Below are 54,073 nucleotides of genomic sequence, written 5' to 3' on the forward strand. Positions count from 1 at the left end.
CAAAGAGCCATTTATTCTTGGGATTATCATCCCGATGAAGCAACTGGACCTAACTTTAAGTTTGTTGAAATTAGTCTTATTTCTAATCCTATTTTCAAATCTTTCAATGGTGAAAATATTAAAGTAGGACAAAATGTTCACATAAAAGCTAAGGTTGGAGGATATAATGAGAAACAAGATTTAGTCTTTTTATCTCCAATTGAAGTTTCACCTAGATAATCATTACTTATCTCTTATATAATTAGTAACTAAAAAACTGAAATCAGATTTCTCTCTGATTTCAGTTCTTTTTATTTTGCATAATCAACTGCACGAAGTTCACGAATCACGGTTACCTTGATATTTCCTGGGTAATCGAGATTACTTTCAATTTTCTCACGAACTTTGTGAGCCAAAATTGTGACCTTGTCATCTTTGATTTGACCTGGGTTCACCATGATACGGATTTCACGACCCGCTTGAAGGGCAAAGCTATTTTGAACACCTTCAAAGCTATTCGCGATTTCCTCTAAATCATGGAGACGTTTGATGTAGCTTTCAAGCGATTCGCTACGAGCTCCTGGACGGGCTGCGCTTAAGGCATCCGCTGCAGCAACGATGACTGCGATCACACTTTCAGGTTCTACATCTCCGTGGTGACTAGCAATGGTGTTAACCACAACTGGGTGTTCCTTGTACTTGCGAGCTAACTCGGTACCAATCTCAACGTGGCTACCTTCTACTTCACGGTCAATGGCTTTACCAATATCGTGGAGGAATCCCGCACGACGAGCAAGGGTAGCATTTTCACCAAGTTCGCTGGCCATGATACCAGCCAACTTAGCAACTTCAATCGAATGACGCAAGACATTTTGTCCGTATGAAGTACGGAACTGCAAGCGTCCCATGATCTTCATCAAGTCTGGGTGAAGGTTTGGTGCACCAATTTCATAGGCTGCGGCTTCACCATATTCACGAATCTTGTTATCAATCTCTTGACGATTTTTCTCAACCAACTCTTCGATACGAGCTGGGTGGATACGTCCATCCTTAAGCAAGGTTTCCATCGTCATACGGGCAATCTCGCGACGGATAGTATCAAAACCTGACAAGGTTACCACTTCTGGAGTGTCGTCAATGATAACATCAACCCCTGTCAAACTTTCAAAGGTACGAATATTACGCCCTTCACGACCAATGATACGACCTTTCATGGTATCATCAGGCAGATGAACTGTAGAGTTGGTAGACTCAGCTACATACTCACCAGCAATTCTCTGCATGGCTTGAGACAAGATATCCTTAGCCAATTTGTCTGAACGTTCCTTAACTTCTTGCTCAGCCTCACGAATGCGACTAGCAATTTCCTTAGTCAAGTTTTCCTCTGTCTGGGCCAAGATAATGTCTTTTGCTTCCGACTGAGTCAGAGTTCCAATACGCTCTAGTTCAGCTTGCTTTTGTTTCTCAATTTCTTCTAGTTGCTCTTCACGTACATCAAGGTTTTTTGCTCTATCAGAAATACTTTGTTCTTTTTGTTCAAGTGTTTTTTCTTTGTTCGTCAAATTGTCATCTTTACGATCAAGACTGCTAGCACGTTCGGTCAAACGACTTTCGATTTGCTTGAGTTCTTGACGTTCTGATTTAAATTCAGCGTCCACTTCTTCACGGTATTTTCTGGCTTCTTCTTTGGCCTCCAATAGTGCTTCTTTTTTAAGAGACTTGCTTTCGCTCTTAGCTTCATTGAGTAATAAATCCGCTTCGCGCTCAGCTTGTCCTCGTAAATTAGTTGCTTCTTGTTCAGCATTTAAAAGCATCAGCTCTGCAGCCTCTTGTGATGATTTCATCTTGACTGAGATGCTGACATATCCAATGACTAAACCAATGATGACGGCAAAAACAACGATAACAATCGCCATAATTTCCATGTTTTTACCTCAATTTATTTGTTTATCCGAATGATATGCATTCTTATACATTCTACCATAAAAAATTATTTTTAACAAACCTTAAATTGAAGTTGTTTTGGTCATTTCAAGTCTAAAAAACCTTATTTTCCCTAATAAAATAAGCTATTCTCCCTAAGTAAATTTTTAAAGATTTTTTTAGAAAAAAATAAGTTAAAAAGCCTACCTCAAAGTAGACTCAGTTTGATTCGATTTTAATTGGCACTCGACCAAAATTTTGTTCTGCGATACTTGGGAGTCCCTGTTGATAAATTTGGTCTGCCTTTTGAGTCATGGCATCCCAGGGCTCTTTACCGATTCGGCTAACTAGATTAACCTGCTCTTTCAGAGACTTGAGATGTTGCCTGCCTTTTTCGGTAAATCCAAGGATATGAATAGCTTCTGGCAAGGCACATTCTCTGGCTTGTACCAAGATATAAGTCAATAAACGACGTACACGTGCCTTGGTGTAGCGTTTGGTAGCAACAACCTCAACCAACTCTTCCACAGACTGGGCTGTCTTGATAGCTTCTTTCATGCGCACCGCCATTTCTTGATTGACCTGATAGATAGTGGTTAGGTCAGGGTTTGACAAGATTTGATAGCGAAGCAAAGGGTAATAATCTTCCCAACTCACCTTGCTAGCATTTTCAAAAAGGGCAACAGAAGGCATAAAGCGCTCTAGAAAATTCTGGTCTGATTGGTGCTGACGGAGGGCTGTTGCGGATGCAAAGTCAACATCCTTGTCCACAGAATGGTAACCCGCTCCCTGACGTTGAATTGGATGAAGTTTGATATTTCGTTCAGCAACCGCCTTGGCATAGGCGAGAGCAAGAACATGATTGGGCGTATCTCCAGAAAAATCAAGACCTGCAAACTCCTTCCACATAGCTTGGGTTTTCTGAGGGTAAGAAAGAGAATCAGGTAAGTTTTCCATGAAGAATTCCATCTCTTGACCACGTTCTGCGTATAAATCAGCAATTTGCTGGTAATCCTGAACTTCTTCTGTCCCAAATGCCAGAGTGTCAATCCCTAACCGTTCCAAGATAGCCACAGCACCTTGGCCGAAAAAATCCGCCGCCTGAACACTGACTAAAAAGGGCAATTCCACTACCAAATCCGCACCATGTTCCAGCGCCATCTGAGCCCGTGTCCACTTGTCCACAATAGCAGGCTCTCCACGTTGCATGAAATTTCCAGACATGGCTACGATTTTCAGTCCATCTGCCTGTTCCAGCAGGTATTTATGGCCATTATGAAAAGGATTGAACTCCGCAATAATACCTGTAATGGTCATGGTAACCTCCTACTTCTTCGCGACGAAAAACCAACGGGTGCTGGTTTCTGTAGGCTCCTTGTCTTCAAAGTCTGCATAGAGTTTGAAGGACTTAAATCCAGCCTGCTCCAGCAAAATATCATAGGTTAAGACTTCATAAGTTCGTTCCTCATGAACTTCATCATGACGACTAAAGGAACCGTCTGCTTCCTTGACAAAGAAGGTCAGTTCATGCACGATTGAGTGAGGAGCTTCGTCCTCATAGGTATCCCAAAGCATAGCGAAGTCTTCCGCATTTTCATGATAAGAATAACCTGGGAAGACCTCATCTGTCTGGTAAGTCGAATGCACATCAAAGATAAAGACGCCATCTTCATTGAGGGCATTGTACACTTCCTTAAAGACGTCTCCAACCTCCACTTCATCTTGCATGTAGCAGATAGAGTCCGAATAACAAGTGACAAAGTCGTATTTACCAGCCTTGGACAAATCCAGCATATTGCCTTCAATGAAATCAATCTTTTGCTTGGCTGAAGCCGCTCTCTTTTCAGCAATCTTCAACATATCCGCACTCAAATCAAGTCCAGTCACATCAAAACCAGCTTGCGAAAAGCGAACGGACTGGATGCCTGTCCCACAAGCCAATTCCAAGAGTTTCTTTCTCTCCTTAGCCTTAGGTAAATGACGCAGAGAAAAATCCGTCCATTTATCATATAAACTATCGTCCATGACCGCATCATAGACCGCCGCAAAGGTTTCATAAGTTGCCATAATCATGATACCAAGAGCGTCCATGGCAAACACCACTCGCCCTTTACCTTTCAATCAATTTTTCTAAAATAAGCAAATAAAACCCAGTTGACTGCAACTGAGTTCAATTGTAACGCTATAGTCTTTTCGTTTGCTTTTAGTACTAGGCAACAAATTGCAGGCATAACTAGAGTTAGGCAAAATGAGTTAACGCCGTAATAAAAGATAAAGGAAAAGACTATAAAGTTTCTGAGAGGTCTACAGAGGCAGCCTCATGCCAAAGTTTTTCTAGATTATAGTGGGCACGCATTTCTTCTGAAAAGATATGCACAACGACACTGCCGAGGTTTAGCAAGACCCAGCCTCCAGCTGCATCACCTTCGACATGACTGCCTTTAAAGCCTGCTTCCGCTACTTTTTCACGAATATTGTCAGCGATAGCATCCAACTGACGGCTATTCATTGAGCTAGTGATAACAAAATAGTCTGTCACACTGGTCAATTCTTGTACGTCAAGCGCGAGGATATCCTCCGCGCGTTTCTCATCAGCCGCTTTTACGACTAGTTCTAATAATTCTTTTTCGTTCATTTAATCCTCTTTCAAATAGTGCACATAGGCGTTATAGGTTTCAAGGGTTTGGGGATAGATGGGAAATCCTTGGTGAGCTAAATGCTCTACTGTATGAGCTGTCTCGTAAGCTACCGCCTTGTTAAGCGATAGACCTGCAATTTCACGCGCCTCATCTACTCCTGGAAAGGCACGATTGTGCTCGATGTAGTCTGCGACATAGATAACCTTGTCAAGGTCTGTCATCTGACTCGCTCCGACTGTATGAATTTCAATAGCTCGTAGGATTTCAGAATCTTGTAAATCCAAGTCTTCCTGAATCTTGTAGATTCCAACCATGCCATGCCAGACATTATTACCCCAGTTTTTGAGGTCAGGATCTAGCTGATAACGGTCAATCAAGTCTAGAAATTCCTGGTCTGACAACTTTTTAGCATAGTCATGAAGGAGACCTGCTAGACCTGCTTTCTCGGCATCCACTCCGAATCGTTCTGCAAGTTCAATGGCTGCGCGCTCTACACCCAAACAATGGGTCAAACGTTTCTCGGGTAGAAGCTCTGCCATTTTTTTCAATAATTCCTCACGGGAACAGTTGATATAGTCTTGGTATGCCATCAGTAAAGTCCTTCTTTCTCGATATAGTCTAATACAGGCTTAGGTAGGAGAAAGTTAGGTGTGCGTCCTTGGGCAATGAAATCACGCACCATGCTAGATGAAATATCCATGAGAGGTACATCCACCCAGATAACTGGATAAGAAGTCCCTGCCTTGTAACGCGGACGTTGAACCCCTACAAACTGAACTAGTTCCACCAACTCATCAATTCGGTACCATTTAGGCAGATAGTCTACCATATCTGCACCGATAATGAAATAATAATCTGTATCTGGATTCTTCTCTGTTAAAAGCTTCATGGTGTCGTAGGTGTAGGAAACTCCCTTGCGTTCTAGCTCGATTGTCTCAATAGCTAAACCTTCGATTCCTTCGATAGCCAATTCAAGCATTTTGAGACGGTGGTGTTCAGGAATGGTTTCCTTTTTATCTACGTGAGGTGGTTGGTATTCAGGCATGAGCAGAACCTGGTCCAATCCCAACTGTTGGCGCACTTGATCTGCAACAATCAGATGGGCATTATGAACGGGATTAAAATTTCCACCCAAAATACCGACTTGTTTGCGTTTTTTATCCTTGATTTTTGGCTCTAACTCCACTTTTGTAAAGGGAGTTAATAATTCGATTGCCATAGGCTAATCTCCTTTAGTCTTCTGTAAAAACAGTTTTTGGAGTATATTTTTAGATTTCTTTAACTTTTTTAGAAATCTTACGATTTTCTTTCTTGCTTGATTGCTTATACAAAATCAAGATACGGCCGATTTTTTGGACTGTATCCACACCGATTTCTTCTTCCAAGATTTCAGCTACTTCGTGGATATTTTCATCTGTATTTTGCAAGAGTGTAACCTTGATCAATTCACGGGCATCAAGTGCCTGACGAACGCTGGTTTTGATTTGGTCGTTGAGTCCATTTTTCCCGATTTGGATGATGGGTTTGAGGGTGTGTGCCTGGCTGTTGAGGAAGGCACGTTGTTTCGATGTTAATGACATAATTCATTTAAAAGAGTTTTTTATACTTTTCTGAAGTGGTGACGGACGTCAGCAAAGTCCTCTGGACTTTCATGACTAAAATTTGAGCCTAAGGTCTCAAATTTTCCGCAGTTGGTACAATCACTTGTACCAACTAACACCACGGCGAAAAGTATCTTCTATGGGCTCGCCATGCTCGCCTTTATAAAGATAACTCTTCCCTTTCTGTGTTTAAATAATTGCTTTTCTTGTGACGACTGCGACGCCTTCTGGGGCCCAGACGGCGACTTTGGCTGTGCCTGTTACGCGGATCCAGCCTAGTCCTGAGATAACTAGGTCTGTCTTGTCTTTAATATTAAAGACATGCTGGACCAGTTTTGGAAAATCTTCTTTTTCCTTGCTATTTGGTGGTGTCAGAAGGGTTCCGAGGTGCTTGTCATAGAAAGAACTAGCTCCCTCTAGCTTGGTACGATGAAGTTTGAGTTCATTGTCAAAGAAAGCTGTGAATCCTTGCTTTTCTCCTGCAATGAAATCAAATCGTCCCAAGCCACCTAAAAATAGGGTTTGCTCTGGATTGAGCTGGTAGGTTTTAGGTTTGATTTCCTTTTTAGGGCTGACATACTTGAGATTTTTGGCCGTCAAGTAGTGAGCCATCTGATGACGATGGATAATTCCTGGTGTATCATAGATATAAGAACCATCATCAAGTGGAATCTCAATCTTGTCCAATGTTGTTCCTGGGAAGCGTGAAGTTGTGATGACGTTCTGGTCACCTGTGATCTCCTGGATGATAGCATTGATAAGGGTTGATTTCCCGACATTGGTCACACCAACTACGTAAACATCACGTCCCTTACGGTAGTGCTCAATCTTATCGATTACTTCTCTGATGGCGTGCTTATTTTGCGCTGAAGTCAAGACAACATCGACTGGACGAAGTCCTTCTTCATGGGCACGTTCCATGAGCCATTGGCTAATTTTACCAGGCTTAACAGACTTAGGAAGGATGTCTTTTTTATTTCCAACCAAGAGCACATCATTACCTGACACAAAGCGTGGCAATCCTGGGATAACAGAGCCATTGAAATCAAAGATATCAATCACATTGACCACCAAGGCATCACTGTCTCCTACCTCGTGCAAGAGTTTGAGGAAATCATCATCCGTTAACTGAACATCAGTGATTTCATTATAATGACGAAGACGGAAACAGCGTTGGCAATAAACTTCTCCAGTTTCCAAACCTTTTTCAAGTGCTGACTGAGGTGTAAAACCTAAACCAGTCTTATCTGTAGTCTGAATAGTTGCTCCACAACCAATACAGAGAATTTCTTCCATAATTAGATTCCTTTTTTATAAGTAATAGGGCCGTACTTTTCAGCGATTTTTCTCATCACACGACGCTCACGCGCTCGGTTAATCTGAGTCTTAATAGAGTCGTGCTGAACCAGGGGTTTGACCAAAATCGAGCGAATGCCTGCTCGGTGGGCTGCTCGAATATCGGTCATCAGCTGGTCGCCAACCATGACCACTTGGTCTTTTTCATAGTGGAAATGTTTCATGGCACGGTTAATTCCTAAAGTAAAGGGCTTCAGTGCCCAATAAACATAGTCAATATCAAATTTTTCAACTGCTCGTTTGACACGTTTGGGAGTATTATTAGATACCACAATGATACGTATCCCAGCATCACGCAGATCATGCAACCATTGCTTCATCTCTACTGTTCCATCTGGATTATTCCAAGCAATCAGGGTATTGTCCAAATCCACCAAAACAGCTTTGATTCCCTGCTCCTGCAGGCTTTGGACTGTCAGATCATAAACTGCTTCCACAGCAAAATCTGGCATGTAATTTTCAATCGCCATTCTGGCTCCTTTTCTTTTATTTTCTAGTAATTTTCTTCAGCCATTGAGATAAGGCCGCCCATAAAATCAAGCTAGCCATTAAGATATAAATCCAAGCATTTGGCTCTTCTGTAAATGGTAGAGGAACATTCATTCCGAAAAAACCTGTAATAACCGCAAGTACTGCTAGTAAGACGGAGATAATAGTCAAAATTGTCAAACTATCATTCAGGTTATTGTTTAGGATGTTGTTGTAAGACCCTGACAGTTGTTGAAGAACTTGAGAAATCAAATCTGTCATAGACACCAACTGATGGGCTTCAATCATCGCATCATCAAACTGCTCTCGTTCAACATCATTAAATCTCCGATAAAGAGCATGGCCCTGGATATGTTCCAAGAGGAGTCGATTTTGTTTTGCTGCTGCTGTCAAGTAAACCATACCAGTCTCCAAGTCAGAGAGGGCGAAGAGATTTTTCTTTGTTGTAGTTTGACGTAGCAAGGCACTAATTTCGTCCTTACTTTTATCCATCTCTTCAATGACAGGATAATAAGCGTTACTGATAATCTCTAAACCAGCAAAGAGAAACTTGTAAATCGAAATAATTTCATGAGTTTTCAGATAAGTTAGCATACGTTCAATCACATAGGCATTCTTATGATTGCTGATTGTGATGATTCGTTGTTTTTCAACGATAAAGGTCATGGGAATGGCTTCATAGTATTCCTTGTCTTTTTCTAGGTCAAGAACATTATAAATAAAGGTCACAGTCCCATTCTCACGGTTATAATCCATGTGGGCTCTTTCATTTCTATCCAGAGCATATTCGATGGTTTCCTTATCCAAACCATAGATTTCAGATAAATCTTCAAGATTTTTAATTTTTTCGATATCAAGATTTATCCAGGTACAACCATTTCCTAATTGTTTATCTAAAACCATCATTTCTCCTCTGTCAAACTCTTTCTATTGTACCATAAATCAGGTAAAATTTCAGTCCTCGTCTTTTCTTGAAAAATTGCTAACGACGGTGATATTCCTATTAGGAACAAAATGGAGAGCTTGGTCATCACTTCGCAGTTGAGTCGTCCGAATTCCTACACTAACGACTTTTCCCGATACGGTAATCGGGCCATTGGTCAAGACAACCTCATCTCCAACGTCCAACTGGCGCTCGAAGAGAATAAAGAAGCCATTGATGACATCTGATAGAAAACCTTGTGCTCCCATACCGATAGCCACCCCAGCAATCCCCGCACCTGCAAGCAAGCTAGAAACAGGCAACCCTAAGATAGACAAGATACAGTAAATCAAGAAGAAATAAAGGATATAATTAAAAATATTCTCAAGCAAACGAGAAATAGTCTTCTGTCTACCAGCATCACGATTTGAAAATTTAAGTGAAGGTTTGACAATCTTTCTTACAGCAGCATGGAGGAACTTTTTAGCTATATAAAATAGAAGGATAAGAAGTAGAAGAGAAATCACCTTGGTCAAGAGATTCTCTAAAACAGTTGTTACATCTAATTTATCCAGATAACGTTGAAAAAATTCTTGCATATAAAACTCCTTTTCTATTCATTATACCATAAATCCTTCCTCGTCATCCTTTTCATAAATATTCATTTATTCCAATAAAACTTATAACTCACTTGCTTTTCAAGCATATTTATACTATAATCATAAACAATACACAAAAAGGAGACCTCTATGAAAAGAATTATTCGTGCTTGGAACAAAACAAATCTTATCAAACGTATCGGGATTGGAATGACCTTGGGAGCTATTCTAGGTCTACTCGTTCCTAATCTTACTGGCATCGGTTTATTGGGAGATTTATTTGTAGGAGGACTAAAGGCCATCGCTCCTATCCTGGTTTTTGCTTTAGTCGCTAATGCCCTTTCCCAACACCAGAAAGGCCAAGATAGCAATATGAAAAAAGTCGTTTTCCTCTATTTGCTGGGGACCTTTGCTGCGGCTCTTGTAGCAGTTTTGGCTAGCTTTCTCTTCCCTGTTCAGATGATCTTGAGTAGTGCTAGTACAGAAGTTACTCCTCCAGACGGCATCGGACAAGTACTCAGCAATCTCCTACTGAAAATAGTAGATAATCCTGTCAATGCCATCATCGAAGCTAACTATATTGGAATTTTGTCTTGGGCTATCGTCTTTGGAATTGCCATGCGTGAAGCTAGCAAAAATAGCAAGGAGCTACTCAAAACAATGGCCAGTGTGACTTCAAAAATCGTCGAATGGATCATTAACCTTGCGCCATTTGGTATCCTCGGGTTAGTCTTCGAAACCATCTCTGGCCAAGGTATTGCGAGTTTAGCAAATTACGGAATCTTACTCGGACTTTTGATTGCCACTATGGTTTTCGTTGCCCTAGTGATCAATCCTCTGATTGCTTTTCTCTTTATCAAGAAAAATCCATATCCCTTGGTGTGGAAATGCTTGCGTATCAGTGGCGTTACAGCCTTTTTCACCCGAAGTTCCGCTGCTAATATCCCTGTTAATATGAAACTCTGTGAGGATCTAGGTCTTAATCCAGATACCTATTCTGTCTCAATCCCCTTGGGATCAACCATCAATATGGCTGGAGCTGCTGTTACCATCAACATCTTAACCCTAGCAGCTGTCAATACTCTAGGAATCTCAGTTGATTTTGCAACAGCCTTTGTACTCAGTATCGTTGCAGCCATCTCTGCCTGCGGTGCTTCAGGAATCGCCGGAGGTTCACTCCTACTTATCCCAGTTGCCTGCAGTCTCTTTGGGATTACCAACGATATTGCTATGCAGGTTGTGGGTGTTGGTTTCGTTATTGGTGTTATTCAAGACTCTTGCGAAACAGCCCTCAACTCTTCAACAGATGTCCTCTTTACAGCAGTAGCAGAATTTTCCTCTGCTCACAAAAAATAATCTAGACAAGCCTTTTTAGGGCTTGTTTTGTCTGGTTTCTATCATTCATTATAGGAAATGTCTCATGTCTATCACCCAACGTACTTTTAAACTCGTTCTGGCAACCTGTTTGGCCTGTGTTCTAGCCTACTTTCTCGATTTATCTTCAGCAGTGTCAGCTGGTATCATTGCCCTTTTGAGCTTGTCTGATACTCGTAGAAGCACTATAAAACTAGCTCGCAATCGTCTATTCTCTACCCTTCTTGCTCTTTTCATTGGTGTCCTTTCCTTTCACCTGACTGGCTACCATATCTGGAGTTTCGGTCTCTATTTGGCCCTCTATGTTCCCCTTGCCTATAAATTCGGCTGGGAAATTGGCATTACCCCGAGTAGTGTCCTGGTCAGTCATCTCTTGGTTCAGAAGTCTACATCACCAGATCTGCTAGTGAATGAGCTCCTCCTATTTCTTATCGGTACGGGATTTGCCTTGACTGTCAATCTCTATATGCCCTCACGTGAAAAAGAAATTCAACATTATCATACTCTTGTTGAAGAAAAACTCAGAGATGTTCTTCTACGGCTTTCTTACTATCTGAAAAGAGGAGATGGCCGTAATCAGGCTCAACTAGTCAACGAACTTGATCAACTACTTGAGGATGCTCTTAAGCTAGTTTACCTCGATCATTCTGACCATCTCTTTCACCAGACAGATTATCATATTCACTACTTTGAGATGCGACAAAGACAAACGCGTATCTTAAGAAATATGGCTCAACAGATTAACACATGCCAACTAGCCGCTAGTGAGAGTTTGATTGTCGCTCAGCTCTTTTCAAAAACAGCTAGCCAACTGAGTCAAACCAATCCAGCCTACGACTTATTGAATGATATTGAAAGCTACCTAGAGGTGTTTCGCAATCGATCTCTCCCTAAAACTAGAGAAGAGTTTGAGACACGGGCTACGCTTCTACAACTCTTTCGTGAATTAGAACATTTTATCCAGATAAAAGTAGATTTCTACAACCGTTATTCTGACAAAAACAGTAACAAATAAAAACTTCTATCGGCAACTGAGTTGCTGATAGAAGTTTTTTGTTATGAATAGATTTAATTTTCGCGCTTCTTTCGAATCGACATGAGACTGATGTCTCTCAAACTAAAGTAAGTAAGAGCCAGCATTCCCAATGTAATAAAGATTTCTACTGGAAGTTGGAAAATCTGTAGGGCAGACAAGAGCAACAAGATTACGAGGGCAACAAGTCCAAAGACTAATATTACAACATTGACCGTCCCCTTGATACTTTGAGGTGTCGCAAATACATAGAGTAGTAATAAGAGTATCCCTATGATTAAATAGACCATCTTTATCTCTTTCTAGCTCTTATTCAGCTGATTTTTTCTTTTTGTTTGCTTTCTCACGCTCTGCCTTGTTAAGGATTTGTTTACGCAAACGAATCGATTCAGGCGTTACTTCCATGTACTCATCGTCATTCAAGAACTCAAGTGATTCTTCAAGTGTCAAGATACGAGGAGTTTTGATAACCGCTGTTTGGTCCTTAGTAGCAGAACGAACGTTAGTCATTTGTTTTGCCTTCGTGATATTAACAGTCAAGTCATTTTCACGAGAGTTTTCACCGATGATCATTCCTTCGTAAACCTCAGTACCTGGGTTGACAAAGATAGTACCACGTTCTTCGATCGACATGATTGAGTAGGTTGTTGCTTTACCAGCATCGATAGAAACGAGAGCACCACGGTGACGTCCACCAATTTCTCCTGGAATCAATGGCAAGTATTGGTCGAAGGTATGGTTCATGATCCCGTAACCACGTGTCATTGACAAGAACTCAGTTGAGTATCCAATCAAACCACGCGCAGGAACAAGGAAGACCAAACGAGTTTGACCGTTACCTGTTGCAATCATATCCAACATTTCACCCTTACGCTCAGAAAGGCTTTGGATAACAGATCCTTGGTATTCTTCTGGAGTATCGATTTGCACGCGCTCAAATGGTTCACATTTGACGCCATCAATTTCTTTTACGATAACTTCTGGACGAGATACTTGAAGCTCATAACCCTCACGACGCATTGTTTCGATAAGGATTGACAAGTGCAATTCCCCACGTCCTGATACAGTCCATTTATCTGGTGAGTCAGTTGGTTCAACACGAAGGGAAACGTCTGTTTGCAATTCTGCTTGAAGGCGCTCTTCAACCTTACGAGAAGTGACCCATTTACCTTCACGACCAGCAAATGGTGAGTTGTTGACCAAGAAGGTCATTTGAAGTGTTGGCTCATCGATGTGAAGAACTGGAAGAGCTTCAACTGCGTCTGTAGGAGTAATTGTTTCACCAACGAAGATATCTTCCATACCTGAAACGGCAATCAAGTCACCAGCTTTAGCTTCTTGAATTTCACGACGTTCCAAACCAAAGAAACCAAAGAGTTTTGTGACACGGAAGTTCTTAGTTGTACCATCTAATTTAGAAAGGGTAACTTGATCCCCAACCTTTACACTACCACGGAAGACACGTCCGATACCGATACGACCTACGAAGTCGTTGTAGTCCAAAAGTGACACTTGGAATTGAAGGGGCTCATCTGAGTTATCAACTGGAGCTGGAATGTGGTCGATAATAGTGTCAAAGATTGGCGCCATAGTCTTTTCTTGGTCTGCTGGATCATCTGACAATGAAGATGTTCCGTTGATAGCTGACGCATAAACGACTGGGAAGTCAAGCTGGTCATCATCCGCACCAAGCTCGATGAAAAGTTCCAAGACTTCATCTACTACTTCTGCTGGACGAGCTGATGGCTTATCGATTTTGTTAACCACAACGATAGGCACAAGGTCTTGTTCCAAGGCTTTTTTCAATACGAAACGAGTCTGTGGCATGGTTCCTTCGTAGGCATCTACGACCAAAACAACACCGTCAACCATTTTCATGATACGTTCAACTTCTCCACCGAAGTCCGCGTGCCCTGGTGTGTCCATGATGTTGATACGAGTTCCGTTGTAGGCAACTGCTGTATTTTTCGCAAGGATGGTAATCCCACGCTCTTTTTCAATATCATTTGAGTCCATTGCGCGTTCTGCCAACTCTGTACGCGCGTCAAGAGTTTCAGATTGTTTCAACAATTCATCAACAAGGGTAGTTTTACCGTGGTCGACGTGGGCGATAATCGCGATATTACGGATATCTTCTCTTAATTTTGTCATGATTTCCTCTATTGTATTCAAAAATTTATTTTCTAACTGAACGATTATACCACAATTTTGAGCAAATGACTTAACTCAAGTAAGTGTAAATGTTTTCACTGTACTTTTCTTTTCACTTCAAGCCTTTTCAAAGCAAGCGACTTGTGATAAGATAGGCTGGTATGCGTTTAGATAAATTATTAGCCCAGGAAAAAATCAGTCGAAAAGCCATGAAACAAGCTCTTTTGAAAAAAGAAATTTTAGTTGATGGACACGCTGCTCGTTCCCTTGCACAGAATGTTGATACAGGACTTCAAGAACTGATGTTCCAAGGAAGAAGAATTCAAGGATACGAACACACCTACCTCATGCTCCATAAGCCAAATGGAGTCGTAACTGCAAGCAAGGATAAGAAACTCCCAACGGTCATGGACCTCCTTCCTCAGCATCTCCAGTCTGATCAACTCTACGCCATCGGTCGTCTGGATCGGAATACGACAGGACTCCTCCTCTTAACGGACAATGGGCCTCTAGGTTTTCAACTCCTCCATCCTCAATACCATGTCGATAAAACTTACCAAGTAGAGGTCAATGGGCCACTAACTCCCGACCATATTCAAGAGTTTAAAGATGGGATTGTCTTTCTTGATGGAACTATCTGTAAACCTGCTCAACTTGAGATTTTATCCTCAAGTCCTAGTCTCAGCAAAGCCACTATCACCATCTCTGAAGGAAAGTTTCATCAAGTCAAAAAAATGTTCCTCTCTGTTGATGTCAAGGTCACTGCCCTAAAACGAGTTCAATTTGGAGATTTTATGTTAGACTCTGACCTAGCAGAAGGTGATTTCCGACCTCTAAACAAAGAAGAACTGCAGATTATTAAAACATACTTAGAAAATAGTGGATAAAACAAAAAAGCTTTAAACAAATAAAGCTTTTTTAAATCTTCTTTAGAGTACAAATAGCATAACACCTAAAATAAAGTGAAGTGCAGAAATTACAATCCCTAGGATGGACATTTTTTTCTCTCTTATAGTCTAGTCCAGATTCTTTTTGATGTGAGTTAGCTAAGACTAGACCAATAATCCCCAAAATCAAACTTACCACTGGCGAAAGCAAACCAAGAATGATAGACAAGATACCTAAAACAAGTGACGCTTTTTCTTTTCTTTCATCTTCAAAAAACTCCTTAAACTAAACACAAATGAATAATACCATAAAAATCGGCTTTATCAATTGGGTGAAAAATGTTAGCACTATGTTATTCGGTTCTTGAACCGAGAAGAGTGGATAAAACAAAAAAAGCTTTATCTTTATTTTTTTGTTAGAATCCTGATTAGTGCATCATTAAGATGAGTCCTGCAACCCAGTTAATTACAGAAACTACAATCCCTACGATATTAAGAATTCGTTCTGTTTTATAGTCTAATTCAGATTCTTTTTGATGTGAATTAGCCAAGACTAGACCAATGATCCCCAAAACGAGACCTACGATTGGAGATAGCAAACCAAGGGCGATAGATAGGATACCTAAAACAAGTGATGGTTTTTTCTTTTCTTTCATCTTCAAAAAACTCCTTAAAATTTATATTACTATTATACCATAAAAAATCGATTTTCTATATTAAACATATGTGACAAGTTTTTTTCACATTGTTAATTAGATTTCACCTTCCCTGTCCAAGAATCCAATCCGTAAGAAAGGATATAGATTTCTGAGAAACCTTGTTTTTTCAAAAACAGTGCTGCATTTGTAACACGTTGCGCACGTTGGTTTTCATATAGAAGGACAGGTTTATCCTTGCGAAGAGCTGCAAGACTTGTCTTCAATTGATTTGAAGGAATATTACGAGCTCCGAGGATATGTTTTCTGTGGAAGTCAGCTGGATCACGTAAGTCAATCAACTGACCTGTACGAATCAAAGACTCAAACTCTGCATTGTCTACAATTTTTGCTGCACGACGAATGCGAAGATAGTTGTATCCCATCCAAGCCAACATCGCTACTACAAGTCCCCACAAAACCCAAGTTACCATAATACCTAATCTCCATTTTTTTCTAAATAGTCTAATTCTAGTTTGTGCTCTCTGCGCAGAACAGCCTCCGCTTCAAGATAATCCAGCTTGTCCATCAAGCCTGCATCATAGATTCGAGATAGTTCAATCTTCATCAGCTCAATATCATAGAGACGTTTACCCATATAGACAAGAATACCGAACTGTTTGAGAAATTGCTGCACATCGTAGAGTGTTTTCATAGCTTTCATTTTAGCAAATTATCAGAGTTTTTTCAATAGTTCCCGCAGAGGATTCCTTTTTCACTATTATCTGAATCTCTTCACACTATGACAAAGGAGAAAGCCTAGAGTCATTCCAACGATATTTTGCAAGAGATTTGGGATGATTTCCGGTATGGCTGCTCCCCAACCATTCATCCAAGCTGATGCCAAGGCATAACCAGCTACCATGAATAGAGTCGCCAAGACTAATCCTAACCATTGCCATTTCCCTTTAAAGCCTGCAAAATAGCCTTGCAAACCATGATTGATTAAGCTAAAAATCATCCACTGAGGGTAGCCTGAAATGAGATCAATGAGAAATCCTGCTAACCCTCCGACAACGGCTCCTTCACGGCTTCCAAAGTAAAAGGCTGTGAAGAAGACTCCAACGTCCAAAAGTGTTAGAAATCCAGTTGGTGTTGGGATTTTTATAAAATACCCCAATACGACAGAACTGGCTGCTAAGATAGATACTAGGGCAATTTTAGTTGTTTTGGTTTGCTTCATACTGTCTCACTCCATATTGATCTGCTTGTGCAATGGCACGGTAAACAAAGGCTTTGGAAGTTTCAATTGCTGGTAAGAGTTCCTCTCCCTTGACTAACTGACTAGCAATGCTTGAGGCAAAGGTACATCCTGCCCCAGCATTTTGTCCTTGAATGACTGGGTTTTCAAGAATAGTGAAATTCTCTCCATCATAAAAGACATCCACAGCCTTATCCTTACTGAGACGATTTCCTCCCTTGATAATGACTGCTGGCGCTCCTAAGCCATGTAATTTCTGAGCTGCAGCTTTCATATCATCCAGACTTTCAATCTTTTGATCTGCAAGCAACTCTGCCTCAGGAAGATTAGGAGTAATCACAGATACATAAGGGAAAAAGCGAATCAACTCTTGACAGAGTTCGCTGACTGCAACATCATGCGTTTCCTTACAAACCAATACAGGATCCAGAACGACAGGGACTCCTGATCTTTCCTTGATGAAATTCAATGCTTTCTCAGCAACACCAACAGTCGGCAAGAGACCAATCTTAATCCCTCCAAAGTCTACGCTCTTCAGACTATCCAACTGTTGTTGGAAAATAGTCTCATCTGTCGGGAAGACCTCAAAACCATTTTCCGTCAAAGCAGTTAAACAAGTCATAGCTACAAAACCATGCAAACCATTTAAAGTATAGGTCGCAAGGTCAGCAGCTAGTCCACCACCACTAAAAATATCATTTCCTGAAAGTGCTAAAATACGATTATTCTTCATAACGAATCTCCTTTAAATACAATCCATTAGGTGCTGCAGTTGGTCCTGCCAACTGTCTGTCTTTTTTCTCCAAGATGAGGTCAATCTGCTCAATTGGCATACGGTTGTTACCAATTTTCAGCAAGGTCCCGACCATATTTCGAATCTGCTTATAGAGGAAACCATTACCTGAGAAGGTAAAGGTCAAAAATTGACCGGTCTCGTCAACCCTAAGACTGGCTTCCGTGATCGTTCTTACCTTGTCCTCCACACTAGTTCCGGCAGCAGTAAAACCGGTGAAATCATGAGTTCCTTCTAATTTCTTCACAGCCTTTTGCATGCGTTCCACATCTAGTGGATAGGGATAGTGGGTGGCATAATGACGTCTCATAGGATTTTTAGGACGCCCTCTATCCACGATAAACTCATAGGTCTTGCTATGCTTGGCATAACGGCAATGAAAAGCATCAGCCACAATCTCAATCGAAATCACATCGATATCTTCAGGGCTTTGAGTATCAAGAGCAAAGCGAAGCTTTTCCTCATCCATCTGATAGGGGAGATCGAAGTGGATGACCTGCCCTAAGGCATGAACACCACTATCCGTTCGCCCTGCACCATGGATGGTAATGGCCTTCCCTTTATTTAATTTGGTTAAAGTTTTTTCAATTTCCTCTTGGACACTACGCGCGTGTGGTTGCCGTTGAAAACCAGCAAAGGCGTAACCATCATAGGAAATGATTGCTTTATATCTAGTCATATATCTATTTTATCAAGAAAATTTCTCTGCAACAAGTTTGAAAACCAAAAATTGTACGGGGACAAATATTGATATAATCTAATTCTTATCTAGATTTTATCATCATATATTTTCGTACAGGTGCCTCAACTATTTGAACGATTTCAAATCCTTCTTTTTGGTAAAGATTTTTTGCTCTTTGATTTGCCTCGTAGACATTTAGAGAAATAGTATCTATGTCTTCATTTTCAAAGGCCAAACTAACAAATTTCCTTAAAGCCTGGCTACCTAAGCCCTGCCCCTGTTTCTGAGGATTGATAAAAAATCTCCCGATATGAAGATTCCTGTCTTCTAGCCTGATTTTCTGGATGACACCTACAAACTCTTCATCAGCAAAAATGGAAAAAATTCCTTCCAGCTTTTGTAAGGATTGGACAATCAAGGGACAAGAAATTTTGGGTCCCATCCATTGCTTCTGAAAACTTTCTCCCAAAGCATTAGACCAGCGACAAATGAGTTGGGCATTTTCTATCTGAAGTCCTTTTTCAAAGTGAATTTTCATATTTGCTTCTAAAATTTCTCCTTTATCCAACTATTATACTCTTTCTCTTATTTTTTCCGAATTAATAAGTATGATTCACCTTTACTTTTTTCTTGTTGGAGCTATTTTTGCTTCCTTTCTTGGATTGGTCATTGATCGTTTCCCTGAGCAATCCATTGTTTTCCCTGCTAGTCACTGTGATTCTTGTCAGACTCGCTTGAAATCACTGGATTTGATTCCGATTGTCTCTCAAGTAGTCCATGGCTTTCGCTGTCGCTATTGCAAGGCCCACTATCCTTTCTGGTATACCCTCTTTGAGTTATTCTTGGGGCTACTCTTTCTAACTTTTTCTTTGGGATTCCTAACCCTAGGACAACTTATTCTGATAACTGCTGGCTTGACCTTAGGAATCTATGATCTCCAGCATCAAGAATATCCCTTGCTAGTCTGGCTGACCTTTCACTTAATCCTCATGGTTTGCTCTAGTTGGAATCTAACCATGGCTTTCTTTTTGATTCTTGGAATCATTGCTCATGTTATTGATATTCGCATGGGAGCAGGTGATTTTCTCTTTCTGGCCTCTTGTTCGCTAGTCTTTACACTTACAGAAATTCTGATTTTAATTCAATTTGCTTCCACAACTGGTATCCTAGCCTTTCTCCTGCAAAAGAAAAAGGAAAGACTTCCTTTTGTACCTTTCCTCTTGCTTGCTGCTTGTATGATTATTTTTGGTAAGCTACTGCTTGTCTGATAAAGTCAGCGATTTCTGCTACTTGTCCTTCATGTAGAGCCTTAACAATCTTGGAACCGACGATAACGCCGTCCGATACCTCATTGAAACGTTCTACATCAGCCTTTGTGGATACACCAAATCCTGTCAAGACTGGAATATCTGCTACTTGATGAAGTTGAGCCAAGTGCTTGTCCAAATCATCTCGGTAGTTTCCTGATTTCCCTGTCACTCCGTTAATAGCAACAGCATAGACAAAACCTTCTGCCCCTTCAATGAGTTCTTTTTGACGCTCAATTCCTGTCGTTAAGCTGACAAGTGGAATCAAAGAAATATCTGTACCTGCCAAAAAGGGCTCTACAAAGTTAGCATGTTCATGAGGGAGGTCTGGGATAATCAACCCTTTAACCGCTGTAGTAGAAAGATCTTTGACAAATTTCTCAACACCGTACTGAAAGAGGGGGTTAAAGTAGGTCATGATGACAAGCGGGATTTCTGTTTCAATGGTTTTCAAGATTTCAACCAAAGCCTGGGTAGAGGTTCCGCGAGCTAGACTGCGCAAGCCTGCTTCTTCGATCACTGGACCATCTGCAACAGGGTCTGAGAAAGGAACTCCCACTTCAATAGCAGACACACCCAAGTCTTCTAAAAAGCGAATTGTTTCAGCAAGACCATCCAAACCTTTTTCATGGTCTCCAGCCATGATATAGGGAACGAAAATTCCTTTTCCAGTCGCTTTTATAGCGTTCAATTTTTCTGTTAGTGCCTTAGACATGAGCTTCTCCCTTCTTTGCTGCGTCTGCTTCCAAGCGGTCTTTAACTTGAACCACATCCTTGTCTCCACGACCTGATAAACAGACAATCATAGACTTATCTGGTCCAAGTTCTTTGGCTAATTTCACCGCAAAGGCGATGGCATGGCTGGACTCTAAAGCTGGGATAATTCCTTCTACACGAGACAAGAGTTGGAATCCTTCCAAGGCTTCCTCGTCTGTCACTGGTACATAAGTCGCTCGTTTGATATCATGGTAATGAGAATGTTCTGGACCGATACCAGGATAGTCCAAACCTGCTGAGATTGAGAAAGCTTCTAGGATTTGACCATGAGCATCTTGGAGCACATCCATGAGAGAGCCGTGGAGAACACCTGGACGTCCTTTAGTCAAGGTAGCTGCGTGGTGCTCCGTATCCACACCTAGTCCTGCTGCTTCAGCTCCATACATAGCCACTGACTCATCTTCCACAAATGGATGGAAAAGTCCGATGGCATTAGAGCCACCACCAACACAGGCTACTAGGGCTTCTGGTAAATTTTCACCTGTCAATTCTCGGTACTGTTGTTTGGCTTCTCGTCCGATAACACTTTGGAAATCACGAACAATTTCTGGGAAAGGGTGGGGTCCCAAGGCAGAACCAAGGATATAGTGGGTATCATCGATGTTGGCTACCCAAGAACGAAGGGCTGCATTGACCGCGTCTTTGAGCACGCGCGAACCATCTGTTACAGCTTCCACCTTGGCTCCCAAAAGTTCCATACGGAAGACATTGAGGGCTTGGCGTTTAACATCTTCCTCACCCATATAGATAGTACATTCCATGTTAAAGAGGGCCGCAGCAGTTGCAGTTGCTACACCGTGCTGACCGGCACCAGTTTCAGCGATAATTTTCTTTTTGCCCATGCGTTTAGCGAGAAGAACTTGTCCCAAGGCATTGTTAATCTTGTGGGCACCTGTATGGTTGAGGTCTTCACGTTTGAGGTAAATCTTGGCTCCACCAATATGCTGGGTCAAGTTTTTTGCGTAGTAAAGAGGTGTTTCACGTCCTACATACTGGCGCAAAAGTTGGTTTAATTCTTCTTGGAAACTTGGATCTGCCTGACTTTCACGATAAGCTTCTTCCAACTCCAATACTGCTGTCATCAATGTTTCTGGGACAAAACGTCCACCGAATTTCCCGTAAAATCCATCTTTATTTGGTTCTTGATATGCCATGTTTTACCCTCTCTATAAATCTTCTAATCTTTTCATGATCTTTTTGTCCGTTTGATTCTACTCCACTTGATACATCTACTGCAAAGGGAGTAAAGTGTTGAATTGCTTCTTCTACATTATCTTCGTTTAGCCCGCCTGCGATGAAGAAAGGCTGGGCTAGTTCTGTCGTATCCAGTCGACCCCAGTCAAAGGTTTGTCCACTCCCTGCGACAGGAGCATCAAAGAGTAGATAATCTGCCTGAGAATTGGGTACATGCCCCCTTTCATCGACCTGAACAGCCTGAATGCTGCCACAAGGTAAATTTTCAAATAGTTTATCTACTACCTGACCATGAACCTGCACCAAGTCTAAGCCAACCTTTTCAATCGCTTCTAGTAAGTCCGCCCGACTGGGTGAAACAAATACACCAACTTTTTGAATATGGCTAGGAATAAACTTAGCCAGCTCTATGGCTTGTTCTACGGTCACCTGTCTTTTGCTAGGAGCAAAGACAAAACCAATGTAGTCTGCTCCAGCCGACACAGCGGTTTTTACGGCTTCTTTGGTCGATAGTCCACAAATCTTAACCTTTGTCAATCTGCAACTCCTTGATTCTCTGGGCTACATCTTCTGCTTGCATGAGGGCTGTTCCTACTAAAATTCCGTTAAAGTATGGTGCTACTCGTTTTGCATCCTCCCCTGTAAAAATAGCAGATTCGGAAATGTAGAAGCAATCATCCTTAAAGTGTTTGGCCAAGTCTACGCTGGTCTGTAAGTCGACTTCAAAGGTTGTTAAATTGCGATTGTTGACACCAATAATTTGAGCTCCAAGTCTATGAGCCACTTCCAGTTCAACAAGATTATGAGTTTCCACCAAAACTTCTAGACCAAGATCTGTCGCGTAGTCGTAAAGCTCCTTCAGTCGTTTTTCAGATAAGGCCGCTACGATGAGCAATATGACGGTCGCACCTGCATTGCGAGCACGGATGATTTGCTTTTCATTGATGATAAAGTCCTTGTTCAGTGTCGGGATCTGTACCTGACTGGAAATCTCTCGCAGATAATTCAAATGTCCTTTAAAGAAAACCTCATCTGTCAGAACAGAAATCATAACCGCGCCGTTAGCCTCGTAAGTCTGGGCCTGTTGTACGATATCCACATCGAGATTGATATCACCTAGACTTGGACTTGCCTTTTTGACCTCAGCAATGATTTGCAAACGGTCTTGATGATTTTTTAAATATTCACTCAACCGATAAGTTTGACGCAAGGATTGAAGCTCCTCTCGCTCCATCTTTTCAACTTCACGCATCTTTTGCTCTAGGATACGTGATAAAAATTCCTGACTCATCTTTGATACTCCTGTAATAGTCTGAGTTTTTCAAGGGCCTTACCACTGGCAATTACTTGACGTGCCAATTCAACTCCGTCCTTGATACTGTCTGCTTTACCATTGGCGTAGAATCCTAGACCTGCATTTAAGACTGTTGTTTCCAAGAATGGACTTGGTTCGTTATTAAGAACACTGACAAGAATTGCTGCATTCTCATGAGCATTTCCTCCACGAATGTCTTCAATAGCAATGCGTTCCATTCCCAAATCTTCTGGAGTAAAGGTTGATAAAGTAATTTCACCATTTTCAAGAAGGGCAATGCTGGTAGTTCCATTCAACCCAGCTTCATCCAACCCTTCTGGACCAGCTACTACAATAGCACGTTTGCGACCCATGTTTTTCAAAACCTGAGCAGTACTTTCCAGAAGTTCAGGACGACTGATTCCTAGAAGCTGTGTTTCCAAGACCATTGGATGGATGAGCGGTCCTGTCAAATTCATGATGGTTGGAATTCCCAACTCCAAACGAGCTGGCATGATGTATTTCATGGCTGGGTGCATGTTTTTGGCAAAGAGAAAAACGATTCCTGTTTGGTCAAATACCTTACCCAATTGTGATGGTTTAAGGTCAATATTGATTCCCAAAGCTTGCAAGACATCTGCTGACCCAGATTTAGAGGAAATTGAACGATTACCATGTTTGGCCATGTGGATTCCTCCACCTGCCAAGACAAAAGCTGCAGTTGTAGAAATGTTGAAGCTAAATGACTTATCTCCACCTGTACCGCAGTTATCCATAGCATCTTGAATATTTGTTGGAATGTGTTGAGCATGTCCTCTCATAACTTGAGCGAGGGCTGTTCTTTCTTCAGGTGTTTCTCCCTTCATTTTAAGAGCTAAAAGTAGTGAAGCGATTTGTGCTTCTGTCACTCGCCCTGTCACGATGCGTTCGATCACATCTGTCATTTCAACACTTGATAGGTCTTCAAAGTTTGCTAATTTTTCAATAATTTCTTTCATTTTGTGTTCCTCACTTTACAACTTTCTCGATAAAATTCTGAATAGAAGATAGACCATCTGGCGTTCCAATACTTTCTGGATGATACTGCAAGCCATAAATCGGCAAGGTTTTGTGTTGAATCCCCATAATAGCTTGGTCATCTGTCGAACGAGCTGTCACTTCAAACTCTTCTGGCATCTCTTCAATTAAAATACTGTGGTAACGCATTACTGGACGACCATCCTCAATACCTTGATAGAGAACTGATGGAGTCTCAAATCGAATCTGGCTTTGTTTACCGTGCATAACTTTAGGAGCCAAGCCCAACTTACCACCAAAGACTTCTGCAATGGCTTGGTGCCCCAAACAAATCCCTAGAATAGGTTTCTTACCTGCAAAATCACCAATCATTCCTTCCATTTTCCCAGCATCAGCTGGCCAACCTGGGCCAGGAGAGAAAACTAATCCATCTGCCTTTTCAGCATGTTCATAAAGGTTTGGATCATCATTTCTCAAAACCTGAACTTCTGCGAAATTCCCGATATATTGGGCTAGGTTATAGGTAAATGAATCATAATTATCAATCAATAAAATCATGGTCTTAGTTCTCCCATTCTAGTCATAGATTTAGCTTTATTAATGGTTTCTTGGTATTCATTCTGAGCAATGGAATCATAAACTATTCCTGCACCAGCCTGTACGTAGGATGTTTTATTTTTAAGAATCATGGTTCGAATTGCAATGGCAAAGTCCATGTCTCCAGTTGCTGAAAGGTAACCGATAGCTCCAGCATAAACGCCTCGCTTCTCTGTTTCCAACTCATAGATGCGTTTCATGGCCCGAATCTTTGGGGCCCCAGAAACTGTTCCAGCAGGAAGAGTCGCCTTCAATGCATCCATGGCAGTCAGTTCTGGTAACAAACGTCCTTTAACTACGCTGGTCAAATGCATGACATAACGGAAAAGTTCCACTTCCATATACTTGGTTACTTGGACACTTGCTGTCTCAGCAATTCGACCGATATCGTTGCGTCCTAGGTCCACTAGCATTCGATGTTCTGCCGTTTCCTTTTCATCAGAGAGTAGGTCATTTGCTAAAGCTGCATCTTCTTCATCATTGGCACCTCTAGGTCGTGTACCTGCAATTGGATTGGTTGTCACGATGCCATTCTTGACGGAAACCAAACTCTCTGGACTGGCACCGATGATTTGATAATCTCCAAAGTCATAAAAGTAGAGGTAATTTGATGGATTGGTCACTCGGAGATTTCTGTAGAAGTCAAAAGGATTTCCAGTTACTTCTGCGGAGAAACGCTGACTGAGCACGCATTGGAACATATCTCCATTGCGAATCAAGTCGCGAGCTGTTTCTACCATCTCTTCAAATTTCTGAGGTGCAATATGTGGTCTAAACTGAAGTGGAGAAACGTCCAAATCTTCAAATTCATTTGGAGCAAGGATTTTTAACTCCTCTAAAACCTGATCTAAAGCCGCTTCTAGTTCATCATTGCTTCGATCACTGTAAAGAGCATCCTCGATGATATGAATTTTTTCTTTCTTGTGGTCAAATACCATATAACTCTCGTAAACAAAGAAATGCATATCTGGTGTCCCAATCGTATCCTCAGGGAGCTGGCCAATCTCTTCATAGAGAGAAATCATATCGTAACCAACAAAGCCAATAGCTCCACCACCAAAGGGTAGTTCTGAATGGTGCTGACTCTTATAAGTTACTTCATAAAGGAAATCCAAGGGGTCACGATCAATCACTTGGCCATTTTGATATAGGACTCCATTCTCAAACTTAATCTCAAAAACTGGATTATAGGCCAAGATAGAAAATCGAGCATTTTCCTTTTCTCTTGGGATACTTTCAAGTATGACCTTGTGTTGTCCGTTCAAGCGCATATACGCCAAGATTGGTGATAAAACATCTCCATGAATGATTCGTTCCATTGTATTTTTCCTTTCAGTTCTTCTTAAATCCTGTGGTGATTCTACAAAAAATCCCCACGCAAAATAACTTGCGTGAGGACGAAATTCGCGGTGCCACCTCAATTATAGGATTTCTCCTATCTCTCATTCCTGTCTCAGATAACTCCTGTAACAGGCCGTGCGATAAAGGGCACTCCCTTGAGAATTATGTTTTCTTCTCTCATTTCAGACGGACCCAACTTTACAGCTTTCTCTGCTTGTTTTCAGCAACCACAAGCTCTCTGTGAGAGAAATAGCTATAATTTTTCCATCTTTTATTTTTTAGCTTCAAGGTAGTCTGCAATGGCAGCTACGTCCTTGTCTCCACGACCAGAGACATTGATGATGATAATCTCATCCTTACTTAGTTTTGGTGCGCGTTTGACTGCTTCAGCGATAGCATGTGAGCTTTCAATAGCAGGGATGATTCCTTCTGTCTTGCTAAGTAAAAGCAAGGCTTGGACAGCTTCTTCATCAGTCGCTGCAACATATTCTACACGACCAGAGTCTTTAAAGAAGGCGTGTTCTGGTCCAACCCCTGGATAGTCTAAACCAGCAGAGATAGAGTAAACAGGTGCAACATTTCCATCTTCACCAAAGACTGCATAGGTTTTCATTCCATCGACAATCCCTACACTACCCTTGGTCATTGTTGCCGCGTGTTTGTCAGTATCTAGACCGTGACCAGCAGCTTCTACCCCAACCAATTTAACTTCTTCATCAGCTACATACTGTGAAAAGGCACCAATGGCATTAGAACCACCACCCACACAGGCAATGACGTAGTCTGGCAAACGTCCTTCTTTTTCCAAGATTTGACGACGTGATTCTTCACTGATTACTTTTTGGAATTCATGGACAATCGTTGGGTAAGGGTGAGGACCTACAGCCGAACCTAAAACGTAGAAAGCATCAAGGTCATTCATCCATGCTCCAAAGGCTGCATCAACCGCATCTTTAAGAGTACGAGTTCCCGTTTCAACTGCATGAACAGTTGCTCCCATCATCTCCATGCGGAAGACATTGAGACGTTGACGCTCCACATCTTCTGCCCCCATGTAGACATCACATGCCATACCAAATTTAGCCGCAGCTGCAGCTGTTGCAACACCATGCTGACCAGCTCCTGTCTCTGCAATCACACGTTTTTTCCCCATACGTTTAGCAAGAAGGATCTGTCCAAGGACATTGTTAAGTTTGTGTGAACCAAGGTGGTTAAGATCTTCACGTTTGAGATAGATCTTAGCACCTCCTAGATAATCCGTCAAACTTTCTGCAAAATAGAGCGGAGTCTCACGGCCTGAATAATCTTTTAAGTAATGACGATATTCTGCCAAAAACTCTGGATCGTCCTTGTATTTATCAAAAGTCACTTCCAACTCATCTAATAAAGCCTGAATTGGTTCTGGTACAAAACTACCACCAAATTGTCCAAAATATCCTTTAGTTGTCATAAATTTTTCCTCCTTCTATATGAATCCGGCTTTTTATTTGCTTTTAGTAGTAGGCAAGGTGCTGTAGATAGAACTCAAGTTCATCAAAGCGACTTAACGCCCTAATAAAAGATAAATAAAATGACGGATAGAAAAAGCCCACACACGGAATTTACTTCCATGTGAGGGCGTTTGTAACGCGGTACCACCTCAATTGTAAAGAGAATATCCCCTTTACATCTCTGCCTTGTCTAACAACAAGTTGCACTGTAAGGTGTGCCTACCGAATTTTCATTGTTTCAAATTCACTTTTAAAATCAGCCCAATTTCACTAGTTCCAACCACCTGTTCACAGTAACCACAGGCTCCCTGAAGATTAAAAATAATTACTTTTCTGATTTGTTGAGTTAATTATATGTTATTGTTTTTTCTTTGTCAACCGTTTTCACTAATTTTTTACTAATTTTTTTAATTATTTTTGTGAAGCACTTAGAACTTCATCAGAAACTTTGACAAAAGTCTCAATGATATAATCTACTTCTTCATCCGTTAATTTGGTGTGAAGCGGTAGTGTAATCTCGTTTACAAAGTAGGCATAAGCTTTAGGATAGTTTGCCATGTCAAAGCCAAGATTCTTATAGGCAGTCAAAAGTGGAAGCGGTTTGTAGTGAACGTTACTTGCGATTCCTGCTTTGGCCAATTCTTGGATAATTTGATTACGTTGCTCGAGACTAGCACCTTCTACATGGGTAACGTAAAGGTGACGACAAGATTCAACAGTATCTGTCTCATGCACCAATGGGTGAATACGAGTTCCTGCAAATCCACGGTCATAGCGAGTCACGATTTCTTTACGACGTTGAAGCAAGCCAGGATAACGATCCAATTGTACCAAACCAATCGAAGCCATGATATCTGTCATGTTGCACTTGTAGGCAGGAGTTACGATATCGTATTCCCATGAACCCAGTTGCATCTTAGCTAGCGCATCTTTTGTTTGACCATGAAGAGATAGGATTTGGAATTCCTTGTACATTTCTTCATCATCAATAGCTGGATTAGCTTTCCAAGTAGCACTTCCTCCTTCAGCTGTTGTGAAGTTCTTAACTGCGTGGAAAGAGAAGGACGTAAAGTCTGCAATAGAACCAGCTGGTTGTCCCTTGTAGGTTGAACCCAAAGCATGGGCGCTATCTGAGACAACAACGATACGGTTAAAGACTTTTTGCCACTTGCTAGTAGCTGTAAAGAGGTCACGTTTCTTTTCTACAACTTGGAACAAACGGTCATAGTCACAGATAATCCCTGCAAGTTCAACTGGGATGATAACCTTTGTCTTCTCAGTAATTGCTTGCTCAAGCTTGTCATAATCCATTTCAAAGGTATCATCTTGGATATCAACCATAACTGGTGTAGCACCTACGTGAGTGATAACGCTACATGATGCTGTATAAGTCATAGCTGGAACGATAACTTCATCGCCAGGGCCCACTTCAAGCACGCGCAAGATCAATTCAAGAGCTGCTGTTGCAGAGTTGAGGCAGACTGTCTTAGGTGTCTGAGTATAGGCAGATAGACGACGCTCCAATTCTTTTGTCTTTGGACCTGTTGTGATCCAACCAGAGCGGAGGGTATCTGCTACTTCAGCAATTTCAGCTTCGGTAATATCAGGTGGTGAAAATGGAATATTATACTTTGTCATTGTTTTACTCCTTTGATTGGTTTCAATCTTACGACTACTTTATTTTAAAACTTCAAATACAGTCTGGAACATGATCTTGATATCTCCGAAGAAATTAAAATCACGTAGGTAGGCTAGATTATAGTGCATCTTTTCTGGGAGGACTCTTTCGACATAGGCCTGGTCAACCGTCATACCTTTTGCAGTCATTTGACTGATAATGGCATCCTCGTCCTTATAGTTAATGCTGGCAAGCGATGTAATCCCTGCAGGCAAGAGCAAGGTAGCCATCATTTCAGGGCTATACTGCTCTGTGTAGCGTGGTACTTCTGGACGAGTTCCCACAAAGGACATCTCTCCTTTGAGAACATTGACCAATTGTGGAAGTTCATCCAAACGAACACGGCGAATGAAATTTCCAACCTTGGTGATACGGCTGTCATTTGCAGAAGTTACTAGACTTCCTTTCTTGTCCGCATCTGTCACCATGGTACGGAATTTCCAAATCTTGAAATGTCGGTTGTACTGGGTTACCCGCACCTGCTTGTAAATGACTGGACCCTTACTATCTAGTTTGATCCAAATACTTAGAATCAGAAATACGGGTGAGGTCAAGATTAACAAGATCAAAGCTAGAACCAAATCTAGACAACGCTTGAGAATCAGAGAGCCTTTTCTTTTAGAAACAAGCTGGTAGTATGGTTTTACCTCACTTAATTGCATCTCTTGAGGTAGTTCATCCCATTTCAGCATGCACATTCTCCTCTATTTTTTAATATGTAATCTTTAAACATTCTACATTATACCACAAAATGAAAGAGGCAGTGCAAGAAATCTGTATTTTAAAGGAATTCTTCCTTAGGATAGAGCACCTGCTTGCAAACTATACATCTTGTGATAGGTTCCTCCTAAGGCCAAAAGTTCCTCGTGTGTGCCGCTCTCGATGATTCGTCCCTTATCTAGGACATAGATACAGTTAGCATCCTGAATGGTAGAAAGACGATGGGCAATGGCAATGGTCGTCCGGCCCTGTCTCATCTTGGCTAGAGAATTTTGGACCAAGGCTTCTGTTTCAGAATCAATATTGGCTGTCGCTTCATCCAAAATCAGTATTTTCGGTTGACTGGCAACGGTTCTAGCAAAGGCAAGAAGCTGACGTTGACCAGTTGAGAAACTCGAACCACGCTCAGATACAGGAGCATCATAACCTAAAGGAAGATCTTGAATGAAGGAATCTGCATCGACAAATTCTGCTGCAGCCTTGACTTGGTCATCGCTGATATCTTGGTACATAGCGATATTGGACTTGATGGTCCCATGATAGAGGAAAGGTTCCTGTAGAACCAGACCGATATTTTTTCTCAACTCCTCTTGACTATACTTACGAATATCCACACCATCTAGGAGAACTCGACCAGACTGAAATTCATAAAATCGCATGAGAACATTAATGATAGAAGACTTCCCAGAGCCAGTATGCCCGACAAAGGCGATGGTTTCACCTTTATTGACTGTAAAGGAAATATCATCGAGAATTTGGTGTTTCCCGTCATAAGAGAAGGACACATGTTCAAAATGGATATTTCCTTCTCTAATCTCGGCTTGTTCATTTTCTTGGACCGGTTCATAGTTGGTCTCATCGATAAGTGCAAAGACACGACCTGCTGACACCATGGATGTCTGAAGGGTAGAAAAGTTTTGCGTTACCTCTATGAGGGGATCAAAGAGACGATTGATGTACTGGATAAAGGCATACATGGTACCTGCCGTTATGCCTAGATAGAGACCACGATAGCCAAAGTAAGCCATCAAAACTGCATAGCCCAATAGCTTCAGTAAACTCATGGCCGGGCGTAAAAAGAGGGAATCCAGGGCTACTGAACGGTTAGCGTAGACCAGGTGTTCCTGATTTATCTCATCAAACTCTTCTTGCAGGCGCTTTTCTTGATTAAAGGCTTGAATAATGCGAATCCCTTCGATATTTTCAGCCAGCTTACTGTTAATATCTGATAAGAGACTTCTTGTTTTTTCAATGACCTTGACCGATTTTTTACGGTAGAGATTGACCAAAAGGAAAATCAAAGGTAGGAAGAGCAAGACTAAAGCAGTCAGACGATAGTCCAGAACTAACATGGTATAAAGGGTCGTCACGAATATAAAGACTGCCGAGATAAAGCTAGATAAGATCCCTGAGAACATGTCACTAATGGTCTCAGTGTCATTGGTCAAACGAGAGACAATAGAGCCTGTAGGCGTTTTATCAAAATAAGACATGCCTAGTTTTTCCATATTGGCAAAGGCATCACGTCGAATATCTCTAACGATGCTGTAGGACACGCGCGCAAAGAGGATGTTCCCCACATATTGGACAATAGTTTGAAGGATGTAGAGACCATAGTAAACTAGCAAAACTGTAACAGCAAGCTGATTGAGATTGTTTAGATACTGGTCGATAAAGTGCGAAGCTACCAAGGGAATTACGCTCTTAATAACTGTCGTCGCAAGGAGAAAAGCTAAGGCTAAAAAGGTTAGGAGACCATAGGGCTTGAGATAAGACAACAAGCGCTTCAATACAGCCCATTGTTCTTGTTTATTCCGCATCTTCTTCTCCTTTCATTTCTAACTGTTGAGACTGGTAGGTTTGTGCGTACCAACCATCCAAGGCGAGTAAGTCTTCATGTGTGCCTCGTTCAATGATGCGACCATCCTGCATGACCAAAATCAAATCTGCATGAACAACTGCACTGAGACGATGGGCAGTGATGATAGTCGTTTTATCTTTGCGAGTTTCCTTGAGATTATCGATGATCGCGAACTCTGTCTTAGCATCCACAGCTGACAAGGAATCATCTAAAATCAAGATATCAGGATTTAAAATCATAGCCCGACTCATGGCCAGACGTTGCTTTTGTCCACCAGATAGACTGACACCTTTTTCCCCGATAACTGTATCAAATCCCTCAGGCATGTCTTGAATGTCTTGATAGACTTGAGCCAACTGAGTCGCTTCTTCTACTGCAGAGAAAGGTAGGTCGGGATTTCCAAAACAAATATTCTCTAAGATAGAACTAGCAAAGAGAAATTGGTCCTGTGGGACGTATCCCATCAAACTTCGTAAGTCAGCTAGTCGATAGGCACGAATATCGTGACCATTTAGATAAATAGCTCCTCGGTCAACGTCATACTCACGTAGGAGCAATTTAATTATAGTAGTTTTCCCTGAACCAGTCTGTCCAACCAAGCCCAAGGTTTGCCCTTTTTCGAGACTAAAATGTATATCTCTCAGCGTCTCTTCGTCTTCAAAGGCAAAACGATCAATAGCATAGTCCAAGCGCCCATTTTCAATCCCGTCAAGTGGAGATTCTGGGTCTTTGACAGGTGACTCTTGAGACAAGAGGCTCTCAATTCGTTGATAAGAAACCTTCCCTCTTTGAGTAATATTAAAGAGGAAACCAATCGCCATCAAAGGCCAGACAAGCATATCCAAGTAAGAGATAAAAGTGACCAGATTCCCAACAGTTACTTGTCCCGCTTGCACCATAAAGGCACCGACTAAGAGAGTTAAGGCATAGGAAGAACCAACAAATAGCAGAACCATGGGGTCAAAGAGACTATCATATTTCATGGTTTGCAGATTCTTTTGGAAGGTCAAATCATTGACTTCCTGGAAAGATGCCAATTCATCAGATTGATAGCCAAAGGACTTGGTTACCTTGATACCTGATACTGACTCCTGAACCTTATTATTAAGTTCAGAAAAGGCTGCTTGGGATTCGCCAAAAGCCTTATGGGTCTTTCTCCCCAGACGACTAGTTCCATAGGCCATAAACGGCAAAGGTAGAATAGCAACCAAGGTCATCTGCCAAGAAATGCTAAAGAGCATAGTCAAGAGAGTCACCAAGGCTGTGATAGAAGCATCCACCGCAGACATGACACCACCACCTGCTAAACGAGTCAGAGCATTGATATCATTGGTGGCGTGAGCCATCAAATCCCCAGTTCGATAATTCTGATAAAAAGCAGGAGACATCCTTGTAAAGTGCTCAAATAGTCTTGAACGCATGATTTGTCCAAGTCGGTAGGAAGTCCCTAGGATATACATACGCCAAACATAACGCAGATAATACATCCCGAAAGCTGCCAGCAGGAGATAAAAGAGATGAAGCAGGAGCTCATCTTGTGTTAATCGTCCCGAAGTAATGGCATCAATCACGCGCCCCATGACCATAGGAGGGATGAGGTTGAGTACAGAAACCAAGACCAATGCGATGATTCCAACGAGGTAACGACGTTTTTCTAACTTAAAAAACCACCAGAGTTTTTGGATGATGGACATAAAATTCCTTTCTAATGACAAATGGAAACCTGAGGCGACTGCCTCAGGTTTTTCCTATTCATAGGTGATGACACTAACTTAAACTTTGTCATATTTAGCGATAAAGATACTCAAAGGAGTAACATTTCATTTATTTTCAATCTTTTACATAAATCATTCTTTATTATAAAGGAATGACCTGGATTTTTCAAACTATACGCTGGGGAATTACTTCTTTTTCTGGTATAATATTGTCTATAATCTGAATGAAAAGGTACACACTATGAAACTGATCTCATGGAACATTGATTCCCTCAATGCAGCGTTGACGAGTGACTCTGCGCGTGCGAAATTGTCTCAAGACGTTCTCCAAACTTTGGTAGCTGAAGACGCTGATATCATCGCTATCCAAGAAACCAAGCTTTCAGCTAAAGGTCCTACTAAAAAACACCTTGAGGTGTTGGAAGAACTCTTCCCAGGCTACGAAAACACCTGGCGTTCCTCTCAAGAGCCTGCCCGTAAAGGTTATGCTGGAACCATGTTCCTCTATAAGAAAGAACTCACTCCAACTATCAGCTTCCCAGAGATTGGCGCCCCTTCTACTATGGACTTGGAAGGCCGCATCATTACTTTGGAATTTGATACATTTTTCGTGACTCAGGTCTACACACCAAATGCTGGGGATGGTCTCAAACGCTTGGAAGAACGTCAAGTCTGGGACGTCAAATATGCGGAATACTTGGCTGAGTTAGACAAGAAAAAACCAGTTCTTGCTACAGGTGACTACAACGTTGCCCACAAGGAAATTGACCTTGCCAACCCAGCAAGCAACCGTCGTTCACCAGGTTTCACAGACGAAGAACGTGAAGGATTTACAAACCTTTTAGCCAAAGGATTTATAGATACCTTCCGCCATATCCATGGCGATGTGCCAGAACGCTATACTTGGTGGGCACAACGTAGCAAGACTTCAAAAATCAACAACACAGGCTGGAGAATCGACTACTGGCTCACAAGTAACCGTGTAGCAGACAAGGTTACCAAGTCAGATATGATTGACTCAGGCCCACGCCAAGACCATACACCGATTGTCTTGGAGATTGAATTGTAAGGAGTTTCTATATGAACTACAATGCAGTTATTCCCGAGTTTATAGTCTCAAATTTAGAACAGTCTCGTTCCTTCTACTGCGATTTACTGGGTTTTACGATCGAATACGAGCGACCAGAAGAAAACTTCCTCTTCTTATCGCTTGAAGATTGCCAGCTAATGTTAGAAGAGGGGACAAAGGAGGAACTAGCTGAACTAAACTACCCCTTTGGTCGTGGAGTCAACATCTCCTTCGGCATAGAGGATGTCCCTCGACTCTATCAGAAATTAATCGAGTCCAACTATCCTATTCATCGTCCATTGACAAAAAGAGAATTTCGTGTTGGTGAACAATATATCTATCCTCATGAATTTGCAGTTTTAGACCCAGATGGCTATTTTTTAAGATTTAGTGAATAGAATGATAAAGCATTAGAGTGGGAAAATAATAAAAAAAGAGGCATGTGCCTCTTTTTTGTTAGTTTAAAATTAAATTTGATAAAAATAAAGATAACAAAGAATTATCCTAATAATAGTTCAGATAAAAATCCTTCTCTTAACATTTCCAAATTAAAGATATTTCTAATATGACTGAAGGCTTCTGCCAGTGGTAAATGTGCAGTTTTCCATCCTTGCCCATCTGTAACCCAAACAAACTCTACGTCATCATCTGATGTAACAACAAATTGACTAAGTTCAGTAAATTCTCCAGCTACCGCTTTTAATTTACTTCCACCTCCACCATAATAATTTGTTTCAATCAACCAAACCTTATGTTTTTCTTTAGAATAAACTGCAACGTCAAATCTTCTCTCAGATTTATCAACAGGTACTTTAATTCCCCACTTATCCTTAATGAATTGGGCTGTAGCTTGAGATTTCCATTCCAATTTTTGTTCCTGAGAAATTTTTGCTACATGTCTCTCTAAAATCCCCTCCATGGTTGTTCCACTTCGGTTTTTTCGTGCATTGCTATCTAATCCAGTCTCTACTCCATAAACATAATCAACTAATGAACGATTAGCATGTTGTTGTAAAAAATTTAATAAACCAGATTGCTCGATAAATTTCAAGTAATCATCTATTCTACTAGTGTCTATCGTTTTGAAATCCAATTGCTCAAAAGACATATTATCATCATTGTCTATTGTAAGAATATCTAAAACTCTATCACGACTTGCGATTAAGCTAGGAATAGCTTTTAACAAATTAGGTTGTTTAGTGAATAAACGTAAAGCTTCGGAATAAATATCATCTTTACCAATTAAGTAGTTCAAAGTATTCAATTCTAATTCATACTTCTTTGTCTCACGGTCAACTTTATTCCAATTCACATAATACTCTGGAGTTCTATTGGTAATTGATAATGATTCTAAGAAAATCGTTAACCTTTCTTGTGGGGATTTTATTAAATAATTTTTAAAATTCATAATTAATTTTCCTCTTGTTTAGGTAATGGTAAGCCAATCGCATCTAATGGAATATAATTAAAATAATATTTACATCCAACACTAATAATATAATCTAAAGTATCTTTATAGCGTGGATTTTTAAACCAATCTTTATCTAATAGGTATGAATAACTGACCTCCTTATTTAAAGGAGAAAATAGTTTTTTATATTGTTTTAATTTAAAATCACATGTTTGCAACTTTTCGTCAACACTGCCACCTTGATTTTGTGTCTTTTTCTCAACTATATAAACTGTATTTTTACTAACTACAAAAATTGCTTCATCAGGTAACAATTGAGCGGATATAATTTTTGTATAATCAAATCCATCAATTTCATCAAAGTAGCGATAGAGACCAGTTTTTTGGAAAATCTGTCCAACTTCGTCTCCTAAAAATTTTATACTCCATCTAAAAGGTTTCGAACGCAATTTGGTTCCTTTGATGATTTTCGTTTTTCCTCCTTGTTCCGTCCTTCTAGTATCATAGTCAATATTCTCAATACTGTAGCCATCTTGACTAGCCAAAAATGTAGGGAAATCCGTTTGTATTTCAAAAGCTAAACCTGTTTTAGTGTTTGCTCCTCCAATGCCACCCTTTTTCATTGTGTATATTCCAACCTCTTCTTTGCAATTTTTAAATATTCTTTTTCAGCATCAATACCTATAAATCTTCTACCTAAGCGTTTAGCAACTACTCCAGTTGTTCCACTTCCTACAAATGGGTCTAAAATATAATCACCTTCTTTAGTAGAAGCTAAAATTATACGTTCCAATAAATATTCTGGTTTTTGTGTTGGATGCTTCCCAGCCCATTTCTCAGCTTTTTTCGTCAAAGCTCCCGTCCAAACATCTTTCATTTGCTTACCATCATTTAGCTCTTTCATCAAATCGTAATTGTAAAAATGACGAGCTTTTTTATCATTTTTTCTTGCCCATAAAATAGTCTCAGTAGAATGAGTAAAATAACGACAGGATAAATTGGGTGCAGGGTTTGTTTTCTGCCAAGTAATATTATTTAGAATTTTAAAACCTTCTTGCTCTAATGCCATTCCAACTGAATAAATATTATGCAAACTCCCTGAAACCCATATAGTCCCATTAGGCTTCAAAACTTCTTTTGCTAAACGAATCCATTTCCGATTAAATTCGTGCTTTTCCTCAAATGAAGAAATCTTATCCCAATCTCCTTTATCAACGGAAACAACTTGTCCCCCAGAATTAGATATCCCACCATTACTTAAAAAATATGGTGGGTCAGCAAAGATCATATCCATACTCTCTGGTTTCATTTTTGATAATAATTTAAACGTATCTGCATGAACAAGAATCATTTTGTCTTTATTATAGTATGGTTTTGTCATTAAAACACCCCCATACTTATATTCGTTAATTTTCATAATTTGTGACTATAATTTCAGAAATTTTTCCTCGGCTCGAAGACTTAGCACCATTTGTTCGTGTAGCCTCTACATAATGGATATTAAAATCTTGATATAATTCCTCTACTAAATGACTCGATGAATTTGACAACATTACATAAGCGCCTGCATCACTTAGCCTCCTAAATGTATCTCTTAATCTAACTTGGTCCTCATAAGAAAAACCTTCATGAGTATACGATGTAAAAGCGCTTGTCTCAGATAATGGAATATAAGGAGGATCGAAATAGATAAAATCACCTTCTTGAACATCTAAGAGTGCATCCTCAAAATCACCTGTTCTAATCTCTATTTGATTTTTATTTAGATAATTTGAAATAGCAGATATCAACTCTTCATCAACAATTTTAGGATTTTTATAGCTACCGTATGGTACATTAAATTGATTTTTAGAATTCACTCGATATAAGCCATTAAAATCGACTCTTAGCATATATAGAATTCGAGCAGCTCTTTGGACATCGGACATATTGTTTATTCTATCATCACGATCAGCTGAGCGTAATTGTAAGTAATAATCTTTTGAATTATTTTCTTGATGATACTTCAATAAGTCAATTAACTCCTGAGGATTATCCTTAATTTGTTGATAACAGTTGATTAACTCGGCATTATAATCATTAATAACAGCTCTTTCCGGCGCTAAATCAAAAAATAATGCCCCTCCTCCGATAAAAGGTTCATAATAATCATTATACGTTTCAGGCATGAGTTCTTTTATGATAGGTAATAATTGTCGTTTACCGCCTGTCCATTTAGTGAATGGTTGTAGAATAACTTTTTTCGTTTGTTCAATATTCATACTTATTATTATACCACAGAAACATAACCATTAGCTTGGTATTTCTCTGCTCTTATATATTTCTCTGGAACTTCTTTAACAAATTAAAATGAGTAGGATAATTTTTCCTACTCATTCTTTCTTTTATATCCTCACCTGTCTATCTTCAGATCGTTGTCCTGTAACAAACATGGTGAAGGTTGCCTTGCAGACATTTCGGCCATCTTGGTTGATGATGTCAACATCGACGACACAAGTGGTCCGTCCTTGATGGACACATTCTCCTTTGATAGTGAGAACATCTCCTAGATTTCCGGCTTTTAGATAGTTGATGGAAGACTGGAGTGTCACCCCGTCTAATCCTAGCGAAATCACCACAAGACCACTGATTTGGTCACAAAGGGTAAATAGATAGCCTCCATGGGCATTTCCATAGTAGTTGAGTGAGGAGTCCACTACTTTTGTCGTCACTACAACGTGACCATCTCTCATTTTTTCAATTTCGTAGTTTTCAAAGGCAGATATAGCGTCAAAGTGAAAATCTTTCATACGTTCCTCCTGATATTTCAAACGACACTATGATACTACTTTTCAAGACTCTACGCAAGGGAGAAGCACTTATTCAGGTAAAATCCCAACCTGCTCCACAAAGCGCATAAAGGCTGCTTGTCCTTCTTCTGTTTGCTTGTAAACTCCTGCATCTTCCAATACCCGAGCGAAGATTTTACCCACAGATTCTTGGACGATATTAAGAGCTTGGTCTTTGTCAGTCAATCCAGGATGGGCTTCTTTCAACTCATCTGCCCATTCTTGGTGATAATCTGCTACTGAAACATCCTCTCCGACTAGATAAGCTGCTACTTGCTCCACTTCTTCCTTCAGGCGTGGTGGCAAGATTGCCAAGCCCATGACCTCTATCAAGCCGATATTTTCCTTCTTGATATGTTGGACATCCTTGTGGGGATGATAGATACCATCTGGATGCTCTGGAGATGTTTGGTTATCCCGTAAAACTAAGTCTAACTCAAACTGCCCATCTCGCTTACGGGCTATCGGTGTAATAGTGTGATGCGGTGTTCCATTACTTTCTGCCAAGACATGTACACTTGGATCTGAGTATTGACGCCAAGCCAGTAAGATTTTATCTGCTAGTTCCGTCAAATCATCTGCTGAATCTGAAGTTAGTCGAATGACGGACATAGGCCATTGAACAATTCCTGCTTTGACAGTTTCAAAACCTTCAAAGGTAACGCTTTTCTGAATAGGAGCCACTTCCATTGGGAAAACATGACGACCACCTTGGTAATGATCATGGGTCAGGATGGAGCCACCTACGATTGGCAAATCAGCATTCGAACCTGCAAAATAGCCTGGGAACTGCTCCACAATCGCTAACAAACGTTCAAAACTTTGGCGACTAATAGCCATAGGACGATGTTTGCTATCTAGGAAAATACAGTGCTCATTAAAGTAAGCGTAAGGCGAATATTGGAAACCCCACTCCTGCCCAGAAATATCAAAACGAATAATCCGGTGATTGCTTCTAGCTGGATGATTGACACGACCATGATAACCTTCATTCTCCATACAGAGCTGACATTGAGGATAGTTACTGGATTTAACCAACTTAGCTGCCGCTATCTCTTTTGGATCCTTTTCAGGCTTAGAGAGATTGATGGTAATCTCCAGTTCACCGTAGTCAGACGGTACAAGATAAGCAATATTCTTTGCGATAGCCTTCAGTTTAATGTAGTCATTCTTCTGACTGAGTTGGTAGAAGTCCGCAATCGCCTGCTCTGGCGACTGGGCATAGGTAGCCCAAAAGTCACGATTAACCTGACTTGGACAAGGCGTTACCAAGTCCATGAGGTCAGCACCGAGAATCTCACGCGCAGCCTGACTATCTTCAATTGTTTCCAGTCGAACGGCTTCCTCGACAAGCTGATCTTTAAGGTCAATCAAGTTATCTTGGTCAGTCTCAACGTCCAAAACTCCTTCACCAACCAGTGCTAAAACACGATTGGTCAGGTAAATCCGATCCAACTCTTCAAAGGTACTTTCTGCAATGACTTTGGTAACAAATCTTTCTACTAAGGTCACTAGAAAACCTCCTTCTTACTTTCTAAATAGTCTCTAACAGCATCCAAATCCTGAAAAACTTGTTCTGTTTTATTTAAGAAAGACTGTGCTGGTATTTTTAAATCTGGAATACAAATAACTGGAATCCCAGCTCTAGATGCCGCTTCAATCCCTGCTTCACTATCCTCTAGCACCAAGCAATTCTCTGGTAAAACGTTCAAATCACTGCAGGCTTTTAAAAAGATATCAGGGTAAGGTTTGCTTCGCTTTACATCTTTTGCAAAAACTAGATGGTCAAATAGGGATAGTATACCATTACTATCCAATATCATTCTAGCTCGAGATTCAACACTTGATGTTGCTAAAGCGATTGGAATTCCTTCTCTTTGCAAATAAGTAATCAAATTTTTAGCACCTTTTTTTAAATTTACACCTTTGGCTAAGATTTGAGCTTCCAGTTCATAAACTTTATCCAAGGTTTGGTCAAAGTTCCAGGGTAAATCATAGGTATCCAAAAATCGTTGAACATTCTCCTCTTCCCTATGTCCACTGTAGTCTCTAGAATAAGTTTCTTCTGTGAAAGGAATTCCAAAATCTCTAAGCAATTCTTGATAAACTTTTAGAGAAATGATTTCAGTATCGGCTAATAAGCCATCTAAATCAAATATTACAGCTTCCATATCCTTCTCTCCTAATCTAAGACGCGAGTTCCACCTGCAACTTCAGCGATATAGAAGCTTGGTGCATAGCCAACGATTTCTTCGTAGTGTTTGCCAACAGCTTCTTTAAAGTTCTCAACCGCATCTTTTTGAACCAAGGCAATGGCGCAACCACCAAAGCCTGCTCCTGTCATACGAGCACCGAGAACACCTTCTTGAGCCCAAGCAGTATGAACAAGGGTATCCAATTCCAAACCAGTCACTTCGTAGTCATGTTCCAAAGAAACGTGAGACGCATTCATCAAACGACCAAACTTGTCCAAATCTCCCGCTTGAAGAGCTGCTTGCGCTTTAAGGGTGCGTTGATTTTCTAGAACGGCATGGCGAGCACGTTTCAAACGATTTTCGTCTTTGATCAGGTAGCTGTATTCATCAAAAGCCCATTCATCTAACTCGCCTAAAGTCTGGATATCCAAGGCCACTTGAAGTTCTTCCACTGCTTTTTCACATTCAGCACGGCGTTCATTGTATTTAGAATCTGCAAGTTCACGGCGTTTGTTGGTATTCATGATAACAACAACATTGTCTTTCAAATCAAGAGGAACCAAGTCGTATTCTAACGTATTAGTATCTAGGTAAATAGCACGTTGGTCTGCACCCATACCGATAGCAAATTGGTCCATAATCCCAGAGTTAACGCCGATAAAGTTATTCTCTGTCAGTTTTCCGATTTTAACTAAGTCTAGACGGTCCAATTTTAGGTCAAAGAGGTATTCTGCTACGACACCTGTCAAAAGCTCCAAAGATGCTGAAGAAGACAAGCCCGCACCATTTGGGATATTCCCAAAAACATAGAAATCAAAACCTTTATCAATCACATGACCAGCTTCTTGCAAGAAATGAAGAACACCTTTTGGATAGTTGGTCCAGTTGTGCTCTTTCTCAAACTTAAGGTCAGCTAGAGGCACTTCGATGATGCCTTTATCCTCAAAGTTTGCTGAGTAGAAACGCAAGACTTGGTCATCACGCTTACGTGCAGCTCCATAAGTTCCTAGTGAGATAGCTGCCGGAAAAACATGGCCACCATTATAGTCAGTATGTTCCCCAATCAAGTTGATGCGGCCTGGTGAGAAGAAAGTTTGATCCGCTTCTTGACCAAAAACAGCAAGAAAATCCTTGCGAAGTGCATCAGCAGTAAGATGTTGTGTCATATGAATTCTCCTTTGACAATTTGTTAGGTAAAAAAGTTTACCTTGTAATCGTTTTCTTCTATTGTACCCAAGGGTTTTGCTTTGGTCAACAATTTTACCGATATTTTACTAAACTATGAGTAAAAAGTAAGAAAAATATGCTATAATAACCTAAAAAGGAGGGGAATTATGGCTACACTCAAAGATATCGCTCAGCTAGCCTCTGTCTCAATCGCAACTGTATCCCGTGTCCTCAATCGCGATCAGAGTCTATCTGTCACAGAAGAAACCCGACATCGTATTTTAACTGTCGCCGAAGAACTAGGCTACACCAAACATCTCAAAACTGGTGAATCTCATAAACTCAAACAAAAGATTGCCATCATCCAATGGGTCAGTGAACAAGGAGAGTTAGAAGACCTCTACTACTACCAGATTCGACTAGGGATAGAAAATAGAGCTCAAGAATTAGATTACGAGATTTTGCGCTATTTCAATGACCAACCTTTCACGCTTAGCGAAGAAGTCATTGGAATTCTTTGTATTGGAAAATTTAGCCAAGCACAGATTGCCTCATTTGAAGAATATCAAAAACCTCTAGTTTTTCTTGATAGTGACACCATCGCCTTGGGCCATACCTGTATCATTACAGATTTTAATAATGCTGTTAGACAGGTGGTTGATTACTTTACAGACCACGGGCTTAAGAAGATTGGTATCCTATCCGGTCTTGAAACTACTACTGACCAAGAAGAAGTTATCGCAGACAAGCGTTTAGATTACTTCAAATTTTATACACAAGAAAAAGGAATTTATAACGAGAAATTCATTTTTCAAGGTCTATTTACTGCCCAATCTGGATACGACTTAATGAAAGAGGCTATCGAGAAATTAGGAGATAAACTTCCACAAGCCTTTTTTTCAGCTAGTGATAGTTTGGCAATCGGTGCCCTTCGCGCCCTTCAAGAAGCCAGCATCAGCATTCCAGAGCGCGTCAGCATTATTTCCTTTAATGATACCATTCTAACCAAGCAAGTGTTCCCACCACTTTCCAGTATTACCGTCTACACCGAAGAAATGGGACGAACAGGAATGGATATTTTGAACAGAGAAGTCCTTCACGGCCGTAAAATTCCAAGCCTTACTATGCTGGGAACCAAACTAACTTTAAGAGAGAGTACCTAGCATTAAGTGCAATAGTTGAACATAAAAAAATCCTAATAGAGATTCTCAAATCTCTATTAGGTTTTTCTTTTTAATCCATCACAATCATAGACTTAATGATCTTGCGTTCATCCATAGCCTTATAAGCTTGGTCGATATCTTTCAGTTTGTAACTTGAAGTAAAGACACGACCTGGATTGATATCACCATCAAGGACAGCTTTGAGCAAGAATTGTTTATCGTATGTTGTCGCAGAAGCTGCTCCACCTGCAACAGATATATTTTGCATAAAGGTTGAACCAAGAGCACGATTCTTATAATGTGGAACTCCTACAAATCCCATACGACCGCCATTATGAAGGACACCCAGTGCTTGCTCAACAGCCGCCTCAGTACCAACACACTCAAGTGCTGCATCTGCTCCACCGCCAAGAATTTCACGCACCTTGGCAATGCCTTCTTCTCCTCGCTCAGCTACAACAGCTGTCGCTCCTGATTCCAAGGCCATTTGTTGTCGATCTTCGTGACGACTCATAAGGATAATTTGTGAAGCTCCACGCATCTTAGCTGCAATGACAGCACATTGCCCAACAGCCCCATCGCCAATTACGACAACCTTATCACCTGGTTTCACATCTGCCACACGCGCTGCATGATAGCCTGTTGGCATGACATCAGCCAGAGTCAAGAGAGACTTGAGCATACCTTCTGTATAGTCAGACGGTTGTCCAGGGATTTTAACAAGAGCCCAATTGGCATAGTGGAAACGGAGATATTCAGCCTGGAAATTCCCTCCTAGGTTATTTCCGATATGATTGTCACAGGAACCATCAAATCCAGCACGACAGGCATCACATTCCCCACAACCATGAGTAAATGGCACAATCACAAAATCACCGGGCTTGACCGTTGTAATGGCTTCTCCAGTTTCTTCAACGATACCAATCGCTTCGTGTCCACTATTTTTATGTCCCGCTTTAATATCTGGATTGCGATAACTCCAAAGGTCCGAACCACAAACGCAAGCACGAACTACACGGATAATGACATCATCCGATTCTTGAATGCTTGGACGCTTAACTTCTTCAATGCCGACCTGACCTGCCTTGGTATAAATTGCTGATTTCATTTAAAAATTTCCTCTCTCTATGTAACTACCTTTAGTATACACTTTTTATTTAGCTTTCGCTCACTTATACTACATCTCATTAATGATGATGTTCATGACTTTTATCTACTTCCAACTCCTCAATTTTACGCTTATGAACCTGGTGGCTTGCTAAGTCTGCATCTACCTCAATGGTAATATTTTGAAAACCACAATCTTTGAGTAGGGTTCGAATGGATTCTTTACAAACCTCCATCTGTCCGATCTCTTTTAGACAAACATGGATAATGGCATTTTTCTCCAAACCATCCATGGTCCATAGGTTAAGCTGATTGATACTAGCCACATACTCCAACCGTTCCAAATCACTCTTTACTTGCTTGATATCCACTCCTTCTGGCACGGCATCGAGGAAAATCTTGAGTGTAGACCAAAAACGTGGAATAGCCTTTAACAGAATGAAGAAGGAAATGACAAGAGATAAGAGCGGATCCAGAATATACCAGTCGGTAAATCGCAGAACAATAGCCATTAGGATAACAGCCAGCCAACCCAGAGTATCTTCCAGAAAATGCAGGCTAAGAATGGATTCGTTTTTTGTTTTTCCCTTGCGAACTACTAGACTCGCCAGCACATTAATGCTAACAGCAATGATTCCTAGCCAGAGGATACCCTCATCATTGACCGCTTGTGGATGAAAGAGTTTCGTTATATTCTCCAAAATGACTAAAGCAGATCCTGTCATGAGAATAACAGCCGTTACCAAGGCACCTAAGAGACTAAAACGTTTGTACCCCAAGGTGTAATGACTATCTTCTTCACGATTGGAGATTGTTTCTAGAAATGCTGATAGCCCAATTGCGATTGCATCTCCCAAGTCATGGACAGAGTCAGCAAGAACAGCACTAGAACCAAATACTCCACCAGCGATAAACTCGACAATGGCATAACTCAAATTTAAGAAAAAAGCTAGCCAAACCGCACCTTTCGTTGTCATTTTTCCGTCCTCCTTTGGTATAATAGTAGTATAAATATTCCCTTTACTAGTATTATCTCTTACTCCGAAAAGAAAGGATAGGGGCAAACTGTTCTCTTTGTAAGTTACTGAACGATTTGTTCAAAGTGTTCATATGACTAGTCAAGACCGTCGCATTACCAAGACACGAAAAGCTATCTATACTGCTTTTTTACAATTATTGAATCAAGAAGATTACGAATCCATCACAGTTCAGGAGATTATTGACCTAGCAGATGTCGGTCGCTCCACCTTTTACAGTCACTATGAAAGTAAGGAACTGCTTCTAGACGAGCTCTGCCGTTATCTCTTTCATCATCTTTTTGAACATGAGGAAAATATAACTACAAATGCTTACTTGACACATATCTTTTCACATTTTAAGAAAAATCAGGACCACGTCACCAGTCTTCTTTTCTTTAAAAACGACTACTTCCTCCGGCAATTGCAGAAAGAATTGGAACACCATGTTTATCCCATGGTTGCCAAGGTCTTGCAAGTTTCCTATCCTAATATTCCTGCCTCTTATCTCAAACACTATGTTGTAACTAACTTTATCGAAACATTGACCTGGTGGCTGAAAAAGGAGAAATCTTACACGGAGGATCAAGTAGTGAGATTTTACTTAGACGTCATGGGGATGAAGTAGCAAACACAACTATAGATTTCATATCCACTCAAAAGAAAAATACCTGTCAACATTCTATCATTCAAATATTCCATTCACCATGAATATTTTGCCTCTACTTTCTATTTAGTAATCTGATCAAACTATGATTTTTTAAGCAAGTACATTAACTAAAAAAATTCTAAGACAAGAAGCCTTAGAATTTTTTATCGTAACCAACTTTCGTCTAACTGGCCTTTACTTTTGCTAAAAACTTTCCCATGTTCATCAATAACGGCATGAATCTCTTGGCATTGTTTGAGAGTTAGTCCTTCCAATACGTTGCAATAAACAGCATGCATTTCATTATAGGTATCAAAATTTCCAAATCCTAAGCGTCGAAAAAGTCTTCTCGCATATTCATCCGAAATAAAAACGGGACGATCAAAAAGATAAAGTAAAAGTGCATCTGCAGTCTCTGGTCCAATCCCTTTTAACTCCAACAGTTGCTTCCGTAAATCTTCTGTTCCAATCTTGGACAGAACCTCAAAACCACCAACTTCTCTTAACCAGATCAGAAGTCCCCTAATCGTTTGAGACTTTTGCTTATAAAATCCGGCAGGCCGAATACGTTCCTGTAACTCTTCTAGCGGTAAAGCCAGTATACCTTCTACTGTCATGACATCCATCAAACCAGCTAAAGCCAACTTAGCATTCTTCTCTGTTGTTCGCTGGATCAGAATAGTCGAGACCAAATCTTCGAGTTTGTTATCCGATTGCCACCAATTTTGTTCTCCATAATGCTCACAGAGTCGCAAAAGAGTCTCTTGTATTTCTTCTTGCTGCATCATTTCTTCAATAATCCCTGTTTGACCAAAAAGTCACGCGCTACTTGGGCAGCCGGTTTTCCTTCTACTCCCACTTGGTAGTTCATTTGAGTCATTTGGGTTTCTGTGATTTTACCGGCCAACTTGTTCAGAATGCCTTCTAATTCCGGATGTTTTTCGAGTAATTCAGCTTTCATGAGTGGAGCCCCTTGATAAGGTGGGAATAGGTGCTGATCATCTTCTAAAATTTGAAGTTGGTAACGCTCGATTTCTGGGTCTGTCGAGTAGACTTCCATAATCTGAATATCACCAGCCTTGATCGCATCATAGCGAAGGGCCGGTTCCATGGTAGCCACATTAAGATTTAGTCCATAAACTGATTTCAGTCCCTTGTTTCCGTCCTCGCGGTCGTTAAACTCCAGAGTGAAACCAGCTTTGAGCTTGTCTTGAACCGTCTTGAGATCCGAAATCGACTTCAGATTATACTCTTTTGCAATACTTTTCGGAACAGCAATCGCAAAGGTGTTTTGATAAGCCATTGGTTTGAGCAAGACTAGATTATCTTGTTTCTTTATGCCATCACGCGCAGCTTCAAAAACTTCTTCAGAGTCATTGCTGACTTTAGGAGCTGGCTGCAAGAGAGAGCCTGTAATGGTCCCTGTAAATTCTGGATAGATATCGATATCACCCTTTTTAAGCGCTTGATAAAGGAAATCTGTCTTTCCAAAATTAGGCTTAACCGTCACTGTCATGTCACTATTTTCCTCAATAAGAAGTTTGTACATATTCATGAGAATTTCAGGCTCAGGCCCCAATTTCCCAGCTATGACTAGATTTTCTTTTTCTTTCTGAGGAATCATGCTTGGAGCATAACTCGCTCCCAAACCAAGGAGCATCACCGCAAAGGCTGCAACAATAGTACGCAACTTTGCCTTTTCCAACCATTTGAGAATAACATTAAATAGAATGGCTAAAATGGCTGATGAAATAGCCCCAATTAAAATGAGACTAGCATTCCGACGATCAATCCCCAAAAGGATAAAGGAACCCAATCCTCCAGCTCCAACAAGAGCGGCTAAAGTCGCTGTCCCAATGATCATAACGGTTGCTGTACGAACCCCCGATACAATGACAGGCATGGCCAGTGGAATTTCAAACTTCTTGAGTCGCTCCCACTTGGTCATTCCAAAAGCAACTCCTGCCTCCTCAAGGCTAGGATCAATGCCGTTCAAGGCTGTGATTGTATTTTCCAAAATCGGGAAAATAGCATAAATGACTAGAGCTGTAAGGGCCGGTAAGGTTCCAATCCCCATGAAAGGAATAAAGAGACCCAACAAAGCCATTGAGGGAATGGTCTGGAAGATACCCGCAACTTGTAGCACCCAGTTCGCCGCTTTTTTGTGGCTATTTAGATAAACCGCTAGCGGAATCGTTAGAAAAATAGCAACCAATAAGGTCAAAAGAGACAATTGTAAGTGTTGTCCAAGGGCTGTAAGCCAGTCTCCAAAACGTTCTTGAAAAGTTGAAATGAAATTAGACATGAAGGCTACCTCCAAACAAGTTTGCTACAAAGTCTGTCGCAGGCGCTTGTAAAATTGTTTCAGGGTCTGCCACCTGGCGAATTTCTCCATCCTGCAAAACTGCAATTCGATCCCCTAATTTTAAGGCCTCGTCCGTATCATGGGTTACGAAGATGGTCGTCATGCCGAATTCTTTATGTAAATCTTTTGTAAGAGCCTGCAACTGCTTGCGAGAGATGGCATCCAAGGCTGAAAAAGGTTCGTCCATCAATAGAATTTTTGGTTCTCCAATGATAGCGCGCACAATCCCAATCCGCTGTTGCTCCCCACCAGATAACTCGCTAGGCATGCGCTCTGCATACTCTGCAGCAGGCAGACCCACCTTGTTCAAGAGTTCTTCTGTTTTAGAGGCGATTTGTTCCTTGCTCCAGCCCTTCATTTCAGGAATCAATGCTATATTTTCAGCAACCGTGAGATTTGGAAAGAGAGCAATTTTCTGAAGAACATAGCCGGTACTGAGACGTAACTCCCGTTCATCATAGTCCTTGATCCGTTTTCCATCCATATAGATATTGCCATCAGTCGGCTCCAAGAGACGATTGATCATCTTGATCATGGTGGTCTTTCCAGATCCTGAAGGACCCACTAGCACCATGAATTCTCCATTTTCAATGCGGAGATTGACATCTTTTAAAATGTCTGTATCCGTATAGCGCAAGGCTACATGTTTGTATTCAATCATTTAGTCTTCCTCAATTTTCACAATAACTTTGCCAAAAGAATAGCTGCCTTCCAGATAAGCATGCGCATCCTGAATTTGGTCAATCTTATAAACTTTTTCAGGCCCTACATCCACATGATAACGCTCGACAAAGTCTACCAAAGCCTGAAGCTTGTCTTGAGACACATTGGCAGAGGCAAAGGTCGTCAAGTAGAGATTGCGAGAGAGCATCTCGATTGGATCAAAGTCTGGAACAGTCCACTGACCACCCAGTAGGCCACAAGAACAGATAATCCCACCTTCTGCTGTCCGCGCAAAAGAATCGAGAATGGCGCTTGGACCAACAAGATCCAAAACCTTATCGAACTGCTCTTGCGTTTGCAAGACACCATCCTTGTCCAAAATCACCTGATCAAATCCGACTGCCTTCAATTGCTGTTCCTTAGCTAAATTTCGGCTGCTTCCTGTCAGGTGAATCTTAGGAAATTTTCCTTTAAGCAGTTTAGCAAAGGCAATTCCTACACCACTGGTTGCTCCGCGAACTAACACGCTATCTTTCTCCTCAATCTTAAGATTGAGAAAAGAGCCAAATGCCGTGTAATAGGTTTCCGGAAGGGCGATCAAACTTTCCAAATCAAGTTCTGTCTTGATTGGATAAATTTGTTCATTTGGAAGAAGTGTATACTCTGCATAACCTCCATCAAAGGCTCGCCCCATCTCTCCCATAATGGAAATGATTTGTTGGCCAATCTTCAAATCCGGTCGTGTCGTTTCTTCCACAAGACCGACACACTCAATCCCTAATACACGAGGAAAATTCACAGATGGTGATTGTCCCTTACGGGTGAAAATTTCACTATGATTGATGCCAAATCCTTGGATTTTCACCAGGGTCCAACCTGCCTTCAGGACTGGTTTTGGTCGTTCGACAACTTTTAATACCTCCGGTCCACCTGGAGTGCTTACAACAACTGCTCTCATAATGTATTCCTTTTTAAAATTTCCCTCTATTGTTCAAGTCTTCTACCTTAGGCATAACTTCCTTATTATCCCAATGTTCAACAATTTTCCCATTTTCTAAACGGAAGATATCGTATTGAGCATAGGCAACGCCATCAATCAATACCTGACCATAACTCACTGCAAAATTTCCTTGAGTCAAGAGTTGGAAAACAAAGTCATAGGCCATATGGTGCTCGCGTACGTAATCCTTATAAGCTTGACTCCCTTGCCCAATCTCATGATTATGCTGAATCACATCCTCTGCCACAAAGTCTTCCCATTGATCGAGTTCCTTGTTTTGGAAAATTTCTGTCAAGAAACGACGGACCAGCTTTTTATTTTCCGCTGACTTGTCCAAGTCCTTGATTTCAAAATCTCCAAAGATCTGATCGAGTTGCTCATTTTCAGGTGTGCGATAGTAGTCAATAACGTCCCAATGTTCAACGATGCGTCCATTCTCATCTGCACGGAAAGTATCTGTCGTCACCCATTGGGTTTTCCCTCCATTAAGGTACTGGTGGACATGGACAAAGACAAGATTTCCATCTTCAATGGTACGAACAATCTTAATGTCACGTTCTGGATGACGTTCGAGAAAATCGACAAAGAAAGCAGCGAATCCTTCTTTCCCATCCGGCACTCCTGTCGAGTGTTGGATATAGGTATCCCCTACAGAGCTTGCTTGCGCTTCTGCTACACGGCCATCTTGAATAGCACGAATATATAGATTTTGTGCATTTTGTGCTTGAATGGACATGATTTATTCCTCGTTTTCTTTTTTCTTTAAATTAGTGATAATACGCTCTTGATAAGCTTCAAATTCCTGGATTTCTTGATCCGAAAATCCTTGGTAGAAAATTTCACCTAACTCTTTACTGACACGGTCTCCAATTTCTTTTTGCGCCCAACCGAGATCTGTCAAAGAGATATATTTTTTTCTTTTATCCTGTGTACAAGGCTTAATCGTAACCAAACCCTGTTCTTCTAATTTCTTAACCATACTGGTCAGCGTATTGTTTGCCAGACCTGTCGCAAGAGCAATATCAGTTGCGGTAGCACAACCCAACTCTTGCTTCCACAAGATTGTTAAAATTTTTCCCTGCTCACTTCTGTAATGGGCATCTGGTTCCTTGCCCAAGAGTTTTTGAAAGATACGCCCATTCAACAATCGAATCTGTAGAGCTTGGTAGCCCCCTAACATCTTGTCCATTTTGTCTCCTTTACTTCTATATCGAACTTTCTGAATTTATTGTAAGATTTTTCATTACATCTGTCAACTATTTCGATATAGAAATAATAAAAAACTTCCTACCCAAAAGTAGAAAGTCATCATTTTTATAAAATTAAACATGAATCACATCTGAAGCATTCCTCTTAAAGAAACTACTATGGACCAGATAAGGACCATACTTAGAATTTTGACTAGAAACCAAGCATAAAGGAATGATAAAAATTTTTATAAAGTAGAGTAAGCAAAAAAGTAAAAAATAACTAAAACTAAGAGTTTTCAAATCAAGAAAGTAAAGATAACAGACAATTGATGTATTCAATAGAATATTAAATCCCGTAGCAAAACTAGCTGATATGATATTCGTCTTGATCTGAGAATTAAAGAGTTTGACAAGAAATAAGGCTAATAAAGAAGTATTATAGATACAAATCGGTTTATAATTATTACGATAGAAAACTAAACATTTATTGTTATAAAAAACAAGCCCTCTGCTAAAATTACTCGCTTTGTTAATCCAAACATGGGAAACTCCACTGATATCACTCCAAGGAACAAATAAATCTAACCTTCTAATGTATATCCCATCCTGAGTAATATAAAATTTCCAAGGAAAAAGAAAATTAATACCAATGCCAACTAAAATTAATAAAACAAGGCAATACCCTAACTGTGTTTGATGAAAGTTGAAGGCGTATTCAAAGATAGTAACTGTTTGAATTCCTCGCCCAACAATTTGATGAACACCCAAAAAATATAAAATAACTATAAATAGAACAAATCTATAATAAATACTATGAAACTTTACACTTTTTGGCATAGAAATTATTCTCCTGGATTATAGAATCATCATCAAATGATGCTTTACGTTCTTATATAACACTAGTATACCATTAAATATTCAAAGAATATAAAAATGAAAGAAGAGATTTTAAAAAATAGAGCTTGGCCTTGACCAAACTCTTCATTTTTCTAGTCTTCCTCAACTAAGTGTTTAAACTCTGCTTGGATCTCTGTATTCTCTGTCGGTTTTAAGTACATAACCCCACCATTTGTTGTTGGAGAATGAAAAACAATCGCTTCCCCAGTATCAGTTATCGCAAAAAAGTAGCTATGCACGTCCGGGTATTTATCCCAGTTACTATAGCGTTCCACAATTCGATACTTAGCATTTCCTAAACCTGTATCCGTGTATTCGGCATTCATTTTTTCGCTTGGTCAATCTCCAAAGGTATAGAGATTATCTGCACCAACATCACCACCAGAAATTCCCTTTTTGTAATTCGGTTGACCAAGTCTTTCTCCCCATCCTTTAATGAAAGCTTCTAATTTCGCAGATTTGCTTGCATTCCAAGGAGCTTTTTGTTTCTCCTCGGAGATAGAAGAGCTAGTGGAAGTTTCAAATTTCTGCCAATCTAGTTGCTTGAAATTCATTAATTCTGCCTCTGTCTTACCAAAATCAGAATGCAAACTTTTGTTACCAGGAACACGAATGTCCTGTTCCTGAACTTTACTTGCTGCTTGTTGGCTCGAATTCAGATGATAAAGTACTCCCCTACCTTCACCTGTACCAGATGACCAGCTTAATTCTAAGATGTCTCCACCCTTATAGATAATCATAGAATTTCTAGCACCACCATGGCCGGCTACAAAACTTTCTGCTAAAAGGAGGGGTTTCTCATTCACAAGATAATAAAGACCCGAAATAAAATAATCACCATTAGATTGCTCAACTCCTATTAGCAATTCCTCTACACCATCTTTATTAAGATCCGCATAGGCATAGCTAATCTTATCTGATTGAAAAACCGCATTTTCAACTGACCAACTATTGATAGGGCGTTCAGTGCCTTGTAAACTCTTATAGAGATTAGCGATTACATTAAGATCTTTAGGTGTAGATAGGATTTTTTTGTAATCCTCAAAAACTGGCTTGTATAAATCTTTGTAATCTTTCTTAGACTCTCCAGACTTTATCTCGTTACTAGTAGTTGACTGACTAGTTGTAGCAGATAAACTAGTATCATCACTAGAAACATCAGAATTTTGATTACTACAACCAACTGTTAAGAAACTAAATATAAGAATAAACAGACTTCCTACTATACTTTTATTACCCATAAAAATCTCCTCTTGAAATGAATGGTGACATAGCTTTGCCTACATTATATCAAATATTTTAGAGTTTCGGTAAAATAAAAAAACTTATATATACAAATACTAAGTAAATAAGTTCTATAATTCTTATATTAGATACACCTTCGATAAATACCATAGATCTAAACATAATGTAGGAAAAGCCAATAGGAGCTATAACAAAAAGAGATTAAACCATTATTTAAAGGTAATTTCTAATATAATTATTTTATATTAGAAACTTACAGGAAATTAAAAAAAGAACATTAACACATCGAAAGACTAAAATAGAAATGCAGATAGAATCTAGGAAAAAGACTACAAAGTCACTAAAAAAAACTTAAATATTCGGTTAGTTTAATAACATTAAACCTAGAAACTTCCTAAGAGTGAAACAAAAAGAGTGAATCATTTTGTTTCACTCCAGATTGTAACAATTCATCGCCCTACCATAGTTATCAAAAAGCCTAAATTTTACAGTCAAAAACACAAAAAAAGAGCTAAAAAGCTCTAATTACGGAGAATAAGGGATTCGAACCCTTGCGCCAGTTACCCGACCTAACGATTTAGCAAACCGTCCTCTTCAGCCTCTTGAGTAATTCTCCTATTAATGGGCACGAGTGGACTCGAACCACCGACCTCACGCTTATCAGGCGTGCGCTCTAACCACCTGAGCTACGCGCCCAAGTTAAATAACTTGGTAAATGAACTATATGTTCAAAGCGGGTGACGAGAATCGAACTCGCGACAACAGCTTGGAAGGCTGTAGTTTTACCACTAAA

Annotated in this window: 58 protein-coding genes, 2 tRNA genes, 2 pseudogenes and 2 other annotated features; of the genes and pseudogenes, 9 read left to right on the top strand and 53 right to left on the bottom strand. The window is 40.5% G+C overall.

All coding sequences use genetic code 11. From position 1 onward, the window contains the following. Positions 1–219: DUF4839 domain-containing protein (locus SINDD18_RS06960; RefSeq protein WP_153014439.1), on the top strand; the 219-nt coding region annotated here is incomplete at its 5' end. Between the two features lie 71 nt (positions 220–290). Here the strand turns inward: SINDD18_RS06960 and SINDD18_RS06965 are convergent. The 11 genes from SINDD18_RS06965 to SINDD18_RS07015 form a co-directional block, all read right to left on the bottom strand. Beyond that, the gene (locus tag SINDD18_RS06965) at positions 291–1,904 is read right to left on the bottom strand and encodes a ribonuclease Y (RefSeq protein WP_061863599.1); all 1,614 of its coding nucleotides are present in this window, start codon (positions 1,902–1,904) and stop codon (positions 291–293) included. A 217-nt stretch (positions 1,905–2,121) separates the two neighbouring features. Then, positions 2,122–3,219 (bottom strand): nucleotidyltransferase, encoded by a 1,098-nt coding sequence (locus SINDD18_RS06970; RefSeq protein WP_061863600.1) that lies wholly within the window; start codon positions 3,217–3,219, stop codon positions 2,122–2,124. Between the two features lie 9 nt (positions 3,220–3,228). Beyond that, positions 3,229–3,969, bottom strand: a complete 741-nt coding sequence (locus tag SINDD18_RS06975; protein ID WP_061863647.1) for a class I SAM-dependent DNA methyltransferase — start codon at positions 3,967–3,969, stop codon at positions 3,229–3,231. A 217-nt stretch (positions 3,970–4,186) separates the two neighbouring features. Further along, complete coding sequence (gene rsfS / locus SINDD18_RS06980) at positions 4,187–4,537, bottom strand: ribosome silencing factor (RefSeq protein WP_061863601.1); 351 nt, start codon at positions 4,535–4,537, stop codon at positions 4,187–4,189. Next, positions 4,538–5,131 carry a bis(5'-nucleosyl)-tetraphosphatase (symmetrical) YqeK gene (yqeK, locus tag SINDD18_RS06985; protein ID WP_061863602.1) on the bottom strand — a complete coding sequence of 198 codons (594 nt, stop codon included), beginning with the start codon at positions 5,129–5,131 and terminating at the stop codon, positions 4,538–4,540. After that, complete coding sequence (locus SINDD18_RS06990) at positions 5,131–5,760, bottom strand: nicotinate-nucleotide adenylyltransferase (RefSeq protein WP_061863603.1); 630 nt, start codon at positions 5,758–5,760, stop codon at positions 5,131–5,133. Before SINDD18_RS06990 ends, yqeK begins: the two co-directional genes overlap by 1 nt. Before the next feature lie 49 nt (positions 5,761–5,809). Next, positions 5,810–6,121 (bottom strand): ribosome assembly RNA-binding protein YhbY, encoded by a 312-nt coding sequence (gene yhbY / locus SINDD18_RS06995; RefSeq protein WP_000060171.1) that lies wholly within the window; start codon positions 6,119–6,121, stop codon positions 5,810–5,812. 210 nt (positions 6,122–6,331) lie between these two features. Then, positions 6,332–7,438, bottom strand: a complete 1,107-nt coding sequence (yqeH, locus tag SINDD18_RS07000) for a ribosome biogenesis GTPase YqeH (protein ID WP_061863604.1) — start codon at positions 7,436–7,438, stop codon at positions 6,332–6,334. A 2-nt stretch (positions 7,439–7,440) separates the two neighbouring features. Further along, positions 7,441–7,968 carry a YqeG family HAD IIIA-type phosphatase gene (locus SINDD18_RS07005; RefSeq protein ID WP_049503426.1) on the bottom strand — a complete coding sequence of 176 codons (528 nt, stop codon included), beginning with the start codon at positions 7,966–7,968 and terminating at the stop codon, positions 7,441–7,443. Positions 7,969–7,984: 16 nt separating this feature from the next. Beyond that, a complete protein-coding gene (locus SINDD18_RS07010) occupies positions 7,985–8,890 on the bottom strand; it encodes a magnesium transporter CorA family protein (RefSeq protein ID WP_061863605.1) in 906 nt (301 codons plus the stop codon). Positions 8,891–8,941: 51 nt separating this feature from the next. Beyond that, positions 8,942–9,508, bottom strand: coding sequence for a mechanosensitive ion channel family protein (locus tag SINDD18_RS07015; RefSeq protein ID WP_049528040.1), 567 nt, complete (start codon positions 9,506–9,508; stop codon positions 8,942–8,944). 150 nt (positions 9,509–9,658) lie between these two features. Between SINDD18_RS07015 and sstT the strand changes: the two genes are divergently transcribed. Both sstT and SINDD18_RS07025 read left to right on the top strand, forming a co-directional pair. Further along, positions 9,659–10,864, top strand: coding sequence for a serine/threonine transporter SstT (sstT, locus tag SINDD18_RS07020; RefSeq protein ID WP_061863606.1), 1,206 nt, complete (start codon positions 9,659–9,661; stop codon positions 10,862–10,864). A 64-nt stretch (positions 10,865–10,928) separates the two neighbouring features. Continuing rightward, the gene (locus tag SINDD18_RS07025; RefSeq protein WP_061863607.1) at positions 10,929–11,897 is read left to right on the top strand and encodes an aromatic acid exporter family protein; all 969 of its coding nucleotides are present in this window, start codon (positions 10,929–10,931) and stop codon (positions 11,895–11,897) included. 53 nt (positions 11,898–11,950) lie between these two features. Here SINDD18_RS07025 and SINDD18_RS07030 read toward each other — a convergent pair whose 3' ends face one another. After that, a complete protein-coding gene (locus SINDD18_RS07030) occupies positions 11,951–12,205 on the bottom strand; it encodes a DUF3165 family protein (protein WP_061863608.1) in 255 nt (84 codons plus the stop codon). Between the two features lie 19 nt (positions 12,206–12,224). Next, positions 12,225–14,066, bottom strand: a complete 1,842-nt coding sequence (gene typA, locus SINDD18_RS07035; protein WP_061863609.1) for a translational GTPase TypA — start codon at positions 14,064–14,066, stop codon at positions 12,225–12,227. A 161-nt stretch (positions 14,067–14,227) separates the two neighbouring features. On the opposite strand from typA, the gene SINDD18_RS07040 reads away from it, so the two are divergent. Continuing rightward, entirely contained in the window at positions 14,228–14,953 is a 726-nt protein-coding gene (locus SINDD18_RS07040; RefSeq protein WP_061863610.1) for a pseudouridine synthase, read from the top strand. 42 nt (positions 14,954–14,995) lie between these two features. On the opposite strand, the pseudogene SINDD18_RS11405 reads toward SINDD18_RS07040, so the two are convergent. The 8 genes and pseudogenes from SINDD18_RS11405 to SINDD18_RS07075 all read right to left on the bottom strand — a co-directional run bounded on the left by SINDD18_RS11405 (position 14,996) and on the right by SINDD18_RS07075 (position 18,862). Beyond that, positions 14,996–15,185, bottom strand: a pseudogene (locus SINDD18_RS11405) (DUF4190 domain-containing protein). A gap of 196 nt (positions 15,186–15,381) precedes the next feature. Next, positions 15,382–15,609: a hypothetical protein gene (locus SINDD18_RS07045; protein ID WP_061863611.1), complete on the bottom strand. Its 228-nt coding sequence runs from the start codon at positions 15,607–15,609 to the stop codon at positions 15,382–15,384. A gap of 92 nt (positions 15,610–15,701) precedes the next feature. Next, complete coding sequence (locus SINDD18_RS07050) at positions 15,702–16,082, bottom strand: rhodanese-like domain-containing protein (RefSeq protein ID WP_006149793.1); 381 nt, start codon at positions 16,080–16,082, stop codon at positions 15,702–15,704. 5 nt (positions 16,083–16,087) lie between these two features. Beyond that, complete coding sequence (locus SINDD18_RS07055) at positions 16,088–16,312, bottom strand: YqgQ family protein (protein ID WP_024053574.1); 225 nt, start codon at positions 16,310–16,312, stop codon at positions 16,088–16,090. 57 nt (positions 16,313–16,369) lie between these two features. Next, entirely contained in the window at positions 16,370–16,831 is a 462-nt protein-coding gene (locus tag SINDD18_RS07060; RefSeq protein ID WP_061863612.1) for an ECF transporter S component, read from the bottom strand. Next, positions 16,809–17,582, bottom strand: coding sequence for a bifunctional hydroxymethylpyrimidine kinase/phosphomethylpyrimidine kinase (locus SINDD18_RS07065; RefSeq protein ID WP_000794744.1), 774 nt, complete (start codon positions 17,580–17,582; stop codon positions 16,809–16,811). Before SINDD18_RS07065 ends, SINDD18_RS07060 begins: the two co-directional genes overlap by 23 nt. Next, positions 17,572–18,321 carry a tRNA pseudouridine(38-40) synthase TruA gene (gene truA, locus SINDD18_RS07070; protein WP_061863613.1) on the bottom strand — a complete coding sequence of 250 codons (750 nt, stop codon included), beginning with the start codon at positions 18,319–18,321 and terminating at the stop codon, positions 17,572–17,574. The genes SINDD18_RS07065 and truA overlap by 11 nt, the downstream gene beginning before the upstream one ends. A gap of 85 nt (positions 18,322–18,406) precedes the next feature. Continuing rightward, positions 18,407–18,862, bottom strand: a complete 456-nt coding sequence (locus SINDD18_RS07075) for a GNAT family N-acetyltransferase (RefSeq protein ID WP_061863648.1) — start codon at positions 18,860–18,862, stop codon at positions 18,407–18,409. Between the two features lie 70 nt (positions 18,863–18,932). Here SINDD18_RS07075 and SINDD18_RS07080 point away from each other — a divergent pair, with 70 nt between their 5' ends. Then, positions 18,933–19,592 carry a prepilin peptidase gene (locus SINDD18_RS07080; RefSeq protein WP_061863614.1) on the top strand — a complete coding sequence of 220 codons (660 nt, stop codon included), beginning with the start codon at positions 18,933–18,935 and terminating at the stop codon, positions 19,590–19,592. On the opposite strand, the gene trpA is transcribed toward SINDD18_RS07080, so the two are convergent. The 12 genes from trpA to SINDD18_RS07145 all read right to left on the bottom strand — a co-directional run bounded on the left by trpA (position 19,564) and on the right by SINDD18_RS07145 (position 33,294). After that, a complete protein-coding gene (gene trpA / locus SINDD18_RS07085; RefSeq protein WP_061863615.1) occupies positions 19,564–20,346 on the bottom strand; it encodes a tryptophan synthase subunit alpha in 783 nt (260 codons plus the stop codon). The two genes, SINDD18_RS07080 and trpA, sit on opposite strands and share 29 nt — an antisense overlap. Then, positions 20,339–21,562: a tryptophan synthase subunit beta gene (gene trpB, locus SINDD18_RS07090; protein ID WP_061863616.1), complete on the bottom strand. Its 1,224-nt coding sequence runs from the start codon at positions 21,560–21,562 to the stop codon at positions 20,339–20,341. Before trpB (SINDD18_RS07090) ends, trpA begins: the two co-directional genes overlap by 8 nt. Next, the gene (locus tag SINDD18_RS07095) at positions 21,540–22,139 is read right to left on the bottom strand and encodes a phosphoribosylanthranilate isomerase (protein ID WP_061863617.1); all 600 of its coding nucleotides are present in this window, start codon (positions 22,137–22,139) and stop codon (positions 21,540–21,542) included. Before SINDD18_RS07095 ends, trpB (SINDD18_RS07090) begins: the two co-directional genes overlap by 23 nt. Beyond that, positions 22,126–22,893: an indole-3-glycerol phosphate synthase TrpC gene (trpC, locus tag SINDD18_RS07100; protein ID WP_061863618.1), complete on the bottom strand. Its 768-nt coding sequence runs from the start codon at positions 22,891–22,893 to the stop codon at positions 22,126–22,128. Before trpC ends, SINDD18_RS07095 begins: the two co-directional genes overlap by 14 nt. Next, positions 22,890–23,894 carry an anthranilate phosphoribosyltransferase gene (gene trpD, locus SINDD18_RS07105; protein ID WP_036759294.1) on the bottom strand — a complete coding sequence of 335 codons (1,005 nt, stop codon included), beginning with the start codon at positions 23,892–23,894 and terminating at the stop codon, positions 22,890–22,892. Before trpD ends, trpC begins: the two co-directional genes overlap by 4 nt. Positions 23,895–23,904: 10 nt before the next feature. Then, positions 23,905–24,471, bottom strand: coding sequence for an aminodeoxychorismate/anthranilate synthase component II (locus SINDD18_RS07110; RefSeq protein ID WP_061863619.1), 567 nt, complete (start codon positions 24,469–24,471; stop codon positions 23,905–23,907). Continuing rightward, positions 24,468–25,829, bottom strand: coding sequence for an anthranilate synthase component I (gene trpE, locus SINDD18_RS07115; RefSeq protein WP_061863620.1), 1,362 nt, complete (start codon positions 25,827–25,829; stop codon positions 24,468–24,470). The genes SINDD18_RS07110 and trpE overlap by 4 nt, the downstream gene beginning before the upstream one ends. A 71-nt stretch (positions 25,830–25,900) precedes the next feature. Continuing rightward, positions 25,901–26,126, bottom strand: a binding site (T-box leader). Further along, positions 26,123–27,301, bottom strand: coding sequence for a tryptophan synthase subunit beta (gene trpB, locus SINDD18_RS07125; RefSeq protein WP_061863621.1), 1,179 nt, complete (start codon positions 27,299–27,301; stop codon positions 26,123–26,125). (Overlaps the previous feature by 4 nt.) A gap of 160 nt (positions 27,302–27,461) precedes the next feature. Beyond that, positions 27,462–27,686: a binding site (T-box leader), on the bottom strand. Between the two features lie 66 nt (positions 27,687–27,752). Continuing rightward, a complete protein-coding gene (locus SINDD18_RS07130) occupies positions 27,753–28,979 on the bottom strand; it encodes a DegT/DnrJ/EryC1/StrS family aminotransferase (protein ID WP_061863622.1) in 1,227 nt (408 codons plus the stop codon). Between the two features lie 39 nt (positions 28,980–29,018). Beyond that, positions 29,019–29,711, bottom strand: coding sequence for a sugar transferase (locus SINDD18_RS07135; protein ID WP_061863623.1), 693 nt, complete (start codon positions 29,709–29,711; stop codon positions 29,019–29,021). Between the two features lie 105 nt (positions 29,712–29,816). Next, a complete protein-coding gene (locus tag SINDD18_RS07140) occupies positions 29,817–31,559 on the bottom strand; it encodes an ABC transporter ATP-binding protein (RefSeq protein WP_061863624.1) in 1,743 nt (580 codons plus the stop codon). Continuing rightward, positions 31,549–33,294, bottom strand: coding sequence for an ABC transporter ATP-binding protein (locus SINDD18_RS07145; protein ID WP_061863625.1), 1,746 nt, complete (start codon positions 33,292–33,294; stop codon positions 31,549–31,551). Before SINDD18_RS07145 ends, SINDD18_RS07140 begins: the two co-directional genes overlap by 11 nt. A gap of 262 nt (positions 33,295–33,556) precedes the next feature. Between SINDD18_RS07145 and SINDD18_RS07150 the strand changes: the two genes are divergently transcribed. Both SINDD18_RS07150 and SINDD18_RS07155 read left to right on the top strand, forming a co-directional pair. Further along, positions 33,557–34,384 (top strand): exodeoxyribonuclease III, encoded by an 828-nt coding sequence (locus tag SINDD18_RS07150; protein ID WP_061863626.1) that lies wholly within the window; start codon positions 33,557–33,559, stop codon positions 34,382–34,384. 11 nt (positions 34,385–34,395) lie between these two features. Continuing rightward, positions 34,396–34,782 (top strand): bleomycin resistance protein, encoded by a 387-nt coding sequence (locus SINDD18_RS07155; protein WP_061863627.1) that lies wholly within the window; start codon positions 34,396–34,398, stop codon positions 34,780–34,782. Positions 34,783–34,883: 101 nt separating this feature from the next. On the opposite strand, the gene SINDD18_RS07160 is transcribed toward SINDD18_RS07155, so the two are convergent. From SINDD18_RS07160 to SINDD18_RS07195, 8 genes are all read right to left on the bottom strand, one after another. Continuing rightward, positions 34,884–35,792, bottom strand: a complete 909-nt coding sequence (locus SINDD18_RS07160; protein WP_061863628.1) for a type II restriction endonuclease — start codon at positions 35,790–35,792, stop codon at positions 34,884–34,886. Between the two features lie 2 nt (positions 35,793–35,794). Continuing rightward, positions 35,795–36,418, bottom strand: a complete 624-nt coding sequence (locus tag SINDD18_RS07165; RefSeq protein WP_061863629.1) for a hypothetical protein — start codon at positions 36,416–36,418, stop codon at positions 35,795–35,797. After that, positions 36,415–37,176 (bottom strand): DNA-methyltransferase, encoded by a 762-nt coding sequence (locus SINDD18_RS07170; protein ID WP_061863649.1) that lies wholly within the window; start codon positions 37,174–37,176, stop codon positions 36,415–36,417. The genes SINDD18_RS07165 and SINDD18_RS07170 overlap by 4 nt, the downstream gene beginning before the upstream one ends. Positions 37,177–37,201: 25 nt before the next feature. Further along, entirely contained in the window at positions 37,202–38,056 is an 855-nt protein-coding gene (locus SINDD18_RS07175) for a DNA adenine methylase (protein ID WP_061863630.1), read from the bottom strand. Between the two features lie 123 nt (positions 38,057–38,179). Next, a complete protein-coding gene (locus SINDD18_RS07180; RefSeq protein ID WP_006152721.1) occupies positions 38,180–38,584 on the bottom strand; it encodes a PaaI family thioesterase in 405 nt (134 codons plus the stop codon). 69 nt (positions 38,585–38,653) lie between these two features. Next, complete coding sequence (locus tag SINDD18_RS07185; RefSeq protein ID WP_061863631.1) at positions 38,654–40,135, bottom strand: UDP-glucose--hexose-1-phosphate uridylyltransferase; 1,482 nt, start codon at positions 40,133–40,135, stop codon at positions 38,654–38,656. Continuing rightward, positions 40,135–40,794, bottom strand: a complete 660-nt coding sequence (locus SINDD18_RS07190; RefSeq protein ID WP_061863632.1) for an HAD family hydrolase — start codon at positions 40,792–40,794, stop codon at positions 40,135–40,137. Before SINDD18_RS07190 ends, SINDD18_RS07185 begins: the two co-directional genes overlap by 1 nt. Positions 40,795–40,805: 11 nt before the next feature. After that, entirely contained in the window at positions 40,806–41,984 is a 1,179-nt protein-coding gene (locus SINDD18_RS07195) for a galactokinase (protein ID WP_061863633.1), read from the bottom strand. 168 nt (positions 41,985–42,152) lie between these two features. Here SINDD18_RS07195 and SINDD18_RS07200 point away from each other — a divergent pair, with 168 nt between their 5' ends. Continuing rightward, positions 42,153–43,148, top strand: coding sequence for a LacI family DNA-binding transcriptional regulator (locus SINDD18_RS07200; protein WP_061863634.1), 996 nt, complete (start codon positions 42,153–42,155; stop codon positions 43,146–43,148). 70 nt (positions 43,149–43,218) lie between these two features. Here the strand turns inward: SINDD18_RS07200 and SINDD18_RS07205 are convergent, their stop codons facing one another. After that, on the bottom strand, positions 43,219–44,256 hold the full coding sequence (locus SINDD18_RS07205) for a zinc-binding dehydrogenase (RefSeq protein WP_061863635.1): 1,038 nt from the start codon (positions 44,254–44,256) through the stop codon (positions 43,219–43,221). A gap of 79 nt (positions 44,257–44,335) precedes the next feature. After that, positions 44,336–45,232, bottom strand: a complete 897-nt coding sequence (locus SINDD18_RS07210) for a cation diffusion facilitator family transporter (protein WP_061863636.1) — start codon at positions 45,230–45,232, stop codon at positions 44,336–44,338. 133 nt (positions 45,233–45,365) lie between these two features. Between SINDD18_RS07210 and SINDD18_RS07215 the strand changes: the two genes are divergently transcribed. Continuing rightward, a complete protein-coding gene (locus SINDD18_RS07215) occupies positions 45,366–45,899 on the top strand; it encodes a TetR/AcrR family transcriptional regulator (RefSeq protein ID WP_061863637.1) in 534 nt (177 codons plus the stop codon). 185 nt (positions 45,900–46,084) lie between these two features. On the opposite strand, the gene SINDD18_RS07220 is transcribed toward SINDD18_RS07215, so the two are convergent. The 10 genes and pseudogenes from SINDD18_RS07220 to SINDD18_RS07265 all read right to left on the bottom strand — a co-directional run bounded on the left by SINDD18_RS07220 (position 46,085) and on the right by SINDD18_RS07265 (position 53,976). After that, entirely contained in the window at positions 46,085–46,708 is a 624-nt protein-coding gene (locus tag SINDD18_RS07220) for an endonuclease III domain-containing protein (RefSeq protein WP_061863638.1), read from the bottom strand. Beyond that, positions 46,705–48,225 carry an ABC transporter permease/substrate-binding protein gene (locus SINDD18_RS07225; protein ID WP_061863639.1) on the bottom strand — a complete coding sequence of 507 codons (1,521 nt, stop codon included), beginning with the start codon at positions 48,223–48,225 and terminating at the stop codon, positions 46,705–46,707. The genes SINDD18_RS07220 and SINDD18_RS07225 overlap by 4 nt, the downstream gene beginning before the upstream one ends. Next, entirely contained in the window at positions 48,218–48,946 is a 729-nt protein-coding gene (locus tag SINDD18_RS07230; RefSeq protein WP_061863640.1) for an ATP-binding cassette domain-containing protein, read from the bottom strand. The genes SINDD18_RS07225 and SINDD18_RS07230 overlap by 8 nt, the downstream gene beginning before the upstream one ends. Next, complete coding sequence (locus SINDD18_RS07235; protein WP_061863641.1) at positions 48,947–49,906, bottom strand: zinc-binding dehydrogenase; 960 nt, start codon at positions 49,904–49,906, stop codon at positions 48,947–48,949. A gap of 13 nt (positions 49,907–49,919) precedes the next feature. Further along, complete coding sequence (locus tag SINDD18_RS07240) at positions 49,920–50,684, bottom strand: nuclear transport factor 2 family protein (protein ID WP_061863642.1); 765 nt, start codon at positions 50,682–50,684, stop codon at positions 49,920–49,922. 3 nt (positions 50,685–50,687) lie between these two features. Further along, positions 50,688–51,137 (bottom strand): MarR family winged helix-turn-helix transcriptional regulator, encoded by a 450-nt coding sequence (locus SINDD18_RS07245; protein ID WP_061863643.1) that lies wholly within the window; start codon positions 51,135–51,137, stop codon positions 50,688–50,690. A 133-nt stretch (positions 51,138–51,270) separates the two neighbouring features. Beyond that, complete coding sequence (locus SINDD18_RS07250) at positions 51,271–51,975, bottom strand: hypothetical protein (RefSeq protein ID WP_061863644.1); 705 nt, start codon at positions 51,973–51,975, stop codon at positions 51,271–51,273. Positions 51,976–52,127: 152 nt separating this feature from the next. Next, positions 52,128–53,276, bottom strand: a pseudogene (locus SINDD18_RS07255) (DUF4767 domain-containing protein). A 532-nt stretch (positions 53,277–53,808) separates the two neighbouring features. After that, positions 53,809–53,896: transfer RNA gene (locus SINDD18_RS07260), tRNA-Ser, on the bottom strand. 6 nt (positions 53,897–53,902) lie between these two features. Further along, positions 53,903–53,976: transfer RNA gene (locus SINDD18_RS07265), tRNA-Ile, on the bottom strand. Positions 53,977–54,073: the final 97 nt, after the last annotated feature.

This window comes from Streptococcus infantis, assembly GCF_001579645.1.
GTDB lineage: Bacteria > Bacillota > Bacilli > Lactobacillales > Streptococcaceae > Streptococcus > Streptococcus infantis_E.

Bases quoted from the DNA above. Each gene is read 5' to 3' on its own strand.
- SINDD18_RS06965 (WP_061863599.1), bottom strand. From the start codon at position 1,904: ATGGAAATTATGGCGATTGTTATCGTTGTTTTTGCCGTCATCATTGGT.
- SINDD18_RS06970 (WP_061863600.1), bottom strand. From the start codon at position 3,219: ATGACCATTACAGGTATTATTGCGGAGTTCAATCCTTTTCATAATGGC.
- SINDD18_RS06975 (WP_061863647.1), bottom strand. From the start codon at position 3,969: ATGGCAACTTATGAAACCTTTGCGGCGGTCTATGATGCGGTCATGGAC.
- rsfS (WP_061863601.1), bottom strand. From the start codon at position 4,537: ATGAACGAAAAAGAATTATTAGAACTAGTCGTAAAAGCGGCTGATGAG.
- yqeK (WP_061863602.1), bottom strand. From the start codon at position 5,131: ATGGCATACCAAGACTATATCAACTGTTCCCGTGAGGAATTATTGAAA.
- SINDD18_RS06990 (WP_061863603.1), bottom strand. From the start codon at position 5,760: ATGGCAATCGAATTATTAACTCCCTTTACAAAAGTGGAGTTAGAGCCA.
- yhbY (WP_000060171.1), bottom strand. From the start codon at position 6,121: ATGTCATTAACATCGAAACAACGTGCCTTCCTCAACAGCCAGGCACAC.
- yqeH (WP_061863604.1), bottom strand. From the start codon at position 7,438: ATGGAAGAAATTCTCTGTATTGGTTGTGGAGCAACTATTCAGACTACA.
- SINDD18_RS07005 (WP_049503426.1), bottom strand. From the start codon at position 7,968: ATGGCGATTGAAAATTACATGCCAGATTTTGCTGTGGAAGCAGTTTAT.
- SINDD18_RS07010 (WP_061863605.1), bottom strand. From the start codon at position 8,890: ATGGTTTTAGATAAACAATTAGGAAATGGTTGTACCTGGATAAATCTT.
- SINDD18_RS07015 (WP_049528040.1), bottom strand. From the start codon at position 9,508: ATGCAAGAATTTTTTCAACGTTATCTGGATAAATTAGATGTAACAACT.
- sstT (WP_061863606.1), top strand. From the start codon at position 9,659: ATGAAAAGAATTATTCGTGCTTGGAACAAAACAAATCTTATCAAACGT.
- SINDD18_RS07025 (WP_061863607.1), top strand. From the start codon at position 10,929: ATGTCTATCACCCAACGTACTTTTAAACTCGTTCTGGCAACCTGTTTG.
- SINDD18_RS07030 (WP_061863608.1), bottom strand. From the start codon at position 12,205: ATGGTCTATTTAATCATAGGGATACTCTTATTACTACTCTATGTATTT.
- typA (WP_061863609.1), bottom strand. From the start codon at position 14,066: ATGACAAAATTAAGAGAAGATATCCGTAATATCGCGATTATCGCCCAC.
- SINDD18_RS07040 (WP_061863610.1), top strand. From the start codon at position 14,228: ATGCGTTTAGATAAATTATTAGCCCAGGAAAAAATCAGTCGAAAAGCC.
- SINDD18_RS07045 (WP_061863611.1), bottom strand. From the start codon at position 15,609: ATGAAAGAAAAGAAAAAACCATCACTTGTTTTAGGTATCCTATCTATC.
- SINDD18_RS07050 (WP_006149793.1), bottom strand. From the start codon at position 16,082: ATGGTAACTTGGGTTTTGTGGGGACTTGTAGTAGCGATGTTGGCTTGG.
- SINDD18_RS07055 (WP_024053574.1), bottom strand. From the start codon at position 16,312: ATGAAAGCTATGAAAACACTCTACGATGTGCAGCAATTTCTCAAACAG.
- SINDD18_RS07060 (WP_061863612.1), bottom strand. From the start codon at position 16,831: ATGAAGCAAACCAAAACAACTAAAATTGCCCTAGTATCTATCTTAGCA.
- SINDD18_RS07065 (WP_000794744.1), bottom strand. From the start codon at position 17,582: ATGAAGAATAATCGTATTTTAGCACTTTCAGGAAATGATATTTTTAGT.
- truA (WP_061863613.1), bottom strand. From the start codon at position 18,321: ATGACTAGATATAAAGCAATCATTTCCTATGATGGTTACGCCTTTGCT.
- SINDD18_RS07075 (WP_061863648.1), bottom strand. From the start codon at position 18,862: ATGAAAATTCACTTTGAAAAAGGACTTCAGATAGAAAATGCCCAACTC.
- SINDD18_RS07080 (WP_061863614.1), top strand. From the start codon at position 18,933: ATGATTCACCTTTACTTTTTTCTTGTTGGAGCTATTTTTGCTTCCTTT.
- trpA (WP_061863615.1), bottom strand. From the start codon at position 20,346: ATGTCTAAGGCACTAACAGAAAAATTGAACGCTATAAAAGCGACTGGA.
- trpB (WP_061863616.1), bottom strand. From the start codon at position 21,562: ATGGCATATCAAGAACCAAATAAAGATGGATTTTACGGGAAATTCGGT.
- trpC (WP_061863618.1), bottom strand. From the start codon at position 22,893: ATGAGTCAGGAATTTTTATCACGTATCCTAGAGCAAAAGATGCGTGAA.
- trpD (WP_036759294.1), bottom strand. From the start codon at position 23,894: ATGAAAGAAATTATTGAAAAATTAGCAAACTTTGAAGACCTATCAAGT.
- SINDD18_RS07110 (WP_061863619.1), bottom strand. From the start codon at position 24,471: ATGATTTTATTGATTGATAATTATGATTCATTTACCTATAACCTAGCC.
- trpE (WP_061863620.1), bottom strand. From the start codon at position 25,829: ATGGAACGAATCATTCATGGAGATGTTTTATCACCAATCTTGGCGTAT.
- trpB (WP_061863621.1), bottom strand. From the start codon at position 27,301: ATGACAACTAAAGGATATTTTGGACAATTTGGTGGTAGTTTTGTACCA.
- SINDD18_RS07130 (WP_061863622.1), bottom strand. From the start codon at position 28,979: ATGACAAAGTATAATATTCCATTTTCACCACCTGATATTACCGAAGCT.
- SINDD18_RS07135 (WP_061863623.1), bottom strand. From the start codon at position 29,711: ATGCTGAAATGGGATGAACTACCTCAAGAGATGCAATTAAGTGAGGTA.
- SINDD18_RS07140 (WP_061863624.1), bottom strand. From the start codon at position 31,559: ATGCGGAATAAACAAGAACAATGGGCTGTATTGAAGCGCTTGTTGTCT.
- SINDD18_RS07145 (WP_061863625.1), bottom strand. From the start codon at position 33,294: ATGTCCATCATCCAAAAACTCTGGTGGTTTTTTAAGTTAGAAAAACGT.
- SINDD18_RS07150 (WP_061863626.1), top strand. From the start codon at position 33,557: ATGAAACTGATCTCATGGAACATTGATTCCCTCAATGCAGCGTTGACG.
- SINDD18_RS07155 (WP_061863627.1), top strand. From the start codon at position 34,396: ATGAACTACAATGCAGTTATTCCCGAGTTTATAGTCTCAAATTTAGAA.
- SINDD18_RS07160 (WP_061863628.1), bottom strand. From the start codon at position 35,792: ATGAATTTTAAAAATTATTTAATAAAATCCCCACAAGAAAGGTTAACG.
- SINDD18_RS07165 (WP_061863629.1), bottom strand. From the start codon at position 36,418: ATGAAAAAGGGTGGCATTGGAGGAGCAAACACTAAAACAGGTTTAGCT.
- SINDD18_RS07170 (WP_061863649.1), bottom strand. From the start codon at position 37,176: ATGACAAAACCATACTATAATAAAGACAAAATGATTCTTGTTCATGCA.
- SINDD18_RS07175 (WP_061863630.1), bottom strand. From the start codon at position 38,056: ATGAATATTGAACAAACGAAAAAAGTTATTCTACAACCATTCACTAAA.
- SINDD18_RS07180 (WP_006152721.1), bottom strand. From the start codon at position 38,584: ATGAAAGATTTTCACTTTGACGCTATATCTGCCTTTGAAAACTACGAA.
- SINDD18_RS07190 (WP_061863632.1), bottom strand. From the start codon at position 40,794: ATGGAAGCTGTAATATTTGATTTAGATGGCTTATTAGCCGATACTGAA.
- SINDD18_RS07195 (WP_061863633.1), bottom strand. From the start codon at position 41,984: ATGACACAACATCTTACTGCTGATGCACTTCGCAAGGATTTTCTTGCT.
- SINDD18_RS07200 (WP_061863634.1), top strand. From the start codon at position 42,153: ATGGCTACACTCAAAGATATCGCTCAGCTAGCCTCTGTCTCAATCGCA.
- SINDD18_RS07205 (WP_061863635.1), bottom strand. From the start codon at position 44,256: ATGAAATCAGCAATTTATACCAAGGCAGGTCAGGTCGGCATTGAAGAA.
- SINDD18_RS07210 (WP_061863636.1), bottom strand. From the start codon at position 45,232: ATGACAACGAAAGGTGCGGTTTGGCTAGCTTTTTTCTTAAATTTGAGT.
- SINDD18_RS07215 (WP_061863637.1), top strand. From the start codon at position 45,366: ATGACTAGTCAAGACCGTCGCATTACCAAGACACGAAAAGCTATCTAT.
- SINDD18_RS07220 (WP_061863638.1), bottom strand. From the start codon at position 46,708: ATGATGCAGCAAGAAGAAATACAAGAGACTCTTTTGCGACTCTGTGAG.
- SINDD18_RS07225 (WP_061863639.1), bottom strand. From the start codon at position 48,225: ATGTCTAATTTCATTTCAACTTTTCAAGAACGTTTTGGAGACTGGCTT.
- SINDD18_RS07230 (WP_061863640.1), bottom strand. From the start codon at position 48,946: ATGATTGAATACAAACATGTAGCCTTGCGCTATACGGATACAGACATT.
- SINDD18_RS07235 (WP_061863641.1), bottom strand. From the start codon at position 49,906: ATGAGAGCAGTTGTTGTAAGCACTCCAGGTGGACCGGAGGTATTAAAA.
- SINDD18_RS07240 (WP_061863642.1), bottom strand. From the start codon at position 50,684: ATGTCCATTCAAGCACAAAATGCACAAAATCTATATATTCGTGCTATT.
- SINDD18_RS07245 (WP_061863643.1), bottom strand. From the start codon at position 51,137: ATGGACAAGATGTTAGGGGGCTACCAAGCTCTACAGATTCGATTGTTG.
- SINDD18_RS07250 (WP_061863644.1), bottom strand. From the start codon at position 51,975: ATGCCAAAAAGTGTAAAGTTTCATAGTATTTATTATAGATTTGTTCTA.